Source organism: Pseudomonas sp. PKS, from assembly GCF_051913525.1.
Lineage (GTDB): Bacteria > Pseudomonadota > Gammaproteobacteria > Pseudomonadales > Pseudomonadaceae > Aquipseudomonas > Aquipseudomonas guariconensis_D.
On the sequence record NZ_JBEGDO010000013.1, the window covers coordinates 1 to 54,802 of the forward strand.

General features: G+C 63.9%; 55 protein-coding genes (1 of these 55 cut by a window edge). 30 read left to right on the plus strand and 25 right to left on the minus strand.

Annotated elements, in window-relative coordinates; translation table 11 throughout:
* The coding region (locus tag ABOA88_RS14520) for an aldehyde dehydrogenase family protein (RefSeq protein ID WP_440127980.1) at positions 1-517 on the minus strand (517 nt) is incomplete at its 3' end.
* A gap of 267 nt (positions 518-784) precedes the next feature.
* Between ABOA88_RS14520 and ABOA88_RS14525 the strand changes: the two genes are divergently transcribed.
* The 4 genes from ABOA88_RS14525 to ABOA88_RS14540 all read left to right on the plus strand — a co-directional run bounded on the left by ABOA88_RS14525 (position 785) and on the right by ABOA88_RS14540 (position 5,081).
* Entirely contained in the window at positions 785-2,755 is a 1,971-nt protein-coding gene (locus ABOA88_RS14525) for a sigma-54-dependent Fis family transcriptional regulator (protein WP_367851782.1), read from the plus strand.
* A gap of 66 nt (positions 2,756-2,821) precedes the next feature.
* Complete coding sequence (mpl, locus tag ABOA88_RS14530) at positions 2,822-4,171, plus strand: UDP-N-acetylmuramate:L-alanyl-gamma-D-glutamyl-meso-diaminopimelate ligase (protein ID WP_196170195.1); 1,350 nt, start codon at positions 2,822-2,824, stop codon at positions 4,169-4,171.
* The gene (ubiX, locus tag ABOA88_RS14535) at positions 4,168-4,797 is read left to right on the plus strand and encodes a flavin prenyltransferase UbiX (protein ID WP_196170194.1); all 630 of its coding nucleotides are present in this window, start codon (positions 4,168-4,170) and stop codon (positions 4,795-4,797) included. The genes mpl and ubiX overlap by 4 nt, the downstream gene beginning before the upstream one ends.
* Positions 4,794-5,081, plus strand: coding sequence for a YceK/YidQ family lipoprotein (locus ABOA88_RS14540; RefSeq protein WP_070576668.1), 288 nt, complete (start codon positions 4,794-4,796; stop codon positions 5,079-5,081). The genes ubiX and ABOA88_RS14540 overlap by 4 nt, the downstream gene beginning before the upstream one ends.
* A 90-nt stretch (positions 5,082-5,171) precedes the next feature.
* Here the strand turns inward: ABOA88_RS14540 and ABOA88_RS14545 are convergent, their stop codons facing one another.
* From ABOA88_RS14545 to ABOA88_RS14555, 3 genes are all read right to left on the minus strand, one after another.
* Positions 5,172-5,816: an oxidoreductase gene (locus ABOA88_RS14545; protein WP_196170193.1), complete on the minus strand. Its 645-nt coding sequence runs from the start codon at positions 5,814-5,816 to the stop codon at positions 5,172-5,174.
* A gap of 28 nt (positions 5,817-5,844) precedes the next feature.
* Entirely contained in the window at positions 5,845-7,578 is a 1,734-nt protein-coding gene (locus tag ABOA88_RS14550) for a C13 family peptidase (RefSeq protein WP_367851781.1), read from the minus strand.
* A 193-nt stretch (positions 7,579-7,771) separates the two neighbouring features.
* Positions 7,772-8,227, minus strand: coding sequence for a MaoC family dehydratase (locus ABOA88_RS14555; protein WP_196170191.1), 456 nt, complete (start codon positions 8,225-8,227; stop codon positions 7,772-7,774).
* A gap of 160 nt (positions 8,228-8,387) precedes the next feature.
* Between ABOA88_RS14555 and ABOA88_RS14560 the strand changes: the two genes are divergently transcribed.
* Genes ABOA88_RS14560 through ABOA88_RS14570 form a run of 3 tightly spaced genes read left to right on the plus strand, consistent with a single transcriptional unit; the run spans position 8,388 to position 10,063 of the window.
* Positions 8,388-8,750: a CidA/LrgA family protein gene (locus ABOA88_RS14560; RefSeq protein WP_070092174.1), complete on the plus strand. Its 363-nt coding sequence runs from the start codon at positions 8,388-8,390 to the stop codon at positions 8,748-8,750.
* On the plus strand, positions 8,747-9,463 hold the full coding sequence (locus ABOA88_RS14565) for an LrgB family protein (protein ID WP_196170190.1): 717 nt from the start codon (positions 8,747-8,749) through the stop codon (positions 9,461-9,463). Before ABOA88_RS14560 ends, ABOA88_RS14565 begins: the two co-directional genes overlap by 4 nt.
* A gap of 9 nt (positions 9,464-9,472) precedes the next feature.
* The gene (locus ABOA88_RS14570; protein WP_196170189.1) at positions 9,473-10,063 is read left to right on the plus strand and encodes an LON peptidase substrate-binding domain-containing protein; all 591 of its coding nucleotides are present in this window, start codon (positions 9,473-9,475) and stop codon (positions 10,061-10,063) included.
* A gap of 151 nt (positions 10,064-10,214) precedes the next feature.
* Here ABOA88_RS14570 and ABOA88_RS14575 read toward each other — a convergent pair whose 3' ends face one another.
* Positions 10,215-11,531, minus strand: coding sequence for a bifunctional DedA family/phosphatase PAP2 family protein (locus ABOA88_RS14575; protein WP_196170188.1), 1,317 nt, complete (start codon positions 11,529-11,531; stop codon positions 10,215-10,217).
* A 4-nt stretch (positions 11,532-11,535) separates the two neighbouring features.
* A complete protein-coding gene (locus ABOA88_RS14580) occupies positions 11,536-12,228 on the minus strand; it encodes a DNA-3-methyladenine glycosylase (protein WP_196170187.1) in 693 nt (230 codons plus the stop codon).
* Between the two features lie 294 nt (positions 12,229-12,522).
* Here ABOA88_RS14580 and ABOA88_RS14585 point away from each other — a divergent pair, with 294 nt between their 5' ends.
* The 13 genes from ABOA88_RS14585 (at position 12,523) to ABOA88_RS14645 (ending at position 24,943) form a co-directional block, all read left to right on the plus strand.
* Positions 12,523-13,794, plus strand: coding sequence for a glutamate-5-semialdehyde dehydrogenase (locus ABOA88_RS14585; RefSeq protein WP_196170186.1), 1,272 nt, complete (start codon positions 12,523-12,525; stop codon positions 13,792-13,794).
* A gap of 1 nt (position 13,795) precedes the next feature.
* Complete coding sequence (gene nadD, locus ABOA88_RS14590; RefSeq protein WP_367851780.1) at positions 13,796-14,455, plus strand: nicotinate-nucleotide adenylyltransferase; 660 nt, start codon at positions 13,796-13,798, stop codon at positions 14,453-14,455.
* A gap of 43 nt (positions 14,456-14,498) precedes the next feature.
* Positions 14,499-14,918, plus strand: a complete 420-nt coding sequence (gene rsfS, locus ABOA88_RS14595) for a ribosome silencing factor (protein WP_043211169.1) — start codon at positions 14,499-14,501, stop codon at positions 14,916-14,918.
* A 9-nt stretch (positions 14,919-14,927) separates the two neighbouring features.
* Entirely contained in the window at positions 14,928-15,395 is a 468-nt protein-coding gene (gene rlmH, locus ABOA88_RS14600) for a 23S rRNA (pseudouridine(1915)-N(3))-methyltransferase RlmH (protein WP_043211172.1), read from the plus strand.
* 17 nt (positions 15,396-15,412) lie between these two features.
* Positions 15,413-17,302 (plus strand): penicillin-binding protein 2, encoded by a 1,890-nt coding sequence (gene mrdA, locus ABOA88_RS14605; protein ID WP_196170184.1) that lies wholly within the window; start codon positions 15,413-15,415, stop codon positions 17,300-17,302.
* Between the two features lie 38 nt (positions 17,303-17,340).
* Complete coding sequence (rodA, locus tag ABOA88_RS14610) at positions 17,341-18,444, plus strand: rod shape-determining protein RodA (RefSeq protein ID WP_196170200.1); 1,104 nt, start codon at positions 17,341-17,343, stop codon at positions 18,442-18,444.
* 5 nt (positions 18,445-18,449) lie between these two features.
* Positions 18,450-19,472 carry a lytic murein transglycosylase B gene (gene mltB, locus ABOA88_RS14615; protein WP_180962724.1) on the plus strand — a complete coding sequence of 341 codons (1,023 nt, stop codon included), beginning with the start codon at positions 18,450-18,452 and terminating at the stop codon, positions 19,470-19,472.
* Positions 19,472-20,470, plus strand: a complete 999-nt coding sequence (locus tag ABOA88_RS14620; RefSeq protein WP_196170183.1) for a septal ring lytic transglycosylase RlpA family protein — start codon at positions 19,472-19,474, stop codon at positions 20,468-20,470. The genes mltB and ABOA88_RS14620 overlap by 1 nt, the downstream gene beginning before the upstream one ends.
* A gap of 261 nt (positions 20,471-20,731) precedes the next feature.
* A complete protein-coding gene (locus ABOA88_RS14625; RefSeq protein ID WP_043211181.1) occupies positions 20,732-21,892 on the plus strand; it encodes a D-alanyl-D-alanine carboxypeptidase family protein in 1,161 nt (386 codons plus the stop codon).
* Between the two features lie 73 nt (positions 21,893-21,965).
* The gene (locus ABOA88_RS14630; RefSeq protein WP_043211184.1) at positions 21,966-22,241 is read left to right on the plus strand and encodes a DUF493 domain-containing protein; all 276 of its coding nucleotides are present in this window, start codon (positions 21,966-21,968) and stop codon (positions 22,239-22,241) included.
* Entirely contained in the window at positions 22,241-22,888 is a 648-nt protein-coding gene (lipB, locus tag ABOA88_RS14635) for a lipoyl(octanoyl) transferase LipB (protein WP_196170182.1), read from the plus strand. Before ABOA88_RS14630 ends, lipB begins: the two co-directional genes overlap by 1 nt.
* 2 nt (positions 22,889-22,890) lie before the next feature.
* A complete protein-coding gene (lipA, locus tag ABOA88_RS14640) occupies positions 22,891-23,910 on the plus strand; it encodes a lipoyl synthase (RefSeq protein ID WP_043211188.1) in 1,020 nt (339 codons plus the stop codon).
* 94 nt (positions 23,911-24,004) lie between these two features.
* Positions 24,005-24,943, plus strand: a complete 939-nt coding sequence (locus ABOA88_RS14645; protein WP_367851779.1) for a S66 peptidase family protein — start codon at positions 24,005-24,007, stop codon at positions 24,941-24,943.
* Positions 24,944-25,026: 83 nt separating this feature from the next.
* On the opposite strand, the gene ABOA88_RS14650 is transcribed toward ABOA88_RS14645, so the two are convergent.
* On the minus strand, positions 25,027-26,283 hold the full coding sequence (locus tag ABOA88_RS14650; RefSeq protein ID WP_367851785.1) for a lytic murein transglycosylase: 1,257 nt from the start codon (positions 26,281-26,283) through the stop codon (positions 25,027-25,029).
* On the opposite strand from ABOA88_RS14650, the gene ABOA88_RS14655 reads away from it, so the two are divergent.
* Positions 26,189-26,386 (plus strand): YadA-like family protein, encoded by a 198-nt coding sequence (locus tag ABOA88_RS14655; protein WP_440127981.1) that lies wholly within the window; start codon positions 26,189-26,191, stop codon positions 26,384-26,386. The genes ABOA88_RS14650 and ABOA88_RS14655 overlap by 95 nt on opposite strands.
* 17 nt (positions 26,387-26,403) lie before the next feature.
* Here ABOA88_RS14655 and arfA read toward each other — a convergent pair whose 3' ends face one another.
* The 4 genes from arfA to leuS form a co-directional block, all read right to left on the minus strand.
* Positions 26,404-26,568 (minus strand): alternative ribosome rescue factor ArfA, encoded by a 165-nt coding sequence (arfA, locus tag ABOA88_RS14660; RefSeq protein ID WP_196146209.1) that lies wholly within the window; start codon positions 26,566-26,568, stop codon positions 26,404-26,406.
* 191 nt (positions 26,569-26,759) lie between these two features.
* Positions 26,760-27,797, minus strand: coding sequence for a DNA polymerase III subunit delta (gene holA / locus ABOA88_RS14665; protein WP_196170179.1), 1,038 nt, complete (start codon positions 27,795-27,797; stop codon positions 26,760-26,762).
* 42 nt (positions 27,798-27,839) lie between these two features.
* Complete coding sequence (locus ABOA88_RS14670) at positions 27,840-28,445, minus strand: LPS-assembly lipoprotein LptE (protein ID WP_196170178.1); 606 nt, start codon at positions 28,443-28,445, stop codon at positions 27,840-27,842.
* A 61-nt stretch (positions 28,446-28,506) separates the two neighbouring features.
* Positions 28,507-31,113, minus strand: a complete 2,607-nt coding sequence (gene leuS, locus ABOA88_RS14675) for a leucine--tRNA ligase (RefSeq protein ID WP_367851778.1) — start codon at positions 31,111-31,113, stop codon at positions 28,507-28,509.
* Positions 31,114-31,343: 230 nt separating this feature from the next.
* On the opposite strand from leuS, the gene ABOA88_RS14680 reads away from it, so the two are divergent.
* The gene (locus tag ABOA88_RS14680) at positions 31,344-31,655 is read left to right on the plus strand and encodes a hypothetical protein (RefSeq protein WP_196170176.1); all 312 of its coding nucleotides are present in this window, start codon (positions 31,344-31,346) and stop codon (positions 31,653-31,655) included.
* Between the two features lie 133 nt (positions 31,656-31,788).
* A complete protein-coding gene (locus ABOA88_RS14685; RefSeq protein WP_367851777.1) occupies positions 31,789-32,550 on the plus strand; it encodes a YdcF family protein in 762 nt (253 codons plus the stop codon).
* Positions 32,551-32,583: 33 nt separating this feature from the next.
* Here ABOA88_RS14685 and lnt read toward each other — a convergent pair whose 3' ends face one another.
* The 5 genes from lnt to miaB all read right to left on the minus strand — a co-directional run bounded on the left by lnt (position 32,584) and on the right by miaB (position 37,954).
* Positions 32,584-34,101 carry an apolipoprotein N-acyltransferase gene (gene lnt / locus ABOA88_RS14690; RefSeq protein WP_367851776.1) on the minus strand — a complete coding sequence of 506 codons (1,518 nt, stop codon included), beginning with the start codon at positions 34,099-34,101 and terminating at the stop codon, positions 32,584-32,586.
* A gap of 8 nt (positions 34,102-34,109) precedes the next feature.
* Entirely contained in the window at positions 34,110-34,949 is an 840-nt protein-coding gene (locus ABOA88_RS14695) for an HlyC/CorC family transporter (protein ID WP_043211207.1), read from the minus strand.
* Between the two features lie 21 nt (positions 34,950-34,970).
* Entirely contained in the window at positions 34,971-35,444 is a 474-nt protein-coding gene (ybeY, locus tag ABOA88_RS14700) for an rRNA maturation RNase YbeY (RefSeq protein WP_196164611.1), read from the minus strand.
* Positions 35,437-36,435, minus strand: a complete 999-nt coding sequence (locus ABOA88_RS14705; protein ID WP_043211210.1) for a PhoH family protein — start codon at positions 36,433-36,435, stop codon at positions 35,437-35,439. Before ABOA88_RS14705 ends, ybeY begins: the two co-directional genes overlap by 8 nt.
* Positions 36,436-36,625: 190 nt before the next feature.
* Complete coding sequence (gene miaB / locus ABOA88_RS14710; RefSeq protein ID WP_367851775.1) at positions 36,626-37,954, minus strand: tRNA (N6-isopentenyl adenosine(37)-C2)-methylthiotransferase MiaB; 1,329 nt, start codon at positions 37,952-37,954, stop codon at positions 36,626-36,628.
* A 125-nt stretch (positions 37,955-38,079) separates the two neighbouring features.
* On the opposite strand from miaB, the gene ABOA88_RS14715 reads away from it, so the two are divergent.
* Complete coding sequence (locus tag ABOA88_RS14715) at positions 38,080-38,406, plus strand: DUF1820 family protein (protein ID WP_043211213.1); 327 nt, start codon at positions 38,080-38,082, stop codon at positions 38,404-38,406.
* A 9-nt stretch (positions 38,407-38,415) separates the two neighbouring features.
* On the opposite strand, the gene ABOA88_RS14720 is transcribed toward ABOA88_RS14715, so the two are convergent.
* The 4 genes from ABOA88_RS14720 to ABOA88_RS14735 form a co-directional block, all read right to left on the minus strand.
* Complete coding sequence (locus tag ABOA88_RS14720; RefSeq protein ID WP_367851774.1) at positions 38,416-38,967, minus strand: tetratricopeptide repeat protein; 552 nt, start codon at positions 38,965-38,967, stop codon at positions 38,416-38,418.
* A gap of 235 nt (positions 38,968-39,202) precedes the next feature.
* Entirely contained in the window at positions 39,203-40,486 is a 1,284-nt protein-coding gene (hemL, locus tag ABOA88_RS14725) for a glutamate-1-semialdehyde 2,1-aminomutase (protein ID WP_043211216.1), read from the minus strand.
* 15 nt (positions 40,487-40,501) lie between these two features.
* A complete protein-coding gene (gene thiE / locus ABOA88_RS14730) occupies positions 40,502-41,125 on the minus strand; it encodes a thiamine phosphate synthase (protein ID WP_196170170.1) in 624 nt (207 codons plus the stop codon).
* A 17-nt stretch (positions 41,126-41,142) separates the two neighbouring features.
* A complete protein-coding gene (locus tag ABOA88_RS14735; protein WP_043211219.1) occupies positions 41,143-41,943 on the minus strand; it encodes a hydroxymethylpyrimidine/phosphomethylpyrimidine kinase in 801 nt (266 codons plus the stop codon).
* 265 nt (positions 41,944-42,208) lie between these two features.
* On the opposite strand from ABOA88_RS14735, the gene ABOA88_RS14740 reads away from it, so the two are divergent.
* The 4 genes from ABOA88_RS14740 to ABOA88_RS14755 all read left to right on the plus strand — a co-directional run bounded on the left by ABOA88_RS14740 (position 42,209) and on the right by ABOA88_RS14755 (position 48,214).
* Entirely contained in the window at positions 42,209-44,200 is a 1,992-nt protein-coding gene (locus ABOA88_RS14740) for a sensor histidine kinase (protein ID WP_196170169.1), read from the plus strand.
* 94 nt (positions 44,201-44,294) lie between these two features.
* Positions 44,295-45,947 (plus strand): acyl-CoA dehydrogenase family protein, encoded by a 1,653-nt coding sequence (locus ABOA88_RS14745; RefSeq protein ID WP_196170168.1) that lies wholly within the window; start codon positions 44,295-44,297, stop codon positions 45,945-45,947.
* 137 nt (positions 45,948-46,084) lie between these two features.
* Positions 46,085-47,572, plus strand: coding sequence for an AMP nucleosidase (amn, locus tag ABOA88_RS14750; RefSeq protein ID WP_196170167.1), 1,488 nt, complete (start codon positions 46,085-46,087; stop codon positions 47,570-47,572).
* Between the two features lie 6 nt (positions 47,573-47,578).
* Entirely contained in the window at positions 47,579-48,214 is a 636-nt protein-coding gene (locus tag ABOA88_RS14755) for a pseudouridine synthase (protein ID WP_070576598.1), read from the plus strand.
* Between the two features lie 116 nt (positions 48,215-48,330).
* On the opposite strand, the gene ABOA88_RS14760 is transcribed toward ABOA88_RS14755, so the two are convergent.
* On the minus strand, positions 48,331-48,534 hold the full coding sequence (locus tag ABOA88_RS14760; RefSeq protein WP_023378567.1) for a DUF2788 domain-containing protein: 204 nt from the start codon (positions 48,532-48,534) through the stop codon (positions 48,331-48,333).
* A gap of 54 nt (positions 48,535-48,588) precedes the next feature.
* A complete protein-coding gene (locus ABOA88_RS14765) occupies positions 48,589-49,065 on the minus strand; it encodes an Lrp/AsnC family transcriptional regulator (protein WP_003249795.1) in 477 nt (158 codons plus the stop codon).
* Positions 49,066-49,464: 399 nt separating this feature from the next.
* On the opposite strand from ABOA88_RS14765, the gene ABOA88_RS14770 reads away from it, so the two are divergent.
* On the plus strand, positions 49,465-50,286 hold the full coding sequence (locus ABOA88_RS14770) for a DUF6515 family protein (RefSeq protein ID WP_367851773.1): 822 nt from the start codon (positions 49,465-49,467) through the stop codon (positions 50,284-50,286).
* A gap of 13 nt (positions 50,287-50,299) precedes the next feature.
* On the opposite strand, the gene ABOA88_RS14775 is transcribed toward ABOA88_RS14770, so the two are convergent.
* Both ABOA88_RS14775 and ABOA88_RS14780 read right to left on the minus strand, forming a co-directional pair.
* Complete coding sequence (locus tag ABOA88_RS14775; protein ID WP_070576590.1) at positions 50,300-51,169, minus strand: cation diffusion facilitator family transporter; 870 nt, start codon at positions 51,167-51,169, stop codon at positions 50,300-50,302.
* Between the two features lie 21 nt (positions 51,170-51,190).
* Positions 51,191-51,610, minus strand: a complete 420-nt coding sequence (locus tag ABOA88_RS14780) for a polyribonucleotide nucleotidyltransferase (RefSeq protein WP_196170165.1) — start codon at positions 51,608-51,610, stop codon at positions 51,191-51,193.
* Positions 51,611-51,728: 118 nt separating this feature from the next.
* Here ABOA88_RS14780 and hrpB point away from each other — a divergent pair, with 118 nt between their 5' ends.
* Positions 51,729-54,257, plus strand: a complete 2,529-nt coding sequence (hrpB, locus tag ABOA88_RS14785) for an ATP-dependent helicase HrpB (protein ID WP_367851772.1) — start codon at positions 51,729-51,731, stop codon at positions 54,255-54,257.
* An 8-nt stretch (positions 54,258-54,265) separates the two neighbouring features.
* Here the strand turns inward: hrpB and ABOA88_RS14790 are convergent, their stop codons facing one another.
* Positions 54,266-54,802 carry the 3' end of an endonuclease/exonuclease/phosphatase family protein gene (locus ABOA88_RS14790; RefSeq protein WP_367851771.1) on the minus strand. 546 nt of this gene lie beyond the right edge of the window, so 537 of the gene's 1,083 nt are visible here — the last part of the coding sequence; the start codon falls outside the window, past its right edge; its stop codon occupies positions 54,266-54,268.

Consider the following 54,802-nt stretch of genomic DNA (forward strand, 5'->3'; position numbering starts at 1 on the left):
AGGCGGCCATCAGCAGCGGGAAGTTCCACGGGATGATCTGCCCGACCACGCCCAGTGGCTCGTGGATGTGATAGGCCACGGTGTTTTCGTTGATCTCGGCGGCGCCGCCTTCCTGGGCGCGGATGCAGCCGGCGAAGTAGCGGAAGTGATCGACCGCCAGCGGGATGTCGGCGTTGAGGGTTTCGCGGATCGGCTTGCCGTTGTCCCAGGTTTCGGTGATGGCCAGGATCTCCAGGTTCTGCTCGATGCGGTCGGCGATCTTGAGCAGCACATTGGAGCGGTCTTGCACCGAGGTGCGGCCCCAAGCGTCGGCGGCGGCGTGGGCGGCATCCAGGGCTTTGTCGATGTCTTCGGCAGTGGAGCGTGGGAATTCGGCGATCGGCTGGCCGTTCACCGGGGAGGTATTGGTGAAGTATTCACCCTTGACCGGAGGAACGAACTCACCGCCGATGTAGTTGCCGTAGCGGCTCTTGAAGGAAATTTTCGCGCCTTCGGTACCCGGATGTGCGTAACGCATGGTGTGTCTCCTGGCTATTGTGTTTGTTGCGGAGTTGAAAAGCGTAGAGCAAAGGTCGGGCCAGTGCCGTGCGCCCCTTGTAGATCAAGGGCTTTGCCTGATGCGGTGAGGAAGTGCGGGGGGCGGCTGTGGCAACAGTGGCACGCCTGTCGTGACATTTTGTACCGCTCCCGGTACAGCATATGACTCAGTGGTCAGCGTGTCGTTGCAATGCGCTGACAGGTGGAGGATGCTGGCGCAACGCTCTATCTGCGGAGAAGAACAACAATGCAGAGCAACTCGTTCAGCCGCCATGCCCACCAGGTGCTCACGGTCGCCAGTGGCCAGGCCAGCGGGCCAGGCAGCGACCCTTCGATCGCGCGCTCCTGGCTGCGTTGCCTGGAGGACTATCATCTCGACCCGGCCCAGGCCCAGGCGCCTGTGGTGCTGGAACATGGTCGCCTGCTGGAAAGCCGCGAACGCCTGCAGCAGGTGCTGCAGATCGCCGACACAGAAATGAACAGCCTGCACCAGCAGCTTTCCGGCGCCGGCCATGCCGTGTTGCTGACCGATGCTCGTGGCGTGATCCTCAATTGCGTGACCGCCCCCACCGAGCGACGCATCTTCGAGCGTGCCGGGCTATGGCTGGGTGCCGACTGGAGCGAGGCACGTGAAGGCACCAATGGCATCGGCACCTGCCTGGTCGAGCGCCAGGCCCTGACCATTCATCAAGGCGAGCACTTCCGCGGCCGCCATACCGGCCTGACCTGTTCGGCGAGCCCGGTGTTCGATCCCCACGGAGAACTGCTGGCGGTACTCGATGTGTCTTCGGCCCGCCCGGAGGTCTCGCGACAGAGCCAGTTCCACACGATGGCGCTGGTCAACCTGTCGGCAAAAATGATCGAGAGCTGCTATTTCCTGCGTCATTTCGAGCATCAGTGGCTGCTGCGTTTCCACCTGCAGGCCGAGTCGGTCGGGCTGTTCAGTGAAGGGCTGGTGGCATTCGATGGTGACGGCCGCATCTGCGCGGTCAACCAGAGCGCATTGAACCTGCTGGGCACCATTCGCGGCGGTATGCTCGGCAAGCCGGTGGGAATGTTCTTCGCCTGTGGTCATGACGAGCTGTTCAGTCGCGCCACACCCCAAGGCAGCACGGCCTGGCCGCTGCATACCCGCGATGGCCGCCAAGTGTTCGCCACCCTGCGTGGCCAGGCACGGGCATCCGTCTGGTCGGTGCCGGCGAGCCTGCCCGAGGTCCGGCGTGACATTCCCACGGGTATTTGCGTGGTCGACCCTGCACTGGAGCAGGACTTGCGCCGCGCCGTGCGGGTCTTTGAACGTGACGTGCCGCTGCTGCTGTGCGGCGAGACCGGCTGCGGCAAGGAGGCGTTCGCCCAGGCCGTGCACCAGGCCAGTCAGCGTCGCGACAAGCCATTCGTGGCCATCAATTGCGCGTCGATCCCGGAGAGCCTGATCGAGAGTGAGCTGTTCGGCTATCGCGGTGGCAGTTTCACTGGGGCACGCAAGGAGGGCATGCGCGGCAAGCTGCTGCAGGCCGACGGTGGCACCTTGCTGCTCGACGAGATCGGCGACATGCCGCTGGCCCTGCAGACCCGCCTGCTGCGGGTGCTGGAGGAGCGCCAGGTGGTGCCGATCGGGGGTGAGCCCCAGGCGGTGGATGTACGGATCATCAGCGCCACCCACCGTGACCTGTTGGAACGGGTGGGCGAGGGCAGCTTCCGCGAGGACCTGTATTACCGGCTCAACGGCCTGGAAGTGGCGCTGCCGGCGTTGCGCGAGCGCAGCGACAAGGTGCAGTTGCTCGACTTCCTGTTGCGCCAGGAGGCCACTGGCCAGGCCATCGACCTCGCACCATCCGCTCGCCAGGCGTTGCTGGACTTTGCCTGGCCAGGCAACGTGCGGCAGATGCGCAATGTGCTGCGTACGCTAGTGGCCCTGTGTGAAGACAATCGCATCGAGTTTTCCGACTTGCCAGCCATCGTGAAAGTGGGTGCCGACTCGGTGGTGGCGGGTTTGTCCCGCGAGCGAGTCAACGACGTCGACCCTGCTTGCGCCACCGTGGGGCAGGCCCGATCTCACAGAGACCCGGCAACGCTCGAGCATGCCGAGCGGGACGCGCTGCTGGCGGTGCTAGAGGCAAAACACTGGCACATGACGCATGTCGCCGAGCATCTGGGCATCAGCCGCAACACCTTGTATCGAAAACTGCGCAAACACGGCATCGCCAGGGCGGGTTGAGCGAAACAGCGAGTGCGATTTCCCTCGCCCTGGGCTAACCTGCCCCGACGTTTTGCGAGGTCGACCATGCACATTCACATTCTCGGTATTTGCGGCACTTTCATGGGTTCGCTGGCGGTGCTGGCCAAGGAGCTTGGCCATCGGGTCACCGGCTCCGACGCCAACGTCTATCCCCCCATGAGCACTCAGTTGGAGGCCCAGGGCATCCAGTTGACCCAAGGGTACGATCCGGCCCAGCTGGAGCCGGCGCCTGACCTGGTGGTGATCGGCAACGCCATGTCCCGGGGCAACCCGGCCGTGGAGTACGTGCTGAACAAGGGGCTGCCCTATGTCTCCGGCCCGCAGTGGCTGGCCGATCACGTGCTGCAGGGCCGTTGGGTGCTGGCAGTGGCCGGCACCCACGGCAAGACCACCACCAGCAGCATGCTGGCCTGGGTGCTGGAACATGCAGGCATGAGCCCGGGCTTCTTGATCGGCGGCGTGCCCCAGAACTTCTCGGTATCGGCACGCTTGGGCGGCACGCCGTTCTTCGTCGTCGAAGCCGACGAATACGACAGCGCCTTCTTCGACAAGCGCTCGAAGTTCGTCCACTACCACCCCCGCACGGCGATCCTCAACAACCTTGAGTTCGATCATGCGGACATTTTCCCAGATCTGGCGTCCATCGAGCGGCAGTTCCACCACTTGGTACGAACCATCCCCAGCGAAGGCCTGGTCATCCATCCCACCACCGAGCAGGCCTTGGAGCGTGTCATCGGCATGGGTTGCTGGACGCCGGTGCAAACCACGGGCGAGGGCGGCCAATGGCAGGCGCGCCTGCTGAGCGCCGATGGCTCTCACTTCGAGGTGTTGTTCGAAGGCGTGGTCCAAGGGGTTGTCCAGTGGGAGCTGACCGGCCAGCACAACGTCGCCAACGCCCTGGCGACCTTGGCTGCGGCTCGTCATGTCGGGGTGGCGCCGGCCATGGCCATCGAAGGCCTGAGCGCTTTCAAGAGCGTCAAGCGGCGGATGGAGAAGGTCGCCGAGGTTCAAGGCGTGACCATCTATGACGACTTCGCCCACCACCCGACCGCCATCGCCACCACCCTCGACGGGCTGCGCAAGCGCGTCGGCGAGGCGCCGGTGATCGCGGTGATCGAGCCGCGCTCCAACTCCATGAAGCTGGGTGCCCACCGTGACGGTCTGCCGGACAGCGTCGAGCACGCCGACCAAGTGATCTGGTACGCCCCCCCCAACCTGGGCTGGGACCTGGCGGCCACCGCAGCGCAGTGCAAGGTACCCTCGGTAGTGGCCGACAGCCTCGAGGCGATCATCGAACGGGTCAAAGGCCAGGCGCGTCCAGGCACCCACGTGGTCATCATGAGCAACGGCGGCTTTGGCGGACTGCACGGCAAACTGGCCGAGGCCCTCAAGTGAGCGGGCCGGAGCGCATCACCCTGGCCATGACCGGCGCCTCCGGGGCGCAATATGGCCTGCGCCTGCTCGATTGCCTGGTGCGCGAGGACCGGGAGGTACACTTTCTGATCTCCAAGGCCGCGCAATTGGTGATGGCCACCGAGACCGATGTGGTACTGCCGGCCAAGCCTCAAGCGATGCAGACCTTCCTTACCGAATACACAGGCGCTGCCGACGGGCAGATCCGCGTGTACGGCAAGGAAGACTGGATGGCGCCGGTGGCCTCCGGCTCCGGTGCGCCGGCAGCGATGGTGGTGGTGCCGTGCTCCACCGGAACGTTGTCGGCCATCGCCACGGGAGCCTGCAATAACCTGATCGAGCGTGCCGCGGACGTCACCCTCAAGGAGCGCCGTCAGTTGATCCTCGTGCCGCGCGAGGCGCCATTTTCGACCATCCACCTGGAGAACATGCTCAAGCTGTCGCAGATGGGCGCAGTGATCCTGCCGGCGGCCCCGGGCTTCTATCACCAGCCCCAGACCATCGACGATCTGGTCGACTTCGTCGTGGCGCGTATCCTCAATCTGCTGAACATCCCCCAGGACATGTTGCCGCGCTGGGGTGAGCATCATTTCGGGGCTGACGATTGAGTCGACTGTTGATGGGGCTGCTGGCGGTGGTGCTGCTCAGTGGCTGTGCGACCGTGCGCACCTTGGATGCCAACAAGCCTGGGGCGCCAGTGGTATACGCAGGGACGCGGCTGGACCTGTATGTGATGAACGGCGGCTGCTGCCCTGAGGATCGCTTTGGCGCCCAGGCGCCGGCTTACCCGGGGTTGGACCTGCCGGGCAGCGCATTGCTGGACACGTTGTTATTGCCGCTGTCGTTGCTGACAGCGGCAGGGGTGGGGTTCAACGCAACGGGTGGTCTGTAAAGCGCTTTCGCGGGTAGGCCCGCTCCCACAGAGGCTTGCGCAGGTCAGGTGGGAGCGGGGTTACGTGCGAATAGGTCTGGCAGGTCTAGGCTATTTCTTGCCCAGCTTGCGCAACTCGTCGGACTCGACGATCCGAATCCCGTCCTCTTCCTCCAAGGCCAAGCGCCACAGCGCCCGGGCCAGGGTGCAGGCTTCGATGCCTCGGTACTTGCCTGGGATCATGCGGGCGAAGGGGGCGGCGATGCGTTCGCTTGCCCGTGGTTCCACGCGCTCTCCCAGCAGCAGCGAAGGTCGGACGATGGTCAGTTGTGGCCAGTCCTGGGCCTTGAGTGCTTCTTCCATCTCGCCCTTGACCCGGTTGTAGAAGATCGACGATTTGGGGTCGGCGCCCAGGGCGCTGACCACCAGCAGGTGACGGGCGCCCATTTCCCGGGCTCGTTTGCTGAAGGCGACGACCATGTCCAGGTCCACGGCGCGGAACGCGGTTTCCGAGCCTGCCTGCTTGAGCGTGGTGCCAAGGCAGCAGAAGGCGATATCGACGCGACCGGCCAGTTGCGGGAGAAACACGGCCGGGTCACCCACGGGGTTTTCCAGGTGTGGGTGTTCGGCCAGCGGGCGGCGGGTCGGCGCCAGCACCCGGCTGATGGTGGGCTCGTTGAGCAGGCGGTCGAGCAGGTGTTCACCCGTAAGACCCGTGGCTCCGGCAAGCAGGACATGCTGAGGCGTCAAGTACATGATGTCTCTCCCTTTGTTACTACCAAGCTTAGTGGGCCTCAGGCGATTTTGCCTGCTCCCCACCGACTGGTTGGGCTTCATTGCGCAAGGCTTCCTCGGCCTGTTGCCGGCGCAGGCTCTGCCAGTGTGCAAGCACCGCAGGCGGTGCCCAGAGCTGCGGCTCGGAGGCGTCGAAACCTTCCCTTCTTTCACGTTCGGCAACACTGGCGCGCGCCAGTTCGAAAGCCTGTTTCAGGTCGTCGGTCTGATTCAGCGCCTCGGCGAACAGGGCGTCGCCGAAGTAGGTGAAGTCAGCTTCTTCCGAGCAGCCGAAGGACACCCGGTCGGGGCGCGCTGCGGTCATGATCAGGGTGCGGTCGTCCTTGAGTGGGGCGATGTAGCCACCTGAATAGCAGGCCGAGATCACAATGACCTTGTCGCGCTCCTTGAGTGGGGCCAAGGCGCTGGCCAGTTCGTCGGCGGACAGGTCGGCCAGTTGCAGGCGGGGCTGGTCGAGTACCAGTTGGTGGTCAGGGCTGCCGTGGCTGGTGAGGTAGATGAAGATCAAGTCTTCAGGGCCACTGCGCTCGGCCAGGGTACGCGCGGCGCGGGTAAGGTTCTCGCGGGTGGCCATGGGGCGATCGGCCATATGGTCGCGGTGGTTGACCAGGGTGATCTGGCCATGGGCGCCGAAGCGGATCTTGAGCATATTGCTGACGTAGTCGGCCTCACGCAGAAACACGCTCTGCTGGCCGTCGCCTGCCACAACCAGGCTGTACAGCTGGATGGGTGATTGGGAGGGCGGCACGCCGGCCAGCGACCGCTCGAGCAACTGGCCCTGGTTGAGCAAGGCCAGATCCAGCGGGTCGGGGAGCTGCTTGTTCTTCTCGTCGCGTACCCGTACGCCCTTGACCCAATACCCGCCTTCGATCTTGCCGTTGGCCTGGATCAGCCGGCCATGGCCCTGGTAGGCATCGTTCTCGAAACTGCCGACATACTGGCTGCCGTCGGCGAGCTGCAGGTGACCCTTGCCGCTGAACTGCCAGTCGCGAAAGCCGCCTTTGTAGCGGCTGCCATCGCTGCCGAGCATCTCGCCCTGGCCGTCCAGGGTGCCGTCCTTGAAATCACCGATCCATACATCACCTTCGGTGTTCTCGTAACGCCCGCGGCCTTCGAGGCGGTTGTCCTTGAACTCGCCGATGTACTGCTCACCCTCGACGCTGTCGTAGGTACCGGCTCCCTGGAGCAAGCCGTCGACGAAGTGGCCACTGAACTGATTGCCGCTCGCATCGCTGCGGACTCCGGCGCCGTTGGGTTTGCCTTTGGCGAACAAGCCCTGGTAGCGGCTGCCGTCGGCCAGCTCCAGTTCGCCGGCGCCTTCGTACTGGTCGTTGGCGAACTGGCCGCGGTAGGTCTGGTCGTTTTGCTTGAGGGTGCCTTCGCCGTCACGCCGGCCATGCTTGAAGGTGCCGGCGTAATGGCTACCCGGTGTGGTCAGGTCGCCCAAGCCGTGGAACAGGCCTTCGGCGAACTGGCCTCGGTAGACCTCGCCATTGCTGCCGTGCCACTCTCCCTGGCCATGCCATTGGCCGTTGAGGAAAGTGCCGGCGTACCAGCTGCCATTGGGGTAGTCGATGCGCCCTTCGCCCTGCAGCAGGCCGTCGACCACCTGCCCTCGGTAGCGGCCCCCGTCGGGCAGGCGGGCGTCCGGTGGCGACAAGGGTTCGCCTTCGCCACAAGCGGCGAGCAGCAAGATCAAGGTGAAGGGCAGCAGTGCGCGCATGGCGGATTCCGGGCAAACGATGCATCGAGTATGCCGCAGAATGCGTCGGCTGAGGTACTGGGCGCCGCACGCCTATGGCCTGTGCGGCCCCTTCGCGGGTAAACCCGCTCCTACAAGAGCTGCGGTGCTTTTGATAGAAACGCCGCACCTGCGGGAGCAGTTCACCCGAGAAGGGCTGGCAGGCGGCCCCGAGTCAGACGAAGCACAACGAGAGTGGCTCGGCGATATAGGCCGGTTTTTCCTCGCCTTCGATTTCCAGGGTGGCGGTGATCTTGAGCAGCCATTGCCCGGGCTTTTTCTCGGTGGCGTCGGCCAGCTCGACTTTCAGGCGCACTCGGCTGTCCACCTTTACCGGCTGGATGAAACGCACGCTGTCCAGCCCGTAGTTGAGCGCCATCTTCAGGCCTTCGGGCAGGACGAGAATGTCCTCCATCAACCTGGGAATCAGCGAAAGGGTCAAAAAGCCGTGGGCGATGGTGCCGCCGAAAGGAGTCTTGGCGGCCTTGTCCGGGTCGACATGGATGAACTGGAAGTCCCCCGTGGCCTCGGCAAACAGGTTGATGCGTTGTTGATCGATCTCCAACCACTCGGAACGTCCCAGTTCCTTGCCGACATACTGCGATAACGCACTAACAGGTACATAGGGCATCGCGACTCTCCAGATTGTCTTGCGCTCGATTTGGTACGGAAGTGCAAGATCATCACGGTCGCCCCGTTACAGTCAAGTTGTCATCTTTTCGCCGCAAATCGGCTTACTAGGGCTGCGGGGCGCATGCTTATAATGGCCGCACTGCCTGGAGGAGATCCTTATGCTGTTGCGTGGTTTGACCTGGCTGGTGTTGTTTCAATTGCTGGGTACGGCGATCAATCATCTGTTCGTGCCCATCTTGCCGGGGCCGATCATTGGCCTGCTGCTGTTGCTGGTATCGCTGATGGTGCGGGGTGAAGTGGGCAAGCCCTTGAGTGAGGCGTCCGGCAGCCTGCTGCGCTACCTGCCGTTGCTGCTGGTGCCGCCGGCGGTGGGTGTGATGGTCTATGCCAAGGACATCGCGGCGGACTTCTGGGCCATCGCCGGCGCCTTGGTGATCTCCTGCTTGGTGACGCTGGTGTTCGTCGGTGTGCTGATGCAAAAGCTCATCAACCGCCAAGGCAAGCACAAGGAGCAGCCATGATGCTCGACTGGCAAGGCGCGCTCGACGCGGTCATCCACCACCCTCTGTTCGGCATCGGCATCACTTTGGGGGCCTACCAGGTGGTGCTGGCGGCCTACGAGAAAACCCGCTGGATCTTCCTGCAACCGGTGCTGATGTCGATGGTGCTGGTCATCGGCGTACTGCTGGCGTGTGGCATTGATTACACCGAGTATCGCAAGAGCACCGAGATCCTCTACATCCTCCTTGGCCCGGCCACCGTGGCGTTGGCCGTGCCGCTCTACCTGAACCTGCGACGGATCCGCCAACTGTTCTGGCCGACATTTACTACGCTGGTAATCGGAGGCCTGTTCGCCACCGTGGCGTGCCTGGCGCTGGGCGGGTGGTTCGGGGCCGAGCACATGATCCTGATGACCATGGCGCCAAAGTCGGTGACATCGCCCATTGCCATGCTGGTGGCCGAGCAGATTGGCGGCGTGGCGGCCCTGGCGGCGGTGTTCGTGCTGATCACCGGGGTGATTGGGGCGATCTTCGGTCCGGCTTTGCTGACCCGCTTCGGCGTGCTCAGCCCTGAGGCGCGCGGTATGTCCCTGGGCATCACCGCCCATGCGGTGGGTACCTCGGTTGCATTGCAGGAAAGTGACGAATGCGGCGCCTTCGCCGCGCTGGCGATGAGCCTGATGGGCGTGGCCACGGCAGTGTTCCTGCCGTTGGCGGTCAGCCTGCTGGCGTGAGGAGTGAAGATGACGCTACCGCTGTTTCCCCTCGATACCGTGCTGTTTCCCGGCTGCCTGCTCGATCTGCAGATTTTCGAGGCGCGCTACCTGGACATGATCGGCCGTTGCATGAAGCAGGGCGGTGGGTTCGGCGTGGTGTGCATCCTTGAGGGCGAGCAGGTCGGCAAGGCGCCGCCGGTGGTGGCCTCGGTCGGCTGCGAGGCGCTGATCCGCGATTTCGTGCAGCAGGAAAACGGCTTGCTGGGCATTCGCGTGGAAGGTGTGCGGCGTTTTCGCCTGGAGCAGACCGAGGTGCAGAAAGACCAGTTGATGGTCGGCGACGTGCACTGGCTGCCGGAGCTTGCGGACAGCGCGCTGTCCGAGCGGGATGACGATCTGCTGGCGCTGCTGCAAGCGCTAGGTGAACACCCGATGGTGGCAGCGCTGGATATGCCGCGGGCCGTGGACGGGTGCCAGTCCCTGGCCAACCAGTTGGGCTACCTGTTGCCCTTCATGGAAGAGGACAAGCTTGACCTGTTGGCCATCGACTCGCCGCAGTTGCGGCTCGAGGCCATCCAGAACCTGCTGGACCGCATCCAGGGCGAGCTGTTCGCTTGATCGGCTCGGTGCAGCGAAGTAGACGCAACGATCCTTTGTATTGCTTGTCCGGGCCCTTTCACGGGTAAACCTGCTCCTACAAAAACAGCGCAAGACCTGTAGTAACGGGTTTACCCGCGAATGCGGCGGAGTACACCGAAGTGGTCGCGTCTCAATATTGGTAGCGCAACAGCGCCTGGGGCAGGGCGTGCAGGGCAAAGAACGCCAGCAGGGCAACGCAGGCCGGCAGCACCAGCCACCACACGCGCAGCGGCAAGGCCTGAAGCGGCTGGCGATGCTGCACCAGGGTCAGGCTCAGCGCGCAGACGCAACACGCCAACAACGCTCCGGCAAGGATATCGGTCGGCCAATGGGCGCCCAGGTATACCCGCGACAAGGCGATCGCCAGTGCTGGCAGACAGCCCAGCATCACCCAGGTCAGGCGCATGCGCGGCGGCTGGCCACGTCCGGCCAGCACTGCCAGCACGAGGAAGAATGCAAACGCCGCCGAGCTGTGGCCGCTGGGCATGCTGTAGCTGGTCAATGGGTCGGTCAGTACTTCAGGACGTGCGCGAGCAAACAGCCATTTCAGCGTGCCGTTGGCGATCGCCGTGCCCATCAGGGCGCCACCGGCGAACAGGGCATGACGCCACTGCCGTGCCAGCAACAGAAGCCCGGTGAGCACGCCACCCAGGAACAGCTGGGTACGAAAATCCCCCAAGCGGGTGATCAGCACCACGGCGCCATCGACTGCCTGGCTACGGTGCTCTTGCACCAGGGTCATGATCCCTTGGTCGAATTCATGCAGAAACGGCCAGCCCAGGAAGATGCCCGCCAGGGCGAGGAAGCTCAGGCCGGCGATCAGGCGTGTGCCGTAGCGCTGGTCACGCAGGCTGCTGTTGAGGCTAAGGCCGATCAGCACCGCCAACGTGCCGCCGATGATGCCTGCATCCAGCCAGAACCCTTCCGGCAGAGGGAGACGCATGGCCGCCCCGGTGGCCCAGCCCGGCAGCAGGTAAGCCACCGACCAGCCGGCGCCGGCCAGCAGGCTGACGGCGATGAAGCGCGGTAGCGGCATGTCGAACATGCCTGCGACCATGGGCAGCATCGGTCGCAGCGGGCCGATGAAGCGTCCTACCAGGAGGCTGGCGATGCCATAACGCTGGAAGTAGGCCTCGGCGCTGCCGATCCATTCCGGATGATGGCGCAATAGCGGCAGGCGCCGGATGTTCTGATGGAACCGCTTGCCGAGTGAGTACGACACCGCGTCCCCCAGCAGTCCGCCGAGAAAGCCCAGCAGCAATGTCTCGCCGAGGCTGAAGGCGCCGCTGCCGGCCAGCACGGCCACGGCGAACAGCAGAACGGTCCCCGGCACGATGATGCCGGCGATGGCCAGGCATTCCACGCAGGCCACCAGGAAAATCGCCAGGCCAAGCCACTGGGGGTTGGCGCTGAGCCAGCCGGTCAGGCTGTCGAGCCATTGGCCCATGGAGTCAGCTTCCTTGTTTCAGGATGGAAAAATCACGCCCTTCGACTTGGCCCCGACGCAGCGGGTTCCGTGTGCAGAAGCGCGCGTATTCGGCATCGACGAAGCGGTAGGGGAGATGTTCGTCGCGGCCATGGGGGATGCCCAGGCGGGTGGTCTGGATCACCTGCGACACCACGGCGCCGCAGTCCTCGACATACAGGCGCTCAGGGTCGAAACGCTTGGCGTCCCAGTTCGGCACTTTCAGGCCCAGGGCTCGACATAACAGGGTCTGCCCTGCACACAGGCGTTCGGCCGGGCGTAGGTTGCCGCTGGCATCGGGGTTGTTCAGTTGCATCTGCGCCAGGCTGTTGGCATCTGAAATGGCGTCCACCCAGGGGTAGGCGGATTTTATCAGCACTGCGTTGCCCGGGCCGTGGGCGCTGAAGTTTAGCGAGTCGCCGCCGCGGGCGTAGTACATGTAGATGTGCCCGCCATCGAGAAACAGTGCCTTGCGCTTTTCGGTGTAGCCGAGCGAGGCGTGGCTGCCTTTGTCGGTGAGGTAGTAGGCCTCGGTCTCGATGATGCGTGCGGCGAGCCAGAGGTTGCCCTGGCGATGGCGGATCACCTTGCCCAAAAGGTCCCGGGCCAGGGTCTGGGCGTCTCGGTCGAAGAAGCTGTCGGGTAGGGCGCGGGCCGGGCAGGGGGCTGTGTCTGGCATGCGGTCGGCTCGTGGTGGTTGGGGCGCAGATGATAACAATTAATGGCTTAATCGAGGCTGAACCGGGGAGTACCGGTGTCCCTTTCGTGGGTAAACCCGCTCCCACCGGCTCAGGGTTATATTCGGAGGCAGCAGTTTGCCCCATGATCGGTTTGGCGCAATTTCGATATGGGTAGTTACATCTTTCCTACAGATCCTGTCGCTCATTTTCGACCATCCGCCACCCGCCGCTGGGCGTACCCGAGCGTGCCAGTTATAATCAGCCGATTTCCCCTTCGCCAAGACACCGAGCCCATGACTGAGTCCGTTCTTGACTACATGACCCGCCTGGGTCGCGCCGCCCGTGAGGCCTCGCGCGTGATCGGCCGTGCCAGCACCGCGCAGAAGAACCGCGCCCTGCAGGCCGCCGCAGACGCCCTGGACGCCGCCCGCGCCGAGCTGACAGCAGCCAACGAACAGGACCTGGCCAACGGCCGCGCCAATGGCCTGGAGCCGGCATTGCTGGATCGCCTGGCCCTGACCCCGGCGCGCATCGACGGCATGATCACCGGCCTGCGCCAAGTGGCCAGCCTGCCGGATCCGGTCGGTGCCATCCGGGACATGAGCTACCGCCCGTCGGGCATCCAGGTCGGCAAGATGCGCGTGCCGCTGGGCGTGATCGGGATCATCTACGAGTCGCGCCCCAACGTGACCATCGACGCCGCGAGTCTGTGCCTGAAGTCTGGCAACGCCACCATCCTGCGTGGCGGCTCCGAAGCCATTCATTCCAACCGCGCCATCGCCGCCTGCATCCAGCGCGGCCTGGCCGAGGCTGGCTTGCCGGCGGCGGTGGTCCAAGTGGTCGAGACTACCGATCGCGCGGCCGTGGGCGCGCTGATCAGCATGCCTGAGTTCGTCGATGTGATCGTGCCGCGCGGCGGCCGAGGCCTGATCGAGCGCATCAGTCGTGACGCCCGAGTACCGGTGATCAAGCACCTGGACGGCATCTGCCACGTCTATGTCGATCAACATGCCGACCTGGACAAGGCCTGGCGCGTCGCGTTCAACGCCAAGACCTATCGCTACGGCATCTGCGGCGCCATGGAGACCCTGCTGGTGGATGCCAGTGTTGCCGAGGCGTTCCTCCCGGAGATGGCCCGCCGCTTCCAGGAGAAGGGCGTCGAACTGCGCGGTTGCGAACGCACCCGAGCGATCATCGCCGCCAATCCGGCCAGCGAAGACGACTGGCACACCGAGTACCTCGACGCGATCTTGTCGATCCGTGTCGTCGAAGGCCTGGACGCGGCCATCGAGCACATCAATCACTACGGCTCGCACCACACCGATTCGATCATCACCGAGCACCAGGGCCAGGCCCGGCGCTTCATGGCCGAGGTCGACTCGGCCTCGGTGATGCTCAACACCCCAACCTGCTTTGCCGATGGTTTCGAGTATGGCCTGGGTGCGGAGATCGGCATCTCCACCGACAAGCTGCATGCCCGCGGACCGGTCGGCCTGGAAGGGCTGACCTGCGAGAAGTACGTGGTGATCGGTGACGGCCAGCTGCGCGGCCAGGAGTCCTGCTGAGTTGAGCAAGGCCCAGGCAGTCCGGCGCATCGGCATTCTCGGCGGCACCTTCGACCCCGTGCACATCGGTCACCTGCGCAGCGCGCTGGAAGTGGCCGAGTTCATGGCGTTGGATGAGCTACGCCTGTTGCCCAACGCCCGGCCACCGCACCGCGACACCCCGCAGGTGGCACCCCTGGATCGCCTGGCCATGGTGCGCTGCGCCGTGGCCGGAGTCGAGCGGTTGAGCGTGGATGCGCGGGAGCTCGCGCGGGACAAACCGTCTTACACCATCGATACATTGGAGTCGATCCGCGCCGAACTCGGCGCGGACGACCAGCTGTTCCTGGTGCTGGGTTGGGACGCGTTCTGCGGCCTGCCCAGCTGGCATCGCTGGGAAGAACTGCTGCAACACTGTCACATCCTGGTGCTGCAACGCCCGGATGCTGATGTCGAACCCCCTGACGAGCTGCGCAACCTGCTGGCTGCGCGCTCGGAGAGCGATCCCACCGCCATGTCCGGCCCGGCGGGGCACATTTCGTTCGTCTGGCAGACGCCGCTCGCGGTGTCCGCCACGCAGATCCGACAGCTGCTGGCCAGCGGCAAGTCGGTACGGTTCCTGGTGCCGGACGCAGTACTGGCCTATATCGAGGCGCACGACCTTTACCGTGCGTCGCACTGACGGCGCCACCAGGCGCCTCATTCATGAATTGAACGAGTTTCTTATGAGCAAGCAGAAAATCAACGGCGAAGAGCTGGTCAACCTGGCCAAATCGGCTTTGGAAGACGTCAAGGCCCAGGACATCCAGGTCATCGACGTGCGTGAAAAGCACAGCCTGACCGACTACATGATCATCGCCACCGGTACTTCCAACCGGCAGATCAACGCGATGGCTGAAAAGGTCCGCGAGATCGTCAAGCTCCAGGGTGTGCAACCGCTGGGCGAAGAAGGCAAGGGCGACAGCGACTGGGTCCTGCTGGACCTCAACGACGTCATCGTGCACATGATGACTGCCGCTGCACGTCAGTTCTACGACCTCGAGCGCCTGTGGCTGGGTGCCGAGCAGAGCCGCTCCGCCGATGGCAAGCATCACAGCCCGGAAAACGCTCACAGCTATTCCGAAAACCTCAAGGACCGGGGCTGAGGACACGCTGTGCGCCTGCGCCTGATCGCGGTCGGCTCGCGCATGCCCCGCTGGGTCGAGGAAGGCTGGCATGAATATGCCAAGCGCCTGCCCCCGGAGCTGTCGCTGGAGCTGGTGGAGATTCCGCTGAATACCCGTGGCAAGAATGCCGACGTCGCCCGCCTGATTCGCCAGGAGGGGGAGGCCATGCTGGCCAAGGTTCAGCCCGGGGAACGCATCGTCACTCTCGAGGTCCATGGCAAGCCCTGGAGTACCGAGCAACTGGCGGGCGAGCTGGACCGTTGGCGCCTGGATGCGCGTACGGTCAATCTCATGGTGGGAGGCCCGGAAGGCTTGGCGCCGGAGGTCTGCGCACGCGCCGAACAGCGTTGGTCGCTGTCGCCACTGACCCTGCCGCACCCGTTGGTAAGGATACTGATCGGCGAGCAGATCTATCGCGCCTGGACCGTACTGTCCGGGCACCCTTACCACAAATGAGCCTGTAAGCCCGTCCGATGTCGCAGCCGATTCGTCTGAAGGACCATGAGAAAGACGCCCGCCTGGTGCGCAGCCGCGTCGTGGTCGGCGCGGTGGCGGTCGTGCTGCTGGTGTGCGTCCTGATCGCCCGGCTGTACTACCTGCAGGTCATCCAGTACGACTACCACTCCACGCTTTCGGAAAACAACCGGGTGCACGTGCAGCCGATCCCGCCGACCCGCGGGCTGATTTTCGACCGCAACGGGGTGATCGTCGCTGACAACCGTCCCAGCTTCAGTCTGACCATGACCCGCGAACGCTCAGGTGACTGGCACCAGGTGCTCGACACCATCGTCGAGGTGCTGGAGCTGACTCCCGATGACCGGGCCCTGTTCGAAAAACGCATGAAACAGGGGCGCAGGCCATTCGAGCCAGTGCCGATCCTGTTCGAGCTCAACGAAGAGCAGATCGCCCGCATTGCGGTGAACCAGTTCCGTCTGCCGGGCGTGGACGTGGCGGCGCAGCTGGTGCGCCATTACCCGCAGGGCGCGCATTTCGCTCATTCGGTGGGGTATGTCGGGCGCATCAACGAGAAGGAGCTCAAGAGCCTCGACCCGGTCAACTACAGCGGCACCCACCATATCGGCAAGACCGGCATCGAGCGCTTCTACGAGGCCGAGCTGCATGGTCAGGTGGGCTACGAGGAAGTCGAGACCAACGCCCGAGGCCGGGTTCTGCGGGTGCTCAAGCGCACCGACCCTGAGCCTGGCAAGGACATCGTGCTGAGCCTGGACATCAAGCTGCAGGAGGCTGCCGAGGCCGCCTTGGGCGGGCGTCGCGGGGCGTTGGTGGCCTTGGATCCGCGCACGGGCGAGGTGCTGGCGATGGTCAGCCAGCCGAGCTTCGACCCCAACCTGTTCGTCACCGGCATCAGCTTCAAGGCCTATGCCGAGCTGCGCGACTCGATCGACCGGCCGCTGTTCAACCGGGTCCTGCGCGGGCTCTATCCGCCCGGCTCGACCATCAAGCCGGCAGTGGCCATCGCCGGGCTGGACAGCGGCGTGGTGACCGCCAGCAGCCGGGTGTTCGACCCGGGCTACTATCAGTTGCCCAACTACGACCACAAGTACCGCAACTGGAACCGGACCGGTGACGGCTGGGTCGACCTGGACACTGCGATCATGCGCTCCAATGACACCTATTTCTACGATCTTGCCCACAAGATGGGTATCGATCGCCTATCAAGCTACATGAACAAGTTCGGCATCGGCCAGAAGGTTTCCCTCGACATGTTCGAGGAGTCCCCCGGGCTGATGCCATCGCGTGAATGGAAGCGCGCGACCCGTCGCCAGGCCTGGTTCCCTGGCGAGACCCTGATCCTTGGGATCGGCCAGGGCTACATGCAGGCCACGCCGTTGCAACTGGCCCAGGCCACTGCGTTGATCGCCAACAAGGGCAAGTGGAACCGTCCGCACCTGGCCAAGACCATCGAAGGCAAGCCGCCGGTGGACGAGAACCCGATGGAAGATATCGTCCTGCGTGACAAGTCCGACTGGGCCAAGGTCACCCACGGCATGGAGCAAGTAATGCATGGCGCCCGGGGTACCGCCCGCAAGGCCGCGCTCGGCTCCCAGTACCGCATCGCCGGCAAGAGCGGCACCGCCCAGGTGGTGGCGATCAAGCAAGGCGAGAAATACGACCGCAACAAACTCCAGGAGCGCCACCGGGACCACGCCTTGTTCGTCGCCTTCGCCCCTGCCGAAGATCCGAAGATCGTGGTCTCGGTGATGGTCGAGAACGGCGAGTCCGGCTCCGGCGTTGCAGCGCCTGTCGTGCGCCAGGTGATGGACGCCTGGCTGCTCGACGAGAACGGCCGGCTCAAACCTGAGTTCGCGCCTGCCACCGTTGTCCAGGAATCGGCCCAGTGAAGAACAATTTCGATCGCATGCTCTCCAGCGAGGACGTGATGCGTCGGCGCGCGAGCTTCCTGCAGCGCATCCATGTCGATGGCCCTTTGCTGGTCATCCTGCTGACCTTGGCGGCCGGCAGCCTGTTCGTCCTCTATTCGGCCAGTGGCAAGAACTGGGACTTGCTGCTCAAGCAGGCCACCTCGTTTGGCATCGGCCTGGTGTCGATGTTCGTCATCGCCCAGTTCGAGCCGCGCTTCATGGCGCGTTGGGTGCCCTTGGCCTATGTGGTCGGGGTGCTGCTGCTGGTGGTGGTGGACGTCATGGGGCACAACGCCATGGGGGCCACACGTTGGATCAACATCCCGGGGGTGATCCGCTTCCAGCCCTCGGAGTTCATGAAAATCATCATGCCTGCGACCATCGCCTGGTACCTGTCCAAGCGCACCTTGCCGCCGCACCTCAAGCATGTGGCGATCAGTCTAGTGCTGATCGGCGTGCCGTTCATTCTCATCGTGCGCCAGCCGGACCTCGGGACGGCGCTGCTGATCCTGGCCTCGGGTGCCTTCGTGCTGTTCATGGGTGGCCTGCGCTGGCGATGGATCATCAGCGTGATCGCCGCAGCGGTGCCGGTGGCGGTGGCGATGTGGTTTTTCGTCATGCACGACTACCAGAAGCAGCGGGTCCTGACCTTCCTCGACCCCGAGAGCGATCCCTTGGGGACGGGCTGGAACATCATCCAGTCCAAGGCCGCGATCGGCTCGGGCGGTGTGTTCGGCAAAGGCTGGCTGCTGGGTACCCAGTCGCACCTGGACTTCCTCCCGGAAAGCCACACCGACTTCATCATCGCCGTGCTCGGCGAGGAGTTCGGTCTGGTCGGCATCTGCCTGTTGTTGCTGATTTATCTGTTGCTGATCGGCCGTGGGCTGGTGATCACCGCCCAGGCCCAGACATTGTTCGGCAAGTTGCTCGCAGGCAGCTTGACCATGACCTTCTTTGTATATGTATTCGTCAATATCGGTATGGTCAGTGGCCTTCTGCCCGTGGTTGGCGTGCCGCTGCCCTTCATTAGCTATGGCGGAACTTCGTTGGTGACGCTGCTGTCAGCGTTTGGCGTTCTGATGTCGATCCATACGCACCGCAAATGGATTGCACAGGTTTGAATAAGGTGAAGAATTTCATGCAAGTAGTGCGTGGCTGGGCTGCCCGTTGTGCGCCGTGGATTGGCGCGATGGGTTTGTTCGGCGCAGTCCAGCAGGCCAATGCCGGTGATTATGATGGCTCGCCCCAAGTGGCCGAGTTCGTCGGCGAAATGACCCGCGACTACGGCTTCGCCGGTGAGCAATTGATGGGCGTGTTCCGTGAGGTGCAGCGCAAGCAGTCGATTCTCGATGCGATCTCGCGTCCGGCCGAGCGGGTCAAGCCGTGGAAGGAATATCGGCCGATGTTCATCACCGATGCGCGCATCGCCCGTGGCGTGGACTTCTGGCGCCAGCACGAGGAGGCGCTGGCCCGCGCCGAGCAGGAATACGGCGTGCCGGCCCAGGTGATCGTCGCGATCATTGGCGTCGAAACCTTTTTCGGCCGCAATACCGGTAACTACCGGGTGATCGATGCCTTGTCGACCCTGGGCTTCGATTACCCGCCACGTTCGGAATTCTTCCGCAAGGAACTGCGAGAGTTCCTCCTGCTGGCCCGTGAAGAGCAACTCGACCCGCTGACCCTGAAGGGTTCCTACGCCGGGGCCATGGGCCTGCCGCAATTCATGCCCAGCAGCTTCCGCAGCTATGCCGTGGATTTCGACGGCGACGGCCACATCAATATCTGGAACAACCCCACCGATGCCATCGGCAGTGTCGCCAGTTACTTCAAGCGTCACGGTTGGGTGGCCGGTGAGCCAGTGGTCAGTCGTGCCCTGGTGCTCGGCGAGCGCGCCGACGAAGGGCTGACCACGGGTATCGAGCCGGTCAAGACCGTCGGGGAGTTGCGAGCCCTGGGTTGGTCGAGTCATGATGCGCTGCGCGATGATCTGCCTGTGACCGCCTTCCGCCTGGAGGGCGACAATGGCCCTGAATACTGGATGGGCCTGAAGAATTTCTACGCGATCACGCGTTACAACCGCAGCGTGATGTACGCCATGGCTGTGCATCAGCTCTCGGAACAGCTGGTTCAAGCACGGGGCGTCAAGTAATGCGCGCAATCATCTCTGCCAATACATTCAAGCTGCTGACCTGCATGACTGTCGGCATGCTGCTGGTCAGCTGTTCCTCCAGCCGACCGGCTCAGCAGAGCGGCAATGTCGTTCGCTCCAAGCCAGGGCTGGACATCAACCGCGCCCACAAGGATGGTGCGCCCTGGTGGGACGTGGACGTCAACAAGATTCCTGATGCTACGCCGACCGTGCATACCGGTCCTTACAAAGCCAACCCTTACACCGTGCTGGGCAAGACCTACTACCCGATGCAGGACTCGCGCAACTACCGCGCCGAGGGGACGGCGTCGTGGTACGGCACCAAGTTCCACGGCCAGAACACCGCCAATGGCGAGCTCTACGACCTCTACGGCATGAGCGCGGCGCACAAGACCTTGCCGCTGCCTGCCTACGTGCGGGTGACCAACCTGGCCAACGGCCGCAGCGTGATCCTGCGCGTCAACGACCGTGGTCCGTTCTATTCCGACCGTATCATCGACCTTTCCTACGCGGCGGCGAAGAAGCTCGGCTACGCCGAGATCGGCACGGCGCACGTGCGCGTCGAAGGCATCGACCCGCAGCAGTGGTGGGCCCAGCGGGGCCAGCAGCCACCGATGGTGCTCAAGGAGCCCCAGGTCGCCCAGACCCAGGCGATTCCGGCCAACACCGGCCGAGTCGAGCAGTGGACCCCGCCACCGCAGCAACATGCGGCACCCGTAGTGCCGGTGCAGGTGGGTGGCAACAATGTACCTGCCGGCAACGGTGGCAGCTTCCTGCAGGTGGGCGCCTTCGCCAACCCCGATGCCGCCGAGTTGCTGCGCGCCAAGCTGAGCACCATGGTCAGTGCGCCGGTGTTCATCAGCTCCATCGTGCGCAACCAGCAGACCCTGCACCGTGTGCGCCTTGGGCCAATCAACAGCCAGGGCGAGATCCAGCAGGCCCAGGACAGCATTCGCCTGGCCAACCTGGGGCAGGCCAAGCTGGTCACTGCCGACTGATTTAGCGGAGCGACGAGCGACGAGCGGCAAGCGGCAAGAAGAGGGGGCTGGCTTTTCCTTGTGACTTGAAGCTTGCCACTCAAGCTGTCGGTTTTGTCATGAATTGCCGGGCGCTCCCATGTACAATGTCGGCTTTTGCCCGCCGCGACACAAAGCCGCATTCTGCGGGCCAGGCCCATGGCCGCAAAACTAGCCTGACTGGCGCTGGGCACACGATGTGTCCCAGGGAACATCAGACCATTAGCGATTTTCGAGAGACGGATGAACATCACCAACCTTGCCAAACGACTTTGCCTGCCCGTTCTGCTGATGATCATGCCTGCTGCCTTCGCAGCAGAGCAAATGATGCCAGCGCCACCGCAACTGGCCGCCAAGTCCTATGTACTCATGGATGCGTCCAGCGGCAACGTGCTGGTCGAGAACAACGGTGACGAACGCCTGCCGCCGGCCAGCCTGACCAAGCTGATGACCGCCTACATCGCCACCTTGGATATCCGTCGTGGCCAGATCGGCGAGAACGACCCGGTCACCGTCAGCGAGAACGCCTGGCGCACCGGCGGCTCGCGCATGTTCATCAAGGTCGGCAGCCAGGTCAGCGTCAGCGACCTGCTGCACGGCATCATCATCCAGTCGGGCAACGACGCCTCCGTCGCACTGGCCGAGCACATCGCCGGCAGCGAAGACGCCTTCGCCGACATGATGAACAAGACCGCCGCCGACCTGGGCATGAGCAACAGCCACTTCATGAACCCCACCGGCCTGCCGAACCCGGAGCACTACTCCTCGGCCCACGACATGGCCCTGCTGGCGCGCGCGATCATCGACGAAGATCCGGCCCACTATGCGATCTACTCGCAGAAAGAGTTCTACTGGAACAACATCAAACAGCCGAACCGCAACCTGCTGCTGTGGCGTGACAAGACCGTCGACGGTCTGAAGACCGGCCACACCGACGAAGCCGGCTACTGCATGGTGGCTTCGGCCGTTCGCGACGGCCAGCGTCTGATCGCCGTGGTGTTCGGCACCAACAGCGAGCAGTCCCGCGCCGCCGAGACCCAGAAGCTGCTGACCTACGGCTTCCGCTTCTTCGAAACCCAGACCTTCTACCAGAAGGGCACCGAGCTGACCCAGTCCCCGGTCTGGAAAGGCGCCACCAGCCAGGTGAAGGCCGGTCTTGCCAACGACCTGACCCTGACTATGCCTAAAGGCCAATTGAAGCGTCTGCAAGCTTCGATGACCATGAACCCGCAACTGACCGCCCCGATCGCCAAAGGTGACGTGATCGGTAAAGTTGAAGTCAAACTGGACGAGAAAGTGGTTCACAGCGCCGACCTCATCGCCCTCGACGGCGTCGAGGAAGGTGGTTTCTTCCGCCGTATGTGGGATAGCATCCGTCTGTTCTTCTACGGGTTGTTCAACTGATACGTGACCTGCACGCCCCTGCGTATCCTGCGGGGGCGTTGTTGTTGCCACGGCTTACGAGGCCGTTTCCGCCATGAGCGAACCTGACGTCAAGTCGCACAAGATCGAATTCCCTTGCGACGATTACCCGATCAAGGTAATCGGCGATACCGTGGTTGGTTTCAAGGACACCGTGATCGAGATCCTGAGCAAGTATGCCAAGGTCGATCTGTCCACCCTGGCCGAGCGCCAGAGCAAGGAAGGCAAGTACACCACGGTGCAGTTGCACATCGTTGCCGAAAGCGAGAACCAGCTGCACGATATCAACAGCGCCCTGCGCGCGACCGGCATCGTGAAAATGGTGCTCTGATGCCTTCCTGCCTCGGTTTTCGCGATCTTGGCCTGCAGCCCTATGAACCGGTGCTGGAGGCCATGCGGCGCTTTACCGAGCAGCGCAGCCCGGACAGCCAGGACGAAATCTGGCTGGTCGAGCACCCCTCGGTCTTTACCCAGGGCCAGGCCGGCAAGGCCGAGCACCTGTTGGTCCCCGGCGACATCCCGGTGGTGCAGACCGACCGTGGTGGCCAGGTGACTTATCATGGCCCCGGCCAACTGGTGGCCTACCTGTTGCTGGATGTTCGTCGCCTGGGGTTTGGTGTACGCGAGCTGGTCAGCCGGATCGAGCACAGCCTGATCGACCTGCTGGCCAGCTATGACGTCCATGCCGTGGCCAAGCCCGATGCGCCTGGCGTCTATGTCGATGGGGCGAAGATCGCCTCCCTCGGCCTTCGAATCCGCAATGGCCGTTCGTTCCACGGCCTTGCCCTGAACGTGGACATGGACCTTGCGCCATTCCGCCGAATCAACCCCTGTGGGTATGCGGGGCTGGCGATGACCCAGTTGCGTGACCTGGCAGGTCCGATCGAACTCTCCGAGGTCAGGACAAGGCTGCGCGGACAGCTGGTCAAGCACCTCGACTATGCTGAGCAGACGACCCTCACGGGCGGAATCGACTGAATATGACAACAACTGTGCAAGAAGCCGTGCCGAACCCGGTACCCACCCAGGACGCCGCCGCGCGTCCCGCGCCAAAGAAAGTCGAAGCAGGCGTGAAGCTGCGCGGTGCTGAAAAGGTCGCGCGTATCCCGGTCAAGATCATCCCTACCGAAGAGCTGCCGAAGAAGCCGGACTGGATTCGCGTGCGCATCCCGGTTTCCCCGGAGGTCGACCGCATCAAGCAACTGCTGCGCAAGCACAAGCTACACAGCGTGTGCGAAGAAGCCTCCTGCCCGAACCTGGGCGAGTGCTTCTCCGGCGGTACCGCGACCTTCATGATCATGGGTGACATCTGCACCCGTCGCTGCCCGTTCTGTGACGTCGGCCACGGCCGGCCGAAGCCGCTGGACCTCGACGAGCCTAAGAACCTGGCTGTGGCCATCGCCGACCTGCGCCTGAAGTACGTGGTCATCACCTCGGTGGACCGCGACGACCTGCGTGACGGCGGTGCTCAGCACTTCGCCGACTGCATCCGCGAAATCCGCGCCCTGTCGCCTGGCATCCAGCTGGAGACCCTGGTGCCGGACTACCGTGGTCGCATGGACGTTGCCCTGGAAATCACCGCCCAGGAGCCGCCGGATGTATTCAACCACAACCTCGAGACTGTACCGCGCCTGTACAAGGCCGCGCGTCCGGGTTCGGACTACGACTGGTCGCTGGACCTGCTGCAGAAGTTCAAGCAGATGGTCCCGCATGTACCGACCAAGTCTGGCCTGATGCTCGGCCTTGGCGAGACCGACGAAGAGGTCATCGAAGTGATGCATCGCATGCGCGAGCATGACATCGACATGCTGACCCTGGGCCAGTACCTGCAGCCTTCGCGCAGCCACTTGCCGGTGCAGCGATTCGTGCACCCGGACACCTTTGCCTGGTTCGCCGAGGAAGGGTACAAGATGGGCTTCAAGAACGTTGCCTCCGGCCCTCTGGTGCGCTCTTCGTACCACGCCGACCAACAGGCCCACGAAGCCAAGATCAAGCTCTGAGCCTGGCTGAGTGATCAATGCCGATGCACGCCGGAAGGCGGCATCGGCATTTTTGTTTCCGGGAACTGCCCCAGTACGTGCAAGGAACTGTTCGATGAACTGCGTTGAAACCCTGGATGCATCTCTGCCTGCAGCGCTGCCCGGTAATGCCTGTTTTGCCATCGTCGCCCCGGCAGGCCCGGCCCGGTTGGACGGGCGCAAGGCAAGCCAGTGGTTTGCCGACCGAGGCTACCAGTGCCGCCTGTTTCCGGGCGTCAGTCAGGCCGAAGGCTATCTGGCGGGCCCAGACCAGCAGCGTCTGGATGACTTGCATGGGGCGTTTGCCGATCCTGAAATCGACGCCATCCTGTGCATGCGCGGTGGCTATGGCAGCATGCGCCTATTGGATCGACTCGATTTCGACCTGATCCGCCGGCACCCCAAGCCGCTGATCGGCTACAGCGATATCACTGCCCTACACACAGCGCTCCAACGCCACGCTGGGCTCATCACCTTCCATGGCGGCATGCTCAATGCCGATCTGCTCGGCGCGAAGCAGGAGCCGACGATCAGTTCATTGTTCGATCAACTGGGCGGCAAGGTCAGGCAGGGTGACATGCTGGCCCATCCCGATACCTACCCACTGACCTGCGTGACCCCTGGTGTTTCCAGCGGGCGTTTGCTGGGCGGCAATCTATCGGTGCTGTGTGCGACCTTGGGGACGGTGGGCGAGATCGACAGCCAGGGCTGCATCCTGTTCATCGAGGACGTCAACGAGCCGCTGTACCGCGTTGACCGGCTGCTGACCCAATTGCGTCTTGCCGGCAAGCTGGAGGGGGTTCGAGGTGTGCTGGTGGGCGATTTTGCCGGAATCACCGTGCCGGCGATGACGCCGCTGCTGAAGGATATCTTCGGGCCGTTGGGCATCCCGGTACTGGCGGGGTGGCGCAGTGGGCATTGTGACCCCAACCTGTGTCTGCCGCTGGGGGCCAGGGTGAGGTTGGACAGTCAGGCCATGCAGCTGTCATTGGAGCAGTCTTTGTTTGAGCGATAGAGCCTGGGTGCTGGCCTTGAGACTGGCATGGAACCTGTGGAAGCGGGTGTACCCACTCCCACAGGGCTGCGCTCGTTACCGGGTTACCGGCGACGCAGGCTGTCGAGCAGCTTGTGAGTCGGATACCCATCTGCCGGCCAACCCAGTGCCTGCTGGGCATTGCGGATGGCCTTGCGGGTATTGGCGCCAATGATGCCATCGGCATTGCCGGCCTCGTGGCCGCTGGCGTTGAGAAGATCCTGCAGTTCGATGCGTTCGCTACGGCTCAGTGGCAGGTCGTCCTTGGGCCAACTGCCAGCGATGAAGCCCCAGCCATAGAAGCGATCGCCCAGCAGGCTGACCGCCAGGGCGTAGGACGAGGAGTTGTTGTACTTCAGGATCGCCCTGAAGTTATCCAGCACCAGGAACGCCGGGCCACGAGCTCCTGCCGGCAGCAGCAGGGCGGCGGACAGCTGGCTGCTGCCGGCCGGCAGTTGGGTGCCGGCTGGCAGTTTCACGCCCAGTTGCAGCCATTCGCTGACGCTCTTGCGCTGGACGCCATCGGCCAGCCAGTAGTCGAAGCCTGCGGGCACTTGCACTTCGAAGCCCCACGGCTGGCCACGTTTCCAGCCCGAGCTTTGCAGGTAGTGGGCCGTGGAGGCCAGGGCATCGGCAGTGCTGTTCCAGATATCGCGACGGCCGTCGCCGTCGAAGTCCACCGCGTGGGTGTTGTAGGTGGTCGGAATGAATTGGGTCTGGCCCATGGCGCCGGCCCAGGAGCCGCGCATGGCCTCCGGCTGGATGTCGCCGTTCTGCAGGATCTGCAGGGCGGCAATCAGTTGGTCCTGGGCGAAGGTCGGACGACGGCCTTCGTAGGCCAGGGTGGCCAGGGAGCGGATCACCGATTTGTTGCCCTGGAACTGGCCGAAGTTGCTTTCCATACCCCAGACCGATACCAGCACCTGGCGGTCCACGCCATAGCGCTGCTCGATGCGCGACAACAACTCGGCATGTTGCTCGAGCAGCTTCTTGCCGTTGCGCACACGCAGCGGCGATAGGGCGCCGTCTAGGTATTCCCACACCGGGCGGGCGAATTCGGGTTGGCTGCGATCGGCCTTGATCACGTCCATGTCGGGTGTGACGCCTAGGAAGGCGCGATCGAAGGTGTTGGCACTGATGCCGGCTTGCAACGCCTGCTGGCGGAAGCCTGCCTGCCATTGGGCGAAGGTTTGCAGGGGCTGGATTTCGTTGCTGGTGTCGGGCGTGGTGCCCGGCAGGGTCACGTTCGGCGCAGGCTGCGCGGGGGCCAGCGGCAAGGCGTCGGCGGCGGTGGGTTTTTCCGCACAGGCAACGAGCAGGATGAAGCTGGAGGCTGCGATCAGCTGGCGAGAAGGCCAACGCAGGGACAGACGAAAGGGCATGCACAGATCCAGAATTGCGGTTCAGGTGCCGACCATATCATGACTGGGGGGTTCCTGCCTTCATGCGGCCAAAAAGCAAGAAGCCTCCCAATCTCTCGATTGGAAGGCTTCGCGGCGGTAGCTGCCTTTGCCCTTGTTCGGTCGTTCCTGGCGGCAGCGGAACAGTGGCTGGGCGACGATGGACTTGGCTTTGTTCGGGCCGTGTTTTTTCGGCTTCTTGCTCATGGCGGAGACCCTGGTTGGGTGGATGTCGCGGCGCACTGTAAGACCAGGGTAGGGCAGGAGCCAATTGATTGTATTTATGGGCAGATAGGGGCTGGCTTGCAGATTTTTCAGCCCATGACCTCTGGTGGTTGGGGCTGCTGTGCAGCCCATTGCAGGCTTCGCCACCCCCTACAGGGATTGCGCAGACCAACCTACTCGGCAGGCAGCGCCAGGCGCTGACCGGCCATCAGCAGCGACAGCCGCGCCAGCCCCGTCCAGGGGGAGCCCTCGGCCTGACCCTTGATCTGTGCGTCGATGCGCTGGGCATCCTGCAGCAACTGCGCCCAACGCTGCGCGGACAGGCGCTGGAGAGCTTTGCTGACCAGAGGTCGGCGTTTATCCCACACAGGTGGTCGCGCCTGGCTGAAGGCCTTGTCCAGCGGCACGCCTTGGCTGAATTGCTGGGCAAGCCCAGCCAGCAGGCGCAACTCGCGCGCCAGGGCCCAGAGGATGACTGGTGGCTCGACCCCTTCGCCGCGCAAGCCTTCCAGCATGCGCAGGGCGTGGGCCGCCTCGCCGTTGAGGATGGCATCGACCAGCCCGAACACGTCGAAGCGAGCGCTGTCGGCTACGGCGGCCTGCACGGTTTCCACCGTGATCTGGTTGCCTTCGGCCAACAACTTGAGTTTTTCGATCTCTTGGGCGGCGGCCAGCAGGTTGCCCTCAACCCGCGCGGCGATCAGGTCGACCGCGTCACGTTGGGCGGACAATCCGGCCTGGGACAGGCGCTGGTTGATCCACTGTGGCAGTTGCTGGGCGTCGACCGGCCAGATTTGGATGAATTGGCAATGCTGGCCTTCGATCAGCGCCTTGCCCCATTTGGTCTTCTGCGCGCTGCCGTCGAGTTTGGGCAGGCTGATCAGCAGCAAGGTGTCCTCGGCGGGGTTGGCGCAGTACTCCATCAACGCGGCAGCGCCCTTGTCGCCGGGCTTGCCCGACGGCAGGCGCAGCTCCAGCAGGCGCCTCTGGGCGAACAAGGAAAGGCTGGCGCCGGCCTGGAGCAGCGTGCCCCAGTCAAAATTGGCGTCGGCACTGAACACCTGGCGTTCGTCGAAGCCTTGCTGGCGAGCCGCGGTACGGATGGCGTCGGCGGCTTCCTGGCAGAGCAGCGGATCGTCGCCGCTGACCACGTAGACCGGGGCCAGGGCACCTTGCAGGTGTTTGTTGAGTTGGGCGGGGGAGAGCTTCATGGTGGATGCGGGGGCACCCGAAGGTGCCCCGTTCGGCCTCGGTCAGTTGGCCGGAACTTCCATTGGGGATTGCTGCGGCGTTTCGTCCTGCTGGCGGCGGGCCGCCTCCTGGGCCTGGGCTTCGGCCTTGGCGCGTTCTTCTGCTTTGCGCTGCAGGTCGTCCAGCTGTGCTGGGGTCATCATTTGCAGGCGAACGATCATGGCCTGGAGCAGATCGCGGCGCATTTCCTTGCGGGCCTGGGTGGCTTCCTGGTCGGAGCCGGTGATGTTGTCGCCGTCGTGCACGTAGATCTTGCGCACTTCGACCTTGTCGCTCAGCAGTGGAATGTCGTTCAGACCCAGCATGCTGTAATTGAGCACGGTGGTGAGTTCGTATTCGACCGATCGATTGCCGCTGCTGTAGGTGGCGGCGCGCTGGGTTTGCTGCTCGTCGGCCAGCACCAGGCGGTAGGGGGCGCCTGAGTGGACGTTGACACCGTTGCGCTTGAGGGTTTCGCGCAGCTCGGTCACGGTCTCGCCATAAGCATTGCGCGCGCGCAGGTCCATTTCCTTGATGCTCAGCTCGGTGGTGCCGGTGCCGCGCAGCTGGAAACCGCAGGCGCTGAGCACGACGGCCAGGCCCATTACCAGCAGATTGCGTTTGATCATGTTGTAGCTCCCTTGTGGGCCGATTCCGCCCGCCCGCGACATGCGCAGGCGGGCGTTGCCATCAGTTGGCGACGATGTTGACCAGCTTGCCCGGCACCACGATGACCTTGCGGATGGTCAGGCCATCGATGAAGCGCAGGACGTTCTCGTTGCTGCGGGCGGCGGCTTCGATCTCTTCACGGCTGGCGCTGGCGGGCATTTCGACCTGGCCACGCAGCTTGCCGTTGACCTGGACCACCAGGGTGATGCTGTCCTGGACCAAGGCGCTTTCGTCGACGCTTGGCCAAGTGGCATCGATCACGGCCTGGTCGTGACCCAGGTGCTTCCACAGCTCATGGCTGATGTGCGGCGTGATCGGGGCCAACAGCAAGGTCACGGCTTCCAGGCCTTCCTGCAGCAGGGCGCGGTCCTGCTCGGTGGCTTGCGGGGCTTTTTCCAGCACGTTCATCACAGTCATCACCTGGGCGATGGCGGTATTGAACTTGTGGTACTGGCCCACGTCGGTGGTGGCCTGCTTGATGGCGGCGTGGATAGCGCGGCGGATAGCTTTCTGTGCATCGTCCAGTGCGGTGACGTCCAGCTTGCCAGGCAGACCCTGGCTCACGTGGGCCTGGGCCAGGCGCCATACGCGGCGCAGGAAGCGGCTGGCACCTTCGACACCGGAGTCGGACCACTCCAGGCTCATGTCGGGCGGCGAGGCGAACATCATGAACAGACGGCAGGTGTCAGCGCCGTAGGCGTCGATCATGGCCTGTGGGTCCACGCCATTGTTCTTGGACTTGGACATCTTCTCGGTGCCGCCGATTTCCACCGGCAGACCGTCGGTCTTCAGGCGGGCGCCGATGATCTTGGCCTTGGCGTCACGCTCGACCTCGACGTCGGCCGGGTTAAACCAGTCCTTGCCGCCGTTGCTGGCGGTGCGGTAGTAGGTCTCGGCGACGACCATGCCCTGGGTCAGCAGGTTCTTGAACGGCTCGTTGGAAGTGACCAGGCCTTCGTCGCGCATCAGCTTGTGGAAGAAGCGCGCGTAGAGCAGGTGCAGGATGGCGTGCTCGATACCGCCGATATACTGATCGACCGGCAGCCAGTGGTTGGCCGCTTTGGGGTCGACCATGCCGCCTTCGTAGTTTGGCGAGGCATAGCGGGCGAAGTACCAGGACGACTCGACGAAGGTGTCCATGGTGTCGGTTTCGCGCTTGGCCGCGGCGCCGCATTTCGGGCAGCTGCATTCGTAGAATTCAGGCATGCGCGCCAGAGGCGAGCCGGCACCGTCCGGCACCACGTTCTCGGGCAGGGTGACCGGCAATTGGTCTTCCGGTACTGGCACATCGCCGCAGGATGGGCAGTGGATGATCGGGATCGGGCAGCCCCAATAGCGCTGGCGGCTGATGCCCCAGTCGCGCAGGCGGAACTGGGTACGCGATTTGCCCAGTTGCTTGCGGATCAGCGCGGCTTCGATGGCGTCGAAGGCGCCTTCGAAGTCCAGGCCGTCGAATTCGCCGGAGTTGATCAGTTGGCCGTGCTCGCCGTAGGCGGCCAGCCACTCGCTGCCGACGTCGTCGCCGGCGCTGGTGCGAACCACGGCCTTGAGCGGCAGGTTGTACTTGTGGGCGAACTCGAAGTCGCGCTCATCGTGGGCCGGAACAGCCATCACGGCGCCATCGCCATAGTGCATCAGCACGTAGTTGGCGACCCAGACCGGCAGCTTTTCGCCAGTCAGCGGGTGCTGGACGAACAGGGAAGTAGGCATGCCCTTCTTCTCCTGGGTGGCCATGTCGGCCTCGGCGACGCTGCCGCTCTTGCATTCATCGATGAACGCCTGCAGTGCCGGGTTGCCCTGGGCGGCCTGGGTGGCCAGCGGGTGCTCGGCGGCGACCGCGACGTAGGTCGCGCCCATCAGGGTGTCCGGACGAGTGGTGAAGACCTTGAGGGTGCCTTCGTGGCCGACGCTCGCCTGGTCGTAGGGGAACTGCACTTCCATGCCGCGGGACTTGCCGATCCAGTTGCGCTGCATGGTCTTGACCTGCTCAGGCCAGCCCGGCAATTCGTCGAGGCTTTCCAGCAACTCGTCGGCGTAGTCGGTGATGCGGAAGTAGTACATCGGGATTTCGCGCTTCTCGATCAGCGCGCCCGAACGCCAGCCGCGGCCGTCGATGACTTGCTCGTTGGCCAGTACGGTCTGGTCGACCGGGTCCCAGTTGACGGTGCCGTTCTTGCGGTAGATGACGCCTTTTTCGAACAGGCGGGTGAACAGCCACTGTTCCCAGCGGTAGTAGTCCGGCTTGCAGGTAGTGACTTCACGCGACCAGTCGATCGCCAGGCCCAGGCTCTTGAGCTGGGACTTCATGTAGTCGATGTTTTCGTACGTCCACTTGGCCGGGGCGACGTTGTTCTTCATCGCGGCGTTTTCGGCCGGCATGCCGAAGGCATCCCAACCCATTGGTTGCAGGACGTTCTTGCCCTGCATGCGCTGGTAGCGGGCGATCACGTCACCGATGGTGTAGTTGCGCACGTGGCCCATGTGTAGCTTGCCGCTCGGGTACGGGAACATCGACAGGCAATAGTAGGTGTCCTTGCCTGGCTGTTCGGTGACAGCGAACGATTGTTGCTCGTCCCAGAAGGTCTGGGCGGCGGCTTCTATATCACGGGGCGTGTATTGTTCGTGCATGGCTACTTTGTGCTGAGAGAGATAAGGACCCTGTTTCCAGGCAGCGGAACCTCGCTGCGTCCGGCACTGCGGTGTCGTTGAGTGAACGCCGTAGCATACATGAGCGCCGCGCATCGTGGGAAACCTTGAATGCGGCCCCGGGGCCGTTGGTCGCGGCACCGGGCTGCTTTTCAGAGTGACGCTAAGCTCATCTTTGGGGGAGATATTCTTATCTTCAATGAGGTGAACGGATGGGAGAGTCGCAGCTACCCGCAATCAAACCGGAGCTATACGAACGCTTGATCGACCGCCTGGGCTTGGCACTCGAAGTGGCCAAAACCTCCGTACGATTACGCGACGAGATGCCAGCTGAACTGGAACTGCGTGGGCTGAGCCACGCCGAGTTCGAAGTGATCAAGGCCTACCTGGAAACCCTCCCGGAAGGTCGTTTCGCCAGCGCCGGTGCTTACCAGCAACCGGAGCCGACGTCGGCGAAGATCGTCTGGCTCAAGGACCAGAAACGCCCCGCCACCACGGCGAGATCCCGGACGCTGTCCCGCTAGCCGTTCTGGATTCCAGGCGCAGACCGTCGTGCGCCGGTACTCAACTTAAACTGCTCAATGATCGGCGCCGGACGCGCACTTGTTGCCCGGCGCCGATCCTCTTAGGCTGCACACCTTTCCAGGAGGACCGTGCATGCCGCTTCGCTATTTCATCAAGCAATGGTTGCTGCCCCCCGGTGTGCTGTTTCTGCTCCTGCTGGCAGCCTGGTGGCTGCGCACGCGACGCCCGCGTCTGGCGGCCCTGTGCTTTGCTCTTGGCCTGGGTGGTTTGTGGCTGATGAGTCTGCCGCTGGTGGTGCAGCAGGCGGCCCGGCAGCTGGAGACCGAGGCGCCATTGCCGATGGCGCAATGGGCGGCACTGGCAGGGCGAGCCGACGCGATCGTGGTGCTGGGCGCCGGGCGTGAGCGTGGCGACCCGGCCTGGGGAGAAGAGGACCAGCCGACCGGTACCGCGCTTGAGCGCATGCGGTATGCCGCGCAGCTGGCCAAGGCCTCGGGGCTGCCGGTGTTGACCACTGGTGGACTTCACTACGGCACGCCGCCGAGCGAGGCGCAGTTGATGGCTGATCGCATGAAGGCGGACTTTGGCGTTGACGTGCGCTGGAAGGAAGAGGCCAGCCGCACTACCTGGGAGAACGCCCAGTTCAGCGCACGACTGGTGCAACCCCAAGGCGTGCGTCGCGTGGTGCTGGTAACCCAGGCCTGGCACATGCAGCGCTCGCGCTGGAGTTTCGAGCAGGCGGGGTTCGAGGTGGTGCCGGCGCCGGTCGGGTTCCTGGGCAAGGATCATGCGCAGCCGTTCGCCGGCTTGCTACCCGATGGCCGGGCGGTGTGGCGCAGCGGGCAGTTGCTCAACGAGGCGATGGGGTTGGTGGGGTATCGGTTGTTCTACTGATCGCATGGGGGCCGCAATGCGGCCCCTGGAGGTTCACACAGTCTTGGCGATCCGGCTCGCCAGGAGCGCCCAGCCCAGCAGCAGCGCGCAGAGAATTGCCAGCGGCCAGGAGCGCCATTGCAGGTACGGCGTCAGTTGTTGCATTGGCACCACATCCCCGTAGAGGACGGCTTGCTGGAACTGCGGGATCTGCGCAGTGATCTTGCCGAAGGGGTCGATCAACGCGGTGACGCCATTGTTGGTGGCGCGAATCATCCAGCGTCCGGCCTCGAGGGCACGCATCTGGGCCATTTGCAGGTGTTGCAGGGGGCCGATGGAGGTGCCGAACCAGGTGTCGTTGCTGATGGTCAGCAGCAAGTCGCTGCGTGCGGCCAGGCCGGCTGCGAACTCGGGATAGACCACCTCGTAACAGATGAACGGCGCAACCTGATAGCCCTTGGCCTGCAGCAAGGGCTGGTCCGCCGGGCCGCGGGCGAAGTCCGACATCGGCAGGTTGAAGAACTCGATCAGCCCACGGAGCATGTCCTGTAGCGGTACGTATTCGCCAAAGGGCACAAGCTTCTGCTTGAGATAGGTGCCGTCGCCCTCGCCGGTCACGGTGATGCCGTTGTAGTAGCGGCGCTGATGGTGCACCACTTCACGCACTGGCACCCCGGTGATCAGTGCCGAATGCCGATCGGCGGCAAAACGCCCCATCACGTCGATGTAGCCCTGGGCTTGGTCCTTGAGCACTGGTACGGCGGTTTCCGGCCAGACCAGCAAGTCCACTGGCTTGGAGCTGAAGCTCATGTCGCGGTAAAGCGCCAGTTGCGCATCGATGTGCGCCGGGTCCCATTTCAGGTCCTGCTCGACATTGCCCTGCAGCGCGGCAACCTTCAGTGGATCACCGGAGGGCTGGGTCCAGGCGTGCCCCTTGAGCGCCATGCCGATCACCCAGGGCGCCAGCAGCACTATCACTCCCACCACCAGGAACGAGGGGCGCCCACGCAGGCGGTGCAGGTTGCACAGCAGCGCGGCGCTCAGTGCCAGGACAAAGGAGATCAGCCACACGCCGCCCAGCGGTGCCAGGCCGGCCAGGGGGCCGTCGAGCTGACTGTAGCCTGCGTACAACCACGGGAAACCGGTCAGGAACCAGCCGCGGAAGGCTTCCTGCAGCAGCCATAGGGCGGCGAAGCACAGGGCATCGGCCAGGGGCGCCTCATTTCGGCGCAGCCAGCGCGCCCATAGCCAGGTGGGCAGGGCGAAGAACCAGGCCAGGGCGGCGAAGAAGGCCACCAGCAGCGCGATCGCCAGCGCCGGGGAGGCGCCGCCGTAGGTGTTCATGCTGACGTAGATCCACCAGGTGCCGGCACCGTACAGGCCGAAACCGAACCACCAGCCACGCCACATGGCCTGGCGCGGGCTGAGCTCGCGCAGGCCGAGGTAGAGCAGGGCGATGGACAGCAGCGCCAGTGGCCAGATGTCGAACGGCGCCAGGGCCAGGAGGGTCGATGCGCCGGCCGCCAGGGCCAGCAGGTTACCGGGCCAGCCGGGGCGGGTGATCCAACGCATGTTTGTCCTTAACGGGTGATCGGGGTCAGGCGCAGCAAGTGTATCCGCCGGCTGTCGGCGTTGAGAATACGGAACTTGTAGGCCCCGATCTCGGTGGTCTCGTTGCGCTTGGGCAGGTGGCCGAAGGCGCTCATTACCAGGCCGCCCACAGTATCGAACTCATCGTCGGAGAACTCGGAGTCGAAGAACTCGTTGAAGTTCTCGATCGGGGTCAGGGCCTTGATCAGGAAGTCGCCACTGGGCAGTGGCTTGATGTAGCTGTCTTCCTCGACGTCGTGCTCGTCCTCGATGTCGCCGACGATCTGCTCGAGCACGTCCTCGATGGTCACCAGGCCCGCCACGCCACCATATTCGTCGATGACGATGGCCATGTGGTTGTGGTTGGCGCGGAATTCGCGCAGCAGCACGTTCAGGCGCTTGGACTCCGGCACGAAGGTGGCCGGGCGCAGCAGGTCCTTGATGTTGAAGCTGTCGCCGTTCTCCTTGAGGATCAGCGGCAGCAGGTCCTTGGCCAGGAGGATCCCGAGCACATCGTCATGGCCTTCGCCGATCACCGGGTAGCGCGAGTGCGCGGCATCGATCACCGCTGGCAGGAACTCGCGTGGGGACTGGCTGGCCTTGATGCTGATCATCTGCGAGCGCGGCACCATGATGTCACGCACCTGCAGGTCGGCGACCTGGATGGCGCCTTCGACGATGGTCAGCGCTTCGCTGTCGAGCAGCTTGTTCTGATGGGCTTCGCGCAGCAGCTCGAGAAGCTCCTGGCGGTTTTTCGGCTCATGGGCAAAAGCCTGGGTCAGTTTACCCAGCCAGGACTTCTGCCCATTGCTCGATCGGTCTTCGCTCATGGCGGTTACTCGTGATCCTTTTCAGTTGTCAGGTTGTGTGATTTCGTCGTCGGCGTACGGGTCCGGGTGACCCAGTTCAGCCAGCAAGGTTCGTTCCAGGGCTTCCATCTCCTCGGCTTCGTCGTCTTCGATATGATCGTAGCCAAGCAGGTGCAGGCAGCCATGGATGACCAGGTGCGCCCAGTGGGCTTCGAGCGACTTGCCTTGCTCGGTGGCTTCGCGCTCGACCACTGGCACGCAGATGACCAAGTCGCCCAGCAGGGGGATATCGAGCAGGTCATCGGGAACGTCGGCGGGGAAGGACAGCACGTTGGTGGCGTAGTCCTTGTGCCGGTAGGTGCGATTCAGCTCACGGCCTTCGGGTTCATCGACCAGGCGAATGGTCATTTCCGAGTCGGCGGTGCGCTGGCGCAGCGCCAGCTCGCACCAGCGGCGGAAGGCAGCGTCATCGGGGGCAGCAGCATCCGTGGCCCGTTGCAGGTCGAGTTCAAGCATCTTTGCCGGGGACCTCGGGCTTTGCCTGGCGCGCGTCGAAGCGGTCGTAGGCTTCGACGATACGTTGCACCAACGGGTGGCGGACCACATCCTTGGGCTGGAAGTGGGTAAAGCTGATGCCCGGCACGTCCTTGAGCACCTCGATTACATGGGCCAGGCCCGACTTGGTGCCGCGCGGCAGGTCGACCTGGGTGATATCGCCGGTGATCACCGCTGTCGAGCCGAAGCCGATGCGGGTGAGGAACATCTTCATCTGCTCCAGGGTGGTGTTCTGGCTTTCGTCGAGGATGATGAAGCTGTTGTTCAAGGTGCGGCCGCGCATGTAGGCCAGCGGGGCGATTTCGATGACTTGGCGCTCGATCAACTTGGCCACGTGTTCGAAACCGAGCATCTCGTAGAGCGCGTCATAGAGCGGGCGCAGGTACGGGTCGATCTTCTGGGCCAGGTCGCCAGGCAGGAAGCCGAGTTTCTCGCCGGCTTCCACTGCCGGGCGCACCAGCAGGATGCGGCGCACCTGTTCGCGCTCCAAGGCATCCACAGCGCAGGCTACGGCCAAGTAGGTCTTGCCGGTACCGGCCGGACCGATGCCGAAGTTGATGTCGTTGGCCAGGATTTCCTTGACGTAGCGCTGCTGGTTGACCCCGCGCGGGCGAATGTTGCCCTTGCGCGTGCGCAGCGAGACGCTGACCTCGTTGACCGCTGGGTTGTCGAGGTTCTCGACGGTCGATTCCTGCAGGTACAGGTGGACGGTTTCCGGCGACAGTTCGGAAGCTTTGGCTTCGCGATAGAGGCGACGCAGCAATTGCTCGGCGGCAGAAGTGGTCTTGGGTTCGCCAATCAGTTCGAACTGGTTGCCGCGGTTGCGGATCTCGATGGCCAGGCGTTGTTCGATCAGGCGCAGGTGCTCGTCGAACTGGCCGCACAAGTTGGCGAAGCGGTGGGCCTCGAAGGGTTCGAGGATGAAACGATGAGGTTGTATGGGTGCGTTCAAGGTCGTTTTTAGCCGCTCGACGGCAATGGATGTGAACTCAAGAATAACCCTTGAAGGGCAGTGGCGAAAGCACTGAAACGATCAAGGGACAGGTATCTGTGGTGGCGTAGGCGCGGGTAAACCCGCTCCCACGAGGTTCACCGCCATTCGGTGGGAGCAGGGTCTCCTGTGAAAAGGCCACCACCGATCATCATTCAATCAACGAGCCGACCAGCGAATGCGGCTTGGCCTCTTCGATGCGCACATCCACCAGGTGGCCGATCAGCCCAGGATTGTCGCAGTGGAAGTTGACGATTCGATTATTCTCCGTACGGCCTTGCAGCTTGCCCGGGTCGCGCTTGGAGAAGTCGGTGACCAGGATGCGCTGGACGCTGCCGACCATGCGTCGGCTGATTTCAAAGCCCTGCTGGTCGATGCGGTGTTGCAGCAGCTGCAGGCGCTGTTTCTTGACCTCCTCGGGCGTATCGTCCACAAGCTCCGCGGCCGGGGTGCCAGGGCGTGCGCTGTAGACGAACGAGAAGGAAAAGTCGAAACCGATCTCGGCCACCAGCTTCATGGTTTGCTCGAAGTCCTTCTCGGTCTCGCCGGGGAAGCCGACGATGAAGTCCGAGCTGATGCAGATGTCCGGCACCGCAGCCTTGAGCTTGCGCAGCTTGGACTTGTACTCGAGGATCGTGTGGTTGCGCTTCATGGCCGCCAGAACGCGGTCGGAGCCAGCCTGTACCGGCAGGTGCAGGTGCTTGACCAGTTGCGGCACCTCGGCGTGGGCCTGGATCAGGCTGTCGGAAAACTCCAGTGGGTGCGAGGTGGTGTAGCGGATCCGTTCGATCCCGTCGACCGCCGCCACCACGCGGATCAGCTCGGCGAGGTCCGCCAGACGGCCATCGTGGGTCAGGCCGCGATAGCCGTTGACGTTCTGGCCCAGCAGGGTGATTTCGCGTACGCCGTTCTCGGCCAGGTGGATGACCTCGGCCAGCACGTCGTCGAACGGGCGACTGACCTCGGTGCCACGGGTATAGGGCACGACGCAGAAGGTGCAGTACTTGCTGCAGCCCTCCATGACCGAGACGAATGCGGTCGGGCCGTCGATGCGGGGCTCGGGCAGGTGATCGAACTTTTCGATTTCCGGGAACGACACATCGACTTGCGGTACCCGGGTGGTGCGTGCGGCGTCGATCATTTCCGGCAGGCGGTGCAGGGTCTGTGGACCGAATACCACATCGACGTAAGGCGCGCGCTTGCGCAGGGCTTCGCCTTCCTGGCTGGCCACGCAACCGCCGACGGCGATGACCATTTCTGGGTTGCGGTCCTTCAGGGCGCGCCAGCGGCCGAGCTTGGAGTACACCTGATCCTGCGCTTTCTCGCGGATCGAACAGGTGTTGAGCAGGATGACATCGGCGTCGTCGGGGCGCTCGGTGACTTCCAGGGCCTGGTGTTCGCCCAGCAGGTCGATCATGCGCGAGCTGTCGTACTCGTTCATCTGGCAACCGTGGGTTTCAATATAGAGCTTCTTGGCCATGGCAAATCATCTGCTGCGGGTGCTGAAAGGCCGCACAGTATAGAGGTGGCACCGGGTGCTTAACAGGGCAAGCGGTCTGCTATGATGCCGGCCATTTTCCTATCACGGTGTCGTCTTCTTCGATCATGAGCAAACGCGAACCCGCCATCTACAAAGTGATCTTCCTCAACCAGGGCCAGGTCTTCGAGATGTATGCCAAGCAGATCTACCAGAGTGATCTGTGGGGCTTTCTTGAAATCGAGGAGTTCGTCTTCGGCGAGCGCACCCAGGTCGTGGTCGACCCCAGCGAAGAGAAGCTCAAGGCGCAGTTCGAAGGTGTGGTGCGCAGTTTCGTGCCGATGCATTCGATCGTGCGTATCGACGAGGTGGAGCGACTGGGGACGGCGAAGATCAGCGAGGCCAAGGGTGGCGGCAACGTGATGCCGTTCCCGATGCCGATGCCGGAGAAGTAGGTCGGCCCATCAGGGCAGGGGGGAGAAGGGCGTGCGCCCTTCGGCGTTTTGCAGTTCCAGCAGGTATTTGCGGAAGATCTGGCCGAGCACCTGGGTGGCATGTTCGAGTTCGTCGCGGGGCATCTGCTCGGTGACTTCGTCGGCCAGGTCCAGGGCGTCTTCGTCGCCGTTGACCGCTGCCATCTTCAGCAGAATGTAGGCCTGAACGTTGTTGGCCGGAACGCCTTCACCATGGAAGAACATCGAGCCGAGGCGGTATTGCGCCTGGGCCTGGCCTTGCAATGAGGCTTTCTCGAACCAGTTGACGGCTTTTTTCAGGTCTTTGGGCGCCTGGTTGCCACTGTAGTAGAACTCACCCAGTTCGTATTGCGCCTGGGCATTGCCCGACTCCGCCGTCCGTTCGCAAGCCTTCAGGGCGTTCTGCAGGTCCTCGGGCTGTGTATCGAGGGTGCAGCGTCCCGTCGCTGGAATCAGCAACGAGTTGCCGCCCTCTGCCAAGGCCAGCAGGGGCTGAAGAAGCAGCAGGCAGCCCAGGGTAAGGGCGCGGCCGGTGCGGTTCATGGGGATCGACTTACCTCTGCAAAGCTGCGGCCAATGTCTCTGGTGGCACATTATGGGATAAGCAGCGCCTACCTTACAAAGTTTTACTCGAAATTCTCTATTGAGAAGCCTTTGTCGATTGCACAGCACATTTATTGCCTGCCTCGGCTTCTGCACGGGTGTGCCCGCTCCGACAAGTTATGCGTTGAACTTGTGGGAGCGGCACACCCGTGCAGAAGTCGAGGCAGGCTGGTAATTACTTCAGTGCGGCGAAGGCTTTTTCGGCGGCGTCCAGGGTGATCTGCAACTCCTTGTCGCCGTGGGCAATGGAGGTGAAGCCTGCCTCGAAGGCGCTTGGCGCCAGGTACACGCCGCCCTCAAGCATCAGGTGGAAGAAGCGCTTGAAGCGTTCCACGTCGCTGCCCATCACGTCATCGAAGGTGACGATGTCGTCGGCGCCGCTGAAGTACAGGCCGAACATGGCACCGGCCTGGGTGGTGACGAACGGTACGCCAGCAGCATCGGCGCGCTGTTGCAAGCCGTCGAGCATGCGGGAGGTGAAGGCGGTCAGTTCGTCATGGAAGCCTGGACGGCTGATCAGCTTGAGCGTGGTCAGGCCCGCCGCCATGGCCAGCGGGTTACCCGACAGGGTGCCGGCCTGGTAAACCGGGCCGAGCGGGGCGATGCATTCCATGATCTCGCGCTTGCCGCCGAAGCAGCCAACCGGCATGCCGCCGCCGACGATCTTGCCGAAGGTCGACAGGTCCGGCTTGATGCCGTAGTAGCCTTGGGCGCCGCCGAGGGAGACACGGAAACCGGTCATCACTTCGTCGAAGATGAGCACCACGCCGTGTTTATCGCACTGCTCGCGCAGGCCTTCGAGGAAACCCGGTGCTGGCGGTACGCAGTTCATGTTGCCGGCGACGGGTTCGACGATGATGCAGGCGACGGTCTGGCCGACTTCGCTCAGGGTCTTCTCGACGGCGGCGATGTCGTTGAACGGCAGGGTCAGGGTGTGCTTGGCGAAGTCCGCCGGCACACCGGCCGAGCTCGGTACACCCTGGGTCAGCAGGCCGGAGCCGGCCTTGACCAGCAGGCTGTCGGAGTGGCCGTGGTAGCAGCCTTCGAACTTGATGATCGCATCGCGGCCGGTGTAGCCACGGGCCAGGCGGATGGCGCTCATGGTCGCCTCGGTACCGGAGCTGACCATGCGCACCATCTCCATGGATGGCACGATCGAGCAGACCAGGTCGGCCATCTCGGTTTCCATGGCGGTCGGGGCGCCGTAGGACAGGCCGTGTTCGAGTTGCTTGCGTACCGAGGCCAGGACGTCCGGATGGCCGTGACCCAGGATCATCGGGCCCCAGGAGCCTACGTAATCAACGTAGCGCTTGTCGTCTTCGTCGACGACATAGGCGCCTTCGGCATGCTTGAAGAACAGCGGGGTGCCGCCGACGCTGCGGAAGGCGCGGACCGGCGAGTTCACACCACCAGGGATGTGCTTCTGGGCTTGGGCGAACAGGGATTCGGAACGGGACATGGGATTTCTCTCGAATCAGGAAGCGAACAGGGCATTGAAGGCGCGGGCGCGACGGGTGACTTCCTGCGCGCTGTCGACACCGAACAAGCCATGGATCACCGCCAACAGGTCGGCGCCATGGGCGACCAGGGGGGCGGCGTTGTCGAGGGTGATGCCGCCGATCACGGCGATCGGCAGTTGCACGCGGGCACGGGCCTGGGCGAGCAGGGCGATATCGGCCGCTGGCGCGCCGGGCTTTGTGACCGAATTGAAGAAGCGACCGAAGGCCACGTAGCTGGCGCCTTCGGTGGCGGCCTGCTCGGCCAGCTCGAGCTGGGCATGGCAGGTGGAGCCGATGATCGCATCGCGGCCGAGCAGGGTACGGGCCGGGGTCAGGGGGCCATCGGTCTGGCCCAGGTGCACGCCGACGCCCAAGTGCGCGGCCAGTGCGGCGTCGTCGTTGATGATCAGTTGCGTGCCGTAGCGCTCGCAGAGCTCGAGCAAGCCTTCGGCTTCGTGCAGACGGCGTGCTGCGTCGTCGCTCTTGTCACGATACTGCAGCAGGCAAACGCCGCCTTCGAGGGCTGCCTCGACGTGGGAGAGCAAGCGACCGGCGAGCAGTTGGCTGTCGGTGATCGCGTACAGACCGCGTAACTTCATCTGTCAGGCCTCATGGATCAGGAGCAGAAGTCCAGGGGCAGCCGACGCGGGACGAACTGCCCCTTGCCCAGCTGCTCGGCGTCGCGCAGGGTGCGCCAGGTGTAGTCCAGGGCGCTGCGCACTGCGCTTTGCAATTGCTCGCCCAGGGCCAGGCGGCCGGCCAGGGCGCTGGCCAGGGTGCAACCGGAGCCATGGTAGCTGCCCGGCAGGCGTTCGCAGGTCCAGGTGTGCTGTTGACCGTCGCGGCTATAAAGGCGGTTATGGATTTGTGCCTCGTCACCGTGACCGCCGGTAATCAGAAGATGTCTACAGAACGGCAAAAGTTTCTCGGCGCATTCGTCCGCGGTGCCTTCGGGCAGTTCGGCCAGGATCCGGGCTTCAGGCAGGTTCGGCGTGGCGATGGTGGCCAGCGGCAGCAGGCGTTCGCGCAGCGCATAGCCGACTTCGTCCTTGCCCAGGCGGCCACCGCCACCGGCGCGCAGAACTGGGTCGCAGACCAGTGGCAGGTGCGGATGGGCGGCCAGCAGTTCGGCGACGGTATCGACCATTTCGATCGAACCGAGCATGCCGAGCTTGACCGCTGCGACGGTGGAGTCGGCCAGCACGGCGTTGGCCTGTGCCAGAACCCACTCGCGGTCCAGCACGCGGAAGTCGGAGACGTTGACGGTATCCTGGACGGTCAGGGCGGTCACGGCAGGTGCGGCGTGACAGCCTTGGGCGATCAGGGCTTCGATATCTGCCTGCAGGCCGGCGCCGCCACTGGGGTCGTGGCCGGAAAGACAGAGGACAACGGGGCGGGAGCTGTAGGTCATGTTCATGGTCGGCGAGCTTACCACCAAACCTGTGGGGGCGAATCGCCCTGCAGATGGCTTTTATTGATCAAATGGTCAGATTTATGCGTTCTGTCTTTCTGTAAGCATTGAGATAGAGCCTTTTCTTTTAAATTTGAAGTGGCTGATTGCCCTGTCCGAAGGCTATGCTAGAGTGCTCGGATAACTCGACAAATAGGCGCTGCCGGAATTCGTCGTCTCAAAGGGAAGGGAGGCCACCACGACGCGACTGGACAGGCCATGCTGGGGCTGTATGCGCTACTTGCTGATGATGCTTCTGGGCTGTGTGCCCCTGTTCGCCGGAGCGGTCGATTTCGACAGCGCCACCCGGTACCTTCCATTGGGCCAAGTCATGCAGGTCTTCGAAGACCGCGATGGCAGCGCCAGCATCACCCAAGTCAGTTCGCCGGCATTCGCCAGCCGTTTCCGACAGCACCATGAAGATGTCCTCAACGCGGGCTATTCCACCTCGGTGTTTTGGCTGAAGATCGACCTGCGTAACATCAGCCCACCCACCGCGCCCTCCCGTCAGTGGCTGCTGGAGTTGGCCTATCCACCGCTGGACCACTTGGATCTCTACCTGCCCGATGGCCACGGCAGTTACCGCCTGGTTCAGCGCACTGGCGATGCCTTGCCCTATGCCAGCCGGCAGATCCGCCAGAACAACTATCTATTCGAGCTGCCTTTGAACCCGGGTCAGGCGACCACGGCCTACCTGCGTTTGCAAAGCCAGGGATCGATCCAGGCACCGGTGGCGTTGTGGTCAACCGAGGCTTACATGGAAGAGCAGCCCACTCGCCTCTATGTGCTGGGCATGATCTACGGCGTATTGCTGGTGATGCTGGTCTACAACCTCTTCATCTACCTCAGCGTACGCGACGTCAGCTACCTGTATTACATCCTCTATATCGCTTCATTCGGGCTCTACCAGATCTCCGTCAACGGCGCGGGTGTCGCTTATTTCTGGCCGGACAGCCCCTGGTGGGCCAATGCCGCCACGCCGCTGTTCATTGGCGCAGCGGGGCTGTTCGGCTGCCAGTTCGCCCGGCATTTCCTGCAATTGGGAGTTCTAAGCCGTGGCTTCGACCGGCTGCTGCTGGGATTGATGGCCGGTGGGGGGCTAGTCATGGTGTTGGCAGTGACCATGCCCTACGGCCTGGCCTTGCGCATGGCAACACTGCTGGCGCTGCTGTTCACCGTAAGCATCTTCACCGCAGGGCTTTATGCCTGGTGGCACGGGGTGCGGGTGGCGCGCTGGTTCATCATTGCCTGGACCGCGTTCCTCCTGGGCGGGCTGGTCAATACCCTGATGGTGCTCGGTTACCTGCCGAATGTGTTCCTGACGATGTATGCCAGCCAACTGGGCTCGGCCTTGGAAGTGGCGTTGCTGTCCCTGGCCCTGGCCGACCGCATCAACAGCCTGCGTGAACAGCAGGCCCAGGCGTTGCGCGACACTGGCCGCACCCTGGAGCAGCTCAACCAGCAGTTGGCCCGAAGCAACCGTCTGAAGGATGAGTTCTTGGCCACGGTCACCCATGAACTGCGCACACCGATGAACGGGGTGATCGGCTCGCTGGAGCTGATGCATACCCTGCCGATGACTGCCGAGCACGCCCAGTATCACCGCACCGCCACAGGTTCCGCCCAGGACATGATGGCCATGGTCGACGACATCCTCGTGCTCACCGAGCTGCAGGCGGGTCGTCTGCGTGCCCATGCCGCGCCCTTCAGCCTGCGCCGGCAGTTGCAGGAGCTGCGCGCAGGCTTCGCCGGGCGTGCCCTGGGCAAAGGCCTGTACCTGAGCCTGGATATCCCCGCGGAGCTGCCCGACGAGCTGCTTGGCGATGCGCAGAAACTGCTGCGCTGCCTGGCCTGCCTGGTGGATAACAGCCTGAAGTTCACCCACCAGGGGGGTGTGATGATCCAAGTGCGGGGGCGCAGGCTCGGGCCGGACAATCTGGCGCTGACCTTCACCGTCAGTGACAGCGGCATTGGCTTCGACGACCTGGACCAGTCCATCCTCTACCAGCGCTTCTTCCAGGTCGATGGCTCGATAACCCGTCGTTACGGGGGGCTGGGCATCGGGTTGTCGATCTGCCGTCAGTTGGGCGAGCTGATCGGCGCCCGCCTGGCCCATGAGTCGACCCGTGGGCTGGGCAGCCGCTTCGAGCTGTCCTTGAACCTGTCCGTAGCCCAGGCGCAGTGGCCGTCCGGCCGGTTGGCCTCGGGCGCAATGGGCGGTTAAGGACGGCCGAGTTAGTCGTTTTTGACACTTTGACTGACCTCCAAGGAGTGCTTCACTGGGGCTTTCAGGCATGACCGGATCCAGGGAGCCCCCGATGAACCTGCACCAGTTCGCTGAAACCCACGAAGTCACCAACCAGCCGCCGTCGCTCGACGGCGCCAACCTGTACCGCCTCGACCAGCCATTGCAGGAGTGGTCCCGGCGCTTTGGTGCCGGCTGGGCCGAGTCGCGGATCGACGCCTACGGTGCCTTGGCCGGCGGCCCGCTGATGGCTGCGGGGTTCCTGGCCAATGCCCACAAGCCGGAATTCAGCAGCCATGACCGTTATGGCCACCGCATCGACCTGGTGACGTTCCATCCGGCCTATCACGAGCTGATGCGCACGGCGGTCGAGCATGGATTGCCTTCTTTGCCCTGGGCCGAACCTCGTCCCGGCGCCCATGTCGCGCGCGCTTCGATGACCTACCTGCACAGCCAGGCAGAAGCAGGCACTGGCTGCCCCCTGACCATGACCTTCGCTGCGGTGCCGGCCTTGAGGCTGCAGCCGGAACTGGCCGAATACTGGTTACCCAAAGTGCTGGCGCGCGAGTACGACCCGCGTAACGTGGGCGACCGGCACAAGGCTGGGGTGACGCTCGGCATGGCCATGACCGAGAAGCAGGGCGGCACCGATGTGCGGGCCAACACCACCCGTGCCTATCCGGTCGGCGCCCCGGGCCCTGGCCAGGCGTACGAGCTGGTCGGCCACAAGTGGTTCTGCTCGGCACCGATGTGCGATGCCTTCCTGACGCTCGCCCAGACCGACAAGGGCTTGAGCTGCTTCCTGCTGCCACGTCACCGCCCCGACGACACGCACAATCAGTTCTATATCCAGCGCCTGAAGAACAAGCTCGGCAATTGCTCCAATGCCTCCAGCGAAGTGGAGTTTCGCGGTGCCCTGGCATGGATGATCGGTGAAGAGGGGCGTGGAGTGCCGACCATCATCGAAATGGTGGCCATGACTCGTTTTGATTGCATGGTCGGCTCCAGTGCCTTGATGCGACAGGCGCTGACCCAGGCCGCGCACCATTGCGCCCATCGCAAGGTCGGCGGGCGGGTATTGAGCGAGCAGCCATTGATGCAGAACGTACTGGCCGACCTGGCACTGGAAAGCGAGGCGGCACTGGCCTTGAGCCTGCGCATGGGGCAGGCGCTGGACCAACTGAACGATCCACAGCAGGCGCATTTTGCCCGCCTGGTGACCGCCGTGGGCAAGTACTGGATCTGCAAACGTGCTCCGGGAATGATCAACGAAGCTGCCGAGTGCCTGGGCGGTGCAGGCTATGTGGAGGACAGCATCCTGCCGCGCCTTTACCGCGAGGCACCGGTCAACTCCACCTGGGAGGGCTCGGGCAACGTGCAGTGCCTGGATGTGCTGCGCGCGTTGTCCAAGGAGCCGGGTGTGCTCGACGCATTGTTCGCCGAGCTTGGCGACGGCCACGGCGACCCGCGCCTGGCGGCGCATATCGGCAACCTGAAAGGCGCATTTGCCGATACCGGTGATGTCCAGTACCGCGCCCGGCAACTGACTGAAGACATCGCCGTGGCCTTGCAGGCCAAGTTGTTGCTCGAAGCGGGCAATGCGACCGTCAGCGATGCCTTCATCGCCAGTCGGTTGGGCACGGGTGGGCGGGTCTATGGGGCATTGCCCAGGGGTGTCGATGTGCAGGCGTTGGTGGCGCGTGCGACGCCGCTCTGGTCGGCCTGAGGCGCCCCGTTCGCCGGTAGGCCCGCTCTCACAGTGACCCGCGTGGAGCAAGTAGGAGCGGGTTTGTCCGCGAAGAGGTCGAATGCGATTGTCAAGGATGTAATTGCAACAGAAGGCAGGCAAGATGGAAGCCATGCATGTCAGAAGACAGGAAGCCCAGCGTGAGCCAAGCGTTTGTAGTCGTTGATACACCTGAACAGGCCGTCGATCGTCTGGCGGCCCTGCATGAACAGGCCACCGGTGCCCTCAGCCAGGCCCTCAAGCGCTACCTCAAGGACCGCACCGAGCCGGACGACGACCAGCGGGCGCTGTTTCGTTATCCGGCCCTGCGCCTGACCTACTACAGTCATGGCGAAGTCGCCGCCACCACCCGGGCCTATGCCAAGGTACAGGTGGCGGGCACCTACAGTGTCACCATCACCCAGCCGGCGGCGTTTCGCGGTTACCTGCTCGAGCAACTGCGACCGCTGATGCATGACTACACCGTGACCCTGGAAGTGGGCGTCAGTGAACAGAACATTCCTTACCCCTATGTCGTCGACCAGGGCGATGAACTGGCGGGCAGCGGCATCACTGCCGCCGAGCTTGCACGGGTTTTCCCCAGCACCGACCTGTCGGCGGCCACCGACAACATCGCCGACGGGTTGTGTGACTGGGGCAGCGCCGAAACCTTGCCACTGGCACTGTTCGATGCCGCCCGCGTGGACTTCTCCCTGCGACGCCTGGTGCATTACACCGGCAGCGACTGGCGGCATGTGCAGCCGTGGATCCTGCTGACCAACTACCACCGCTACGTCGACCAATTCATCGGTCATGGCCTGGAGCAACTGCGTCAGGATTCGCGCTTCGTGCGTATGGTCCTGCCGGGCAATGTCATCATCGAAAAGGGCATGGACGACGACGAGACCCAGGCCTTGGTGGCCAGTGTGGTCTGGCACCGTTACCAGATGCCGGCCTACCACCTGATCGCCGCCGATGGCGATGGCATCACCTTGGTCAATATCGGCGTCGGCCCATCCAATGCCAAGAACATCACCGATCACCTGGCCGTGCTACGCCCGCATTGCTGGCTGATGATCGGCCACTGCGGAGGCCTGCGCCAATCGCAGACCATCGGCGACTATGTGCTCGCCCACGCCTACATGCGTCGCGATGGCATCCTTGATCGGGTGGTGCCGCCGAACATCCCAATCCCGGCCCTGGCCGAAGTGCAGTTGGCACTGCAGGAGGCCGCGGCGCAGGTGACCGGCGAGCGTGGCGAGCAATTGAAAAAGCGCCTGCGCACCGGCACCGTGCTGACCTACGACGACCGCAACTGGGAGCTGCGCTGGGCCCAGGAGCGACCGCTGATCAACCTGTCCCGTGCTGTGGCGGTGGACATGGAGAGCGGCACCATCGCTGCCCAGGGGTATCGCCTGCGGGTGCCTTACGGCACCTTGTTGTGCGTTTCGGACAAACCGCTGCACAGCGAGATCAAGCTGCCTGGTTCAGCCAATGCCTTCTACAACCGTGCGGTCAGTCAACACCTTAAAATCGGCATCGCGGCCCTGGACTTGCTGCGTACCGAGCTCAATTCGCTGCACTCGCGTAAACTGCGCAGCTTCGATGAGCCGCCGTTCCGCTGAGGATCCATGTCCCTGCCACCCCGTTCCAAGCCGCGCCGTCCCCAGGCGCGGCCTACAGGCCCGCGTCGCCAGCCCAAGGCGCCGCCGGCCGAACCCCGCCTTATCCTGTTCAACAAACCCTTCGACGTGCTGACCCAGTTCAGCGATGGCGAGGGGCGCGCGACGCTCAAGGACTACATCGACATTCCTGGCATCTATCCGGCCGGGCGCCTGGACCGTGACAGCGAAGGCCTGCTGTTGTTGACCAACGACGGTCGGCTGCAGGCGCGCATCGCCGATCCCAAGCACAAGTTGCCCAAGACCTATTGGGTGCAGGTGGAAGGAGAGCCGAGCGAAGCGCAACTGCAGCAGTTGCGCGAGGGGGTCGAGCTCAACGATGGGCCGACGCTGCCGGCCGAGGCCCGGTTGCTCGAGGAGCCAGCGCTTTGGCCGCGCAATCCGCCGGTGCGGTTTCGCAAGAGCGTACCGACCCATTGGCTTGAGCTGGTGATTCGGGAAGGGCGCAACCGTCAGGTGCGACGCATGACGGCGGCAGTGGGGCTGCCGACATTGCGGCTGGTGCGGGTGAGGATCGGGGATTGGGCGCTGGACGGGCTGGAGCAGGGATGCTGGCGGGAGGTTGCGCCGAAGCTACTTCGTTAGGAGGCCATCGCTGGCTGTTGCCAGCGCCCACAGACACGGCGCTCGGCTCCTGCGTACGCCGGTGGGGGCGCTGGCAACAGCCAGCGATGGGCGCGTAGTGCCCCGTCCCGGTGGCGCTAGACCCCTTCGAGGAAGCCGACCACCACGCTCTTGATGATGAAGGCCAGCACGCCCAGGCCCAGGACGAAGAACAGAATCAAGGTGCCGAAGCGGCCTGCCTTGGACTTCTTTGCCAGGTCCCAGACGATGAACCCCATGAAACCGATCAGCACGGTCACCAGGACGATCATCATCCACTCTTCGAATACAGCGGGATCCATCAGTGTTCTCCAGGCAGGCTGAGCGCCGATTATAAGTGGGACGACAGGGGACGGTCAGCGCAGATGCGTCAACGGCAGTTCGGTGCTGGCCAGCACCTGGTTGAGCACGAAGCTTGAGCGCACGCTGGTGACGCCCTCGATACGAGTCAGGCTGCCGAGCAGCAGTTTCTGGTAGTGGTCCATGTCCGGGACCACGACTTTCAGCTGATAGTCGGCATCCATCCCGGTGACCAGGCTGCATTCGAGCACCTGGGGCAAGTTGCGAATGGCGGCCTCGAAGGTCTCGAAGCGCTCGGGGGTGTGGCGGTCCATGCCGATCAGCACATAGGCGGTCAGGCTCAGGCCGAGCTTCTTGCGGTCCAGCAGCGCAACCTGGCGGGAGATATAGCCGTCGTCTTCCAGTTGCTTGACCCGCCGTGAGCAAGGGGAGGGGGATAAGCCGATGCGTTCGGCCAACTCCTGATTGGAGATGCGGGCGTCGCGCTGCAATTCGGCAAGGATGCTCAGGTCATAGCGGTCGAGCTTGCTCATGGAAAAGGCCTTTTCTGTTCGGATTGCTTCGAATTATCGATCCAGGGTTAAAAATTGCGCAAGTGCTATTTATCTGAGCAATATTCGCAATCCTCTGCTCCACCGCCTCCCGTATCGTTACCAACAGAATCACTGCCCGGACAACAGTCCACGGCGACCGGCCTCAGGAAGGCCGTCGCGGCCAGCCATCCAACAGGATCCGCCAGGCCCCCGGGCTACGCACCGTCCAGAAGACGATGTGAGGTGAGCCGGCGCCACAAGCGCCGAGCACGGACGACAATTCCCAAAGGGAGGCCTTATGGCCTCCCTTTTTTCATGCCCGGAATTTCATCTGTATCGGCCCTCGCCGCGATAGACTGCATGCAGTTCCAATGCAGTTCTTACCATCGAGAGGGCAACATGAGGTCGCGCATCCGGCAATGGACAGGTGTTGGTTTGCTGGGCTTGGGTATCAGCCTGGGCGCATGGGCCCAAGGGGCAGGAGAGGGCCTGGGCGCGCAGGACCCCAACGGCGCGACCATGGGCCGCTCGCCGCTCAACTCGCGTGACGAGGTGCGCCAGACCCAGCCGCCGCGCCAAGGCTATTACCAGGACATTCCCCGACGCAATGGCGGCTATCACTGGGAAGCGGGTGGGCCTGGCCAGCGTCCAGGTGGAGACTGGCCTGGGCGTCCCGACGGCCATGGCGATGGCTGGGGGCCTGGCCCGCAGTACCATCCCGGACACAGGATCGACCACTTTCCGGATCGTTATTGGAAGGTGCCCCATCAGGGGCAGGACTACTACTATTCCAGCGGCTACTGGTATCGCCCGCAAGGCGGCGCGTATGTGCTGGTCAGGCCGCCCTATGGCGTGCGGGTCGGCTACCTGCCGGTCTACGCCCAGGAGGTCTGGTTCGATGGCACGTTGTTCTTCCAGGTCTCGAACACCTATTACCAATACCTGAGCGACAGCCAGGAGTATGTGGTGGTCAATCCCCCCAACATACTGCCCGCGCCGGGCCCGCAGTTGGGTACCGGATACGATGTGATCGCCCATCCATTGTCCGGGCAAACGCCTCGGCAGCAGAACCAGGACCGCTATGAATGTCATCGCCAAGCCGTGCAGCAGTCCGGTTTCGATCCGGCTGCGGCGGCTTTCGCACCGCCGGCCCATGTGGCCGATGCCTACCATCGGGTACTGGCGGATTGCCTGAGTGCCCGGGGCTACAGCGTGAATTGAAGGCTGTGGCGGGTTACACCGGATCGGCATGCACCATCACATCCGCTCGCGGGTAACGCTGGCGGATGGCGGCTGATGCCTGCACGCACAACTCATGGGCGTCATGCAGTTTGAGTTCGCCGGAAAGCTCCAGGTGAAGTTGGACGAACCATCGGTTGCCCGATACTCGGGTGCGCAGGTCGTGGGCGCCTTTGACCCCGGGGATGGCGCACACCAGTTCGAGCATGCGCTCGCCGATATCGGCCGGCAGTTCCTGGTCCATCAGGATCGCCGTGCTCTCGCGAGCTATCTGCACGGCGCTCCAGAGGATATACAGGGCGATTCCCAGGCCGAACAACGCATCTAACTGCGGCCAGCCAAAGCGCGCCAGCATCAGGGCGAGCAGGATGCTGCCATTGAGCAGCAGGTCGGAGCGGTAGTGCAGCGAGTCGGCGCGCACCGCAGTGGAGCCGGTGGCGCGGATGACCTTGCGCTGGAACGTGAGCAAGGCCAGGGTCAGGACAAGCGACAGCAGCATCACTGCGATGCCGGCAGCGGTATCGCCCAGCGGTTGCGGCGATTGCAGGCGATCGACCGCCTGCACGCCAATCAGCACCGCACTGACGCCAATGAACAGCGCCTGGGCCATGCCGGCCAGCGCCTCGGCCTTGCCATGGCCGAAGCGGTGGTCGTCGTCAGCCGGGCGCAGGGCGTAGTGCACGGCCAGCAAGTTGAGGAAAGAGGCGACGGCGTCGAGGGCCGAATCGGTCAGGCCGGCCAGCAGACTGACCGAATCACTCAGCCACCAGGCGACCGCCTTGCTCACGACAAGGATCGTGGCCACGGCCAGGGACGCGCGCGTGGCCAGGCGCAGCAGGCGTTGGTGTTCGGCGCTCGAAGTCATGCCGCAGGTGCGTTCCCTGGATCAGGCGGCCGGTACCAGGCCATAGGCGGCCAACTGCTCGACGCTGCCCCGGTGCTGGATCAGCCGAGGATCGTTCAGCGGCAGGCGTTGGCCCAGTTCGCTTTCGAGAATAGCTTGCAGCTTGGCCTTGTCGACCTGGCCATCGGCATTGATGGCCGGCTTGAGCTTGGCCGGGTCGATGTGGGCGGTGACGCCGGGCGGATAGTAGATGGCCCCGCTGGCGAAGTCGATGCCGAAGGCGATCAGGCCGGGGATCACATAGAACAGAAGACCCACGGCGTCGAGGGCGGCGATGACGGGGTCGATCTTGCCTTCGATCTGGCCGCGCCGGTCGGGGTAGAACAGCGTGCCGCAGGCAGTCAGTTGAGTGAGCAGGGTGACGATGAGCGCGCCACCGATGACGCGGGTAGGGATGCGCATTGGGATCTCCGCAAAGTGACCAACGAGGACCAGGCCGGTCGCCTGGTCCTGATGTTTAAGACCATGATAAGGCAGGCTCGGTTCGCCGTTATACTCGGACGATTGTTCGAGGACCACCATGATTTCATTACCAATCGATGCCGTACTGCCCGCTCTGCGTAAAGCCTTGAGCGCGCGCGATGAGGCTGTGCTCGAAGCCCCGCCCGGCGCCGGCAAGACCACCCGCGTACCCTTGGCCCTGCTCGATGAGCCCTGGCTGGCCGGGCAGACCATCCTGATGCTTGAACCCCGCCGCCTGGCGGCACGGGCGGCGGCCGAGCGCCTGGCCAGCGAGCTGGGCGAAAAGGTCGGGGAGACTGTCGGCTACCGCATCCGCCTGGACAGCAAGGTCGGTCCCAATACTCGCATCGAGGTCGTCACTGAAGGCATTCTCACCCGTCGCTTGCAGGCCGACCCTGCGCTGGAGGGGGTGGGGCTGCTGATCTTCGACGAGTTCCACGAGCGCAGCCTGGACGCAGACCTGGCCTTGGCCCTGAGCCTCAATGGTCGGGAACTGCTGCGCGACGAGCCGCCGCTGAAGATCCTGCTGATGTCCGCCACGCTGGAAGGCGAGCGGCTGTCGCGCCTGCTCGACGATGCTCCGGTGGTGAGCAGCGAGGGGCGCATGCACCCTGTGGATATTCGTTGGAGCAGACCGTATCAGCCAGGCGAGTTCGTCGAGCCGCGGGTGGTCGATTGCGTGCTCCAGGCGGTGGCCGAACAGCCCGGCAGCCTGCTGGTGTTCCTGCCGGGGCAGGCCGAGATTCGGCGGGTCCACCAGTCGCTGCAAGCGGCGTTGGGCGAGCGCACGGATGTGCTGCTGTGCCCATTGCATGGCGAACTCGACCTCAATGCTCAGCGCGCCGCCATCGAGCCTGCGCCCAAGGGCCTGCGCAAGGTGGTGCTGGCCACCAACATCGCCGAGACCAGTCTCACCATCGACGGCGTACGCGTGGTGATCGACGCCGGGCTGGCGCGTGTTCCTCGGTTCGATCCCGGCAGCGGCATGACGCGTCTGGAGACCCAGCGCATTTCTCGCGCCAGTGCCACCCAGCGCGCCGGTCGAGCAGGGCGTCTGGAGCCTGGGGTGTGCTACCGGCTGTGGTCCGAGGCTCAGCACGATCAGTTGCCGGCCCATGGCAGCGCCGAGATCCTGCAGGCCGATCTGGCCGGTCTGGCCCTGCAACTGGCGCGCTGGGGTGTCTGGCCCGATCAGTTGCGTTGGCTGGATCCACCCCCGAGCGCTGCCCACGCCCAGGCCTGCGACCTGCTCGCCCGGTTGGGGGCGTTCAAGCCGGGCAGTCGCGAGAGCCTGAGCGAACACGGCCAAGCCATGGCCGAACTGCCTGCGCACCCGCGCATCGCCCATCTGCTATTGCGTGGCCAGGCACTGGGCCTGGCCGACATGGCCTGCGATGTGGCCGCGCTGCTCGGTGAGCGCGACATCCTGCGCGGGGCAGGCGCCGACCTGCACAGCCGGTTGGCCTTGCTCAGCGGCGAGACTAAAGCGACCCGTGGTGGTCAGGGGGGCGTGCAGCGCGCCCGGCAATTGGCGCGCCAGTACCGGGGCCTGCTGCGCGGCATGCGTGGCGCTGCTGTCGCCGATGTCGATCACCCCCGCTGGTTGGGGGCATTGCTGGCGCTGGCCTATCCCGACCGGGTGGCCCAGCAGCGGCGCGAGGGTGGCGCCGAGTACCGATTGGCCAATGGACGCGCGGCGCTGTTCGCCGAGGTGGATGCGCTGATGAAGTGTCCCTGGCTGGTAATCGCGGACCTGGGCAGCCGTCAGGGGCAGCGCGAGGAGCGCATCTACCTGGCAGCCGAGTTCGATCCGGGCCTGTTCGAGGGGGTGCTGGCCGAGCAGGTGGAAACACTCGATGTCCTGGACTGGGACGAACGCGAGCAGGTGCTGCGCGCCGAGCGCCAGCGCAAGGTCGGCGAGCTGGTGCTCAGTCGCGAACCCTTGCCGGGGCTGGATGACGAAGCCCGTGCCAAGGCGCTGCTGGGCCTGGTGCGACGCAAGGGCCTGAACCTGCTGAGCTGGACGCCTGAACTGCGCCAATGGCAGGCGCGGGTAGCGCTGTTGCGTCAGCTGGATTTGGACAAGGATGGCCACAGCGAGTGGCCCGATCTGCGTGATGAGGCCCTGCTCGCTAGCCTGGAAAGCTGGCTGCAGCCGTATTTGGGCAAAGTGTCTCGCCTTAGCCACTTTGCCCAGCTGGACCTGCCGTCGATCCTGCGCAACCTGTTGCCCTGGCCGCTGCCCCAGCGTCTGGAGGAACTGGCCCCTGCGCACCTGACGGTTCCTTCCGGCTCGAATATTCGCCTGGACTACAGCGAGCATCCGCCGATCCTCGCTGTGCGTTTGCAGGAGTTGTTCGGGCTGGCCGACACGCCGCGCATCGCCCAGGGCCGCCAGCAGGTCAAGCTCCACCTGCTGTCACCGGCGCGCCGCCCGGTGCAGGTGACCCAGGATCTCGCCAACTTCTGGCGTACCACCTACGCCGAGGTGAAAAAAGACCTTAAAGGGCGTTACCCAAAGCACTACTGGCCCGATGACCCGCTGGTGGCCGAAGCGACAGCGCGAGCCAAACCGAGGGGGACCTGAGCGCCTGCTCAGCGCCGTGGGGCCGGTAGTTTCAGGACCGCGCTCAAGGGCAGGTGGTCGGAAATCTGCAAGGTGTCCTGTTGCAGTACCTGGGCCTGAATACGCTGCAGGCGCGGGCTGTGCAGCAGATAGTCGAGGGTGCGATCCGGGCCGCTGGCCTCGGGGTCGTTGGGGGAGTGGGTGAGCCAGGCAGCGCGTTCGGCACCACTGGCTTCGGCGTTGCTGGGAATCATCGGGTATTTGTCCCACAACAGGTGCAGGTCACTGTCGGCAGGGTAGTTGCCGCGCAGTGCCGGCGGCAGGCGACGGAATTGTCCCAGGGGCAGGAGGTTGAAGTCGCCGCCGATCAACCAGGGCGTGCCTTGGCTTTCCAGGCGATCAAGCACCTTGGCCACATGCTCCACCTGCCGGCGTTGCAGGTCGCTGCCGGGCTGATAGGGTGAGAGCCGGGTGTTGAGCACCGCCAGGCGTCCGCCGTCAGCCAGCGGCAGGTAGCTGACCAGCAGTGCCGGCTGGGGGCGTTGCAGGCGGGTCAGGGCGTTGTC

Excerpts from the sequence above, each read along its gene's own strand:
- ABOA88_RS14625 (WP_043211181.1), top strand. The coding sequence starts at position 20,732 with ATGAACATCACCAACCTTGCCAAACGACTTTGCCTGCCCGTTCTGCTG.
- ABOA88_RS14560 (WP_070092174.1), top strand. The coding sequence starts at position 8,388 with ATGCTGTTGCGTGGTTTGACCTGGCTGGTGTTGTTTCAATTGCTGGGT.
- lnt (WP_367851776.1), bottom strand. The coding sequence starts at position 34,101 with ATGCGTTGGATCACCCGCCCCGGCTGGCCCGGTAACCTGCTGGCCCTG.
- ABOA88_RS14745 (WP_196170168.1), top strand. The coding sequence starts at position 44,295 with ATGAACCTGCACCAGTTCGCTGAAACCCACGAAGTCACCAACCAGCCG.
- hemL (WP_043211216.1), bottom strand. The coding sequence starts at position 40,486 with ATGTCCCGTTCCGAATCCCTGTTCGCCCAAGCCCAGAAGCACATCCCT.
- ABOA88_RS14775 (WP_070576590.1), bottom strand. The coding sequence starts at position 51,169 with ATGACTTCGAGCGCCGAACACCAACGCCTGCTGCGCCTGGCCACGCGC.
- rodA (WP_196170200.1), top strand. The coding sequence starts at position 17,341 with ATGCGTCGGCGCGCGAGCTTCCTGCAGCGCATCCATGTCGATGGCCCT.
- ABOA88_RS14575 (WP_196170188.1), bottom strand. The coding sequence starts at position 11,531 with ATGGGCCAATGGCTCGACAGCCTGACCGGCTGGCTCAGCGCCAACCCC.
- arfA (WP_196146209.1), bottom strand. The coding sequence starts at position 26,568 with ATGAGCAAGAAGCCGAAAAAACACGGCCCGAACAAAGCCAAGTCCATC.
- ABOA88_RS14580 (WP_196170187.1), bottom strand. The coding sequence starts at position 12,228 with ATGCCAGACACAGCCCCCTGCCCGGCCCGCGCCCTACCCGACAGCTTC.
- ABOA88_RS14680 (WP_196170176.1), top strand. The coding sequence starts at position 31,344 with ATGGGAGAGTCGCAGCTACCCGCAATCAAACCGGAGCTATACGAACGC.
- ABOA88_RS14550 (WP_367851781.1), bottom strand. The coding sequence starts at position 7,578 with ATGCGCGCACTGCTGCCCTTCACCTTGATCTTGCTGCTCGCCGCTTGT.
- ABOA88_RS14720 (WP_367851774.1), bottom strand. The coding sequence starts at position 38,967 with ATGAACCGCACCGGCCGCGCCCTTACCCTGGGCTGCCTGCTGCTTCTT.
- rsfS (WP_043211169.1), top strand. The coding sequence starts at position 14,499 with ATGAGCAAGCAGAAAATCAACGGCGAAGAGCTGGTCAACCTGGCCAAA.
- ABOA88_RS14760 (WP_023378567.1), bottom strand. The coding sequence starts at position 48,534 with ATGGATCCCGCTGTATTCGAAGAGTGGATGATGATCGTCCTGGTGACC.
- mrdA (WP_196170184.1), top strand. The coding sequence starts at position 15,413 with ATGTCGCAGCCGATTCGTCTGAAGGACCATGAGAAAGACGCCCGCCTG.
- ABOA88_RS14770 (WP_367851773.1), top strand. The coding sequence starts at position 49,465 with ATGAGGTCGCGCATCCGGCAATGGACAGGTGTTGGTTTGCTGGGCTTG.
- ABOA88_RS14695 (WP_043211207.1), bottom strand. The coding sequence starts at position 34,949 with ATGAGCGAAGACCGATCGAGCAATGGGCAGAAGTCCTGGCTGGGTAAA.
- ABOA88_RS14755 (WP_070576598.1), top strand. The coding sequence starts at position 47,579 with ATGTCCCTGCCACCCCGTTCCAAGCCGCGCCGTCCCCAGGCGCGGCCT.
- ABOA88_RS14585 (WP_196170186.1), top strand. The coding sequence starts at position 12,523 with ATGACTGAGTCCGTTCTTGACTACATGACCCGCCTGGGTCGCGCCGCC.
- ABOA88_RS14715 (WP_043211213.1), top strand. The coding sequence starts at position 38,080 with ATGAGCAAACGCGAACCCGCCATCTACAAAGTGATCTTCCTCAACCAG.
- ABOA88_RS14525 (WP_367851782.1), top strand. The coding sequence starts at position 785 with ATGCAGAGCAACTCGTTCAGCCGCCATGCCCACCAGGTGCTCACGGTC.
- thiE (WP_196170170.1), bottom strand. The coding sequence starts at position 41,125 with ATGAAGTTACGCGGTCTGTACGCGATCACCGACAGCCAACTGCTCGCC.
- ABOA88_RS14780 (WP_196170165.1), bottom strand. The coding sequence starts at position 51,610 with ATGCGCATCCCTACCCGCGTCATCGGTGGCGCGCTCATCGTCACCCTG.
- ABOA88_RS14645 (WP_367851779.1), top strand. The coding sequence starts at position 24,005 with ATGAACTGCGTTGAAACCCTGGATGCATCTCTGCCTGCAGCGCTGCCC.
- lipA (WP_043211188.1), top strand. The coding sequence starts at position 22,891 with ATGACAACAACTGTGCAAGAAGCCGTGCCGAACCCGGTACCCACCCAG.
- ABOA88_RS14565 (WP_196170190.1), top strand. The coding sequence starts at position 8,747 with ATGATGCTCGACTGGCAAGGCGCGCTCGACGCGGTCATCCACCACCCT.
- ABOA88_RS14670 (WP_196170178.1), bottom strand. The coding sequence starts at position 28,445 with ATGATCAAACGCAATCTGCTGGTAATGGGCCTGGCCGTCGTGCTCAGC.
- miaB (WP_367851775.1), bottom strand. The coding sequence starts at position 37,954 with ATGGCCAAGAAGCTCTATATTGAAACCCACGGTTGCCAGATGAACGAG.
- lipB (WP_196170182.1), top strand. The coding sequence starts at position 22,241 with ATGCCTTCCTGCCTCGGTTTTCGCGATCTTGGCCTGCAGCCCTATGAA.
- ybeY (WP_196164611.1), bottom strand. The coding sequence starts at position 35,444 with ATGCTTGAACTCGACCTGCAACGGGCCACGGATGCTGCTGCCCCCGAT.
- ABOA88_RS14620 (WP_196170183.1), top strand. The coding sequence starts at position 19,472 with ATGCGCGCAATCATCTCTGCCAATACATTCAAGCTGCTGACCTGCATG.
- holA (WP_196170179.1), bottom strand. The coding sequence starts at position 27,797 with ATGAAGCTCTCCCCCGCCCAACTCAACAAACACCTGCAAGGTGCCCTG.
- ABOA88_RS14685 (WP_367851777.1), top strand. The coding sequence starts at position 31,789 with ATGCCGCTTCGCTATTTCATCAAGCAATGGTTGCTGCCCCCCGGTGTG.
- ABOA88_RS14555 (WP_196170191.1), bottom strand. The coding sequence starts at position 8,227 with ATGCCCTATGTACCTGTTAGTGCGTTATCGCAGTATGTCGGCAAGGAA.
- ABOA88_RS14570 (WP_196170189.1), top strand. The coding sequence starts at position 9,473 with ATGACGCTACCGCTGTTTCCCCTCGATACCGTGCTGTTTCCCGGCTGC.
- ABOA88_RS14765 (WP_003249795.1), bottom strand. The coding sequence starts at position 49,065 with ATGAGCAAGCTCGACCGCTATGACCTGAGCATCCTTGCCGAATTGCAG.
- hrpB (WP_367851772.1), top strand. The coding sequence starts at position 51,729 with ATGATTTCATTACCAATCGATGCCGTACTGCCCGCTCTGCGTAAAGCC.
- leuS (WP_367851778.1), bottom strand. The coding sequence starts at position 31,113 with ATGCACGAACAATACACGCCCCGTGATATAGAAGCCGCCGCCCAGACC.
- ABOA88_RS14545 (WP_196170193.1), bottom strand. The coding sequence starts at position 5,816 with ATGTACTTGACGCCTCAGCATGTCCTGCTTGCCGGAGCCACGGGTCTT.
- amn (WP_196170167.1), top strand. The coding sequence starts at position 46,085 with ATGTCAGAAGACAGGAAGCCCAGCGTGAGCCAAGCGTTTGTAGTCGTT.
- ABOA88_RS14630 (WP_043211184.1), top strand. The coding sequence starts at position 21,966 with ATGAGCGAACCTGACGTCAAGTCGCACAAGATCGAATTCCCTTGCGAC.
- ABOA88_RS14735 (WP_043211219.1), bottom strand. The coding sequence starts at position 41,943 with ATGAACATGACCTACAGCTCCCGCCCCGTTGTCCTCTGTCTTTCCGGC.
- mpl (WP_196170195.1), top strand. The coding sequence starts at position 2,822 with ATGCACATTCACATTCTCGGTATTTGCGGCACTTTCATGGGTTCGCTG.
- ABOA88_RS14740 (WP_196170169.1), top strand. The coding sequence starts at position 42,209 with ATGCGCTACTTGCTGATGATGCTTCTGGGCTGTGTGCCCCTGTTCGCC.